The following is a 57,671-nucleotide window of genomic DNA, read 5'->3' on the forward strand; positions in this document are numbered from 1 at the left end:
CACCTCGGCCGTCGACGCCAGGGTCGAGCACGAGATCCACGAGGTGCTGGCGCGGGTCATGGAGGGCCGCACGACCCTGCTGATAGCCCACCGCCGCTCCACGCTCGGCCTCGCCGACCGCATCGCCGTCCTCGACCAGGGGCGGCTCGCCGACATCGGCACGCACACGGAGCTGGAGCGCCGCTCCCCGCTCTACCGCCGGCTCCTCACCGACCCGGACGAGCTGGGCGGCACCTCCCCCGGACACCGGCCGGCGGCCGTCACGGCCCCCGAGGACGACCGCGCGTTCCAGGAGGAGCTGGAGGCCGACTTCGACGCCGAGAGGGGAATCACCCCCGGGCTGTGGATCCGCAAGGAGGAGCAGCGCGACGCGGCGGCCGCCGGCATGCCGGCCACCCCCGAGCTGCTGGCCCAGGTCGCCGCGCTGCCGCCCGCCACCGACGTCCCCGGCGTCGACGAGGCGAGCGCGGTGCGCCCGGAGAAGTCGTACGGCCTGCGCAGGCTGCTGCACGGCTTCGGAGCCGCGCTGCTGGTGAGCCTGGCGCTCGTCGCCGTCGACGCAGGCATGGGCCTGCTCCTGCCGGTGCTGATCAGGCACGGCATCGACGACGGTGTCACGAAGATGGCGCTCGGCGCGGTCTGGGCGGCGGCGGGACTCGGACTGATCGCCGTGCTCGTGCAGTGGGCGGCCCAGATCGGTGAGACCCGGATGACGGGCCGCACCGGTGAGCGCGTGCTCTACTCCCTGCGGCTCAAGATCTTCGCGCAGCTCCAGCGGCTCGGCCTCGACTACTACGAGCGCGAGCTGACCGGCCGCATCATGACCCGGATGACGACGGACGTCGACGCCCTGTCCACGTTCCTCCAGACCGGCCTGGTCACCGCCTTCGTCTCCCTCGTCACCTTCTTCGGCATCACGGTCGTGCTGCTCGTCCTCGACATCCAGCTGGCCCTGGTCGTCTTCGCGACACTGCCGGTCCTGGTCGTCGGCACGTTCTACTTCCGCCGCAAGAGCGTCAAGGCGTACGAGCTCGCCCGTGAGCGCATCAGCGTCGTGAACGCCGACCTCCAGGAGTCCGTCTCCGGGCTGCGGATCGTCCAGGCCTTCCGGCGTGAGCGCGACGGCGCCGAGCGGTTCGCGGCGCGCAGCGACCACTACCGTCAGGCCCGGGTGCGCGGCCAGTGGCTGATCTCCGTCTACTTCCCGTTCGTGCAGCTGCTGGCCTCGGTCGCGGCGGCCGCCGTGCTGATCGTCGGCGCGGGCCGCGTCGACAACGGCACGCTGACCACCGGTGCGCTGGTCGCCTACCTCCTCTACATCGACCTGTTCTTCGCCCCCGTGCAGCAGCTGTCCCAGGTCTTCGACGGCTACCAGCAGGCCAGCGTCTCCCTCGGCCGGATCCAGGAACTCCTGCGGGAGCCGACCTCCACGGCCGACCACGACGAGCCGCTGGAGGTGGACTCGCTGCGCGGCGAGATCGCGTTCGAGGACGTGTCCTTCGCCTACACGGGCGAGGAGGAGGCCCTCAGCGGCATCGACCTGCGGATCCCGGCGGGCCAGACGGTGGCCTTCGTCGGCGAGACGGGGGCGGGCAAGTCCACGCTGGTCAAGCTCGTCGCCCGCTTCTACGACCCGACGAGCGGACGGGTCACGGCGGACGGCACGGACCTGCGACGGCTCGACAGGACGGCGTACCGGCACCGGCTCGGCGTCGTGCCCCAGGAGGCCTACCTCTTCGCGGGCACGGTCCGCGACGCCATCGCCTACGGCCTCCCGGAGGCGACCGACGCGCAGGTGGAGGCGGCGGCCCGCGCGGTCGGCGCCCACGACATGATCGCGACACTGGAGGACGGCTACCTCCACGAGGTGGCCGAACGCGGCCGCAACCTCTCGGCGGGCCAGCGCCAGCTGATCGCGCTCGCCCGCGCCGAGCTCGTCGACCCCGACGTCCTGCTGCTCGACGAGGCGACCGCCTCCCTCGACCTCGCCAGCGAGGCCCTGGTCAACCAGGCCACCGACCGGCTGGCCGGCCGGCGCACCACCCTGGTCGTCGCCCACCGGCTGACCACGGCCGCCCGCGCCGACCGGGTCGTGGTGATGGACCGGGGCAGGGTCGCCGAGGACGGCACGCACGACGAACTGCTGGCCAGGCAAGGCGCCTACGCGCGGCTCTGGCGCACCTTCATAGGAGAGGACATGGGCGAGGACACCCCGGCAGGCGTATGACGCCCGCCGGCCGGCGGCCGCCCGTACGTCCCCGCCGCCCGGAACCCGACAGCCCCCTCCTCGCGTCGTACACCCGTACGCGCGCCTGATGGAGGCCACGGTGTTCGATGAAGCGGGCGGGGTGGACGGGGTGAACGGTGTGGCGAGACCGCTGAGGTCGTCGGGGCGGCGGGAGCGGGGCGGCCCGGCCGGGCCGCCGGCGGGCCGTCGGCCGGGGGCGGCGCTCCTCATCCTCCCGCTGCTCTGCGCACTCGGCCTGGTGCTGGGCCCCACCGGGACGGCGCCGGTGCACGCCGCGTCGGCGTGCACCGGGCGGCTGGTCAAGACGGTGACGTTCGCCACCGGCTCGCTGCGTGTCTACAAGAGCCGCGCGTACGCGTGCGCCGTCACCGTCGCGGGGAAGCCGGGCGCGCGCCGGGCGATGCGGGTGTCGCTCCAGCCCCGGGGAGGCCGGGCGGTCGTCGACAGCGGGACGTTCACCCAGTTCGCCGGCCCGGTCACGGTCCACGCGCTGAACCGCTGTGTCCGCGCCTCGGGTTCCGTCGGGGGCTCCTCCGGCTCAACGGGATGGATCCTGTGCTGACGTGCGGGTGGGGTCTGGCGTGACGCGTGTTACCCCGCTAGGTTCACGGCGACTGTCGTGAATCAAGGGGAGGGTGCATGCGCAAGGTGCTCAGGGGCGTTCTGTCGCTCGCGGTGCTCATAGGCACGGTGAGTGCGACCGGAGCCTCGGCCGGGGCGGCCACCGCCGCGGAACCGGCCGCGAAGCAGAGCAGCGGCTCCACCAGCAGCAGCGAGGACATCAAGGACCGCATCCTGGCCATCCCGGGGATGAGCCTGATCGAGGAGAAGCCGTATCCCGGGTACCGCTTCTTCGTCCTCAACTACACCCAGCCCGTGGACCACAAGCACCCGTCCAAGGGCACCTTCCAGCAGCGCATCACCCTGCTGCACAAGGACACCAGCCGGCCCACGGTCTTCTTCACGAGCGGCTACAACGTCTCGACCAACCCCAGCCGCAGCGAGCCGACGCAGATCATCGACGGCAACCAGGTGTCGCTGGAGTACCGGTTCTTCACCCCGTCCCGCCCGGCGCCCGCCGACTGGTCGAAGCTGGACATCTGGCAGGCCGCCAGCGACCAGCACCGGGTCTTCACGGCGCTGAAGAAGATCTACTCCGAGAACTGGCTCACCACCGGCGGTTCCAAGGGCGGCATGACCGCCACCTACTTCGAGCGCTTCTACCCGAAGGACATGGACGGCGTCGTCGCCTACGTCGCCCCCAACGACGTGGTGAACGACGAGGACTCGGCGTACGACCGCTTCTTCGCACGGGTGGGCACCAAGGAGTGCCGCGACCGGCTGAACGGCGTGCAGCGCGAGGCCCTCGTGCGCCGCGCGCCGCTGGAGAAGAAGTTCAAGGCGTACGCCGCCGAGAACGGGCTGACCTTCACCACCGTCGGCACGCTCGACAAGGCGTACGAGGCCGTTGTCATGGACTACGTGTGGGCGTTCTGGCAGTACAGCCTCCTCGCCGACTGCGACTCCATCCCGGCCGACGCCCCCAAGGCCACCGACCAGGAGATCTGGGACTCCGTCGACGGCATCTCGGGCTTCTCCGCCTACGCGGACCAGGGCCTGGAGACCTACACGCCGTACTACTACCAGGCAGGCACCCAGCTCGGCTCGCCGGACATCAAGCAGCCCTGGCTCGGCAACCTGAGCCGCTACGGCTACCAGCCGCCGCGCACCTTCGTGCCGCGCTCCATCCCGATGAAGTTCCAGCCCTCCGCCATGCGTGACATCGACAGCTGGGTGAAGAACAACGCCCGGCAGATGCTGTACGTCTACGGCGAGAACGACCCCTGGGGCGCCGAGCCCTTCCGCCTCGGCAAGGGCGCCCGCGACAGCTACGTCTACACCGTGCCGGGCGGCAACCACGGCTCCAAGGTCGCCGGCCTCGTCGCCGACGAGAAGGCCAAGGCCACCGCGGCCATCCTGCGCTGGGCCGGGGTCGCGCCCGCGGCCGTCGAGGCCGATCCGGCGAAGGCGAAGCCCCTGGCGAAGTTCGACGCCCGCCTGGACGTGCGGGACGCCGAACTCCAGCGGAACCGGGGCACCCTGAGGCCGTAACACCGGCGGGGACTCCGCCGGGCGGGCCGCGGCCACCGGGTGCTGGACACACCCGGCGGCCGCGGCCCACCGGCGTGTCCGGGCGCGGGCGCACGTACGGACGGCGTTCCGGGTCGCGACCGCCCCGTGTGAGGGGGCATGTCCCCCCCTGCCCCCGCGCACGTACGGATCCGCCCCGGCGGGGCGCAGGGCCTGCCCGGCCACCGCGAGCGGGTCCCGGACTCCGTCACCGGCTGACCCGGCCCGCCGCCGCGTCCCCACGGGCGTGCGCCCGGCGTGGCCCGCGGGAGCGGTCACACGCCAGGCGCACGGCCTTCAGCTCAGGGGCGCTTACGCCGGGGGAGCCGCGGAGGCCCGGTAGGACAGTCCGTAGCCGACGGGGTACAGCGCCTGCGCGGGCGCGTCCGCGCGCTGCACCGGGACCGGCAGCCTGCCCTCCGGCCGGGCCCGCCCCGCGATCACCCGTGCGGCGGCCCGCAGTTCGACGTCCGTCCAGGAGTACGCGGCGAGGCTCGCGGCGTAGCCCGTACCGGCCAGCTGGGCGATGTCGTACGGGTTGCGGACCGCGAGCGTGATCACCGGGACGCCGGTCGCCGCCAGCGCGCCGACGAGGGTGCGCTGGGAACTGGTCGCCGTGACGTTGTACGTGCCGACGACCACCGCGTCCCTGCCCGCCGCCGCCGCGACCGCCTCGGCGATCTTCGCCTGGGTGGGCGCCGTGCCGGTGGACAGCGCGGTCGCCGCGTATCCCAGCTCCTCGAAGGCGGCGGCGAGCGTCGTGGTCGGGGGCCCGGTCGTACCGGAGGGGGAGGCCGGATCGGCCCCCACCACCAGGAGGTTCCGGTGGGACCGGCGGGAAAGAGGGAGCAGCGAACCGGTGTTGGCCAGCAGGGTGGTCGTCCGCTCGGCGATCCGGTCGGCCGCGGCGAGGTGCGAGGGGACGCCGACGGTGCGGTCGACGCCGCGGTGGGTGACGTACGGGTCGCGGAACAGCCCGAGCCGCATCTTCAGCCGCAGGATGCGCAGGATCGATTCCTCGATGCGGGCCTCGCTGATCTCGCCGCCCTTCACGGCGTTCAGGACGGCGTTCCAGGCGACCTTCAGGTCCGGCGGGTTGAGCAGCTGGTCGACGCCCGCCAGCAGCGCGAGGACGGGAACGCGCTCGTCGCCGTACTTCGTGCGGACGCCCTCCATCCCGAGGGCGTCGGTGACCACGACCCCGTCGTAGCCCAGTTCCTCGCGCAGGATGCCGGTGAGGATCGGGCGGGACAGGGTGGCGGGGTCCTCCGACGGGTCCAGGGCGGGGACCACGATGTGCGCCGTCATGATCGAGTCGATGCCGGCGGCGACGGCCGCGCGGAACGGCGGGGCGTCCAGCTCGGCCCACTGCTCCCGGGTGTGACGGATGACGGGGAGACCGGTGTGGCTGTCGGTGCTGGTGTCGCCGTGACCCGGGAAGTGCTTGGCGGTGGAGGCGATCCCGGAGCTCTGGTACCCCTTCAGCTGCGCGGTGACCATCCCCGCGACCGCGTCGGGGTCGGAGCCGAAGGAGCGCACGCCGATGACGGGGTTGGCCGGGTTGACGTTGACGTCCGCGTCCGGCGCGTAGTTCTGGTTGATGCCCAGGGCCGCGAGTTCGGCCCCCGCGATCCGGCCCGCCGTACGGGCGTCGGCGCGCGAGCCGCCGGCACCCAGTGCCATCGCGCCCGGCAGCAGCGTCGCGGGTTCACCGACACGGCACACGATGCCGTGCTCCTGGTCGGTGGAGACCAGCAGCGGCAGCGGGGTGGGCCCGGAGAGCCCCGCGCGCTGGATGCCGTTGGAGAGGTCGGCGATCTGGTGCGGGTCGCGGGTGTTGTGCGCCCACGCGAAGTAGATGATGCCGCCGACGTGGTACGTGGAGATCAGCTCGGCGGCGTTGCGGACCCCGATCTCGTCGAGGTTGGCGTCGATGTCCGCCTGGTCGGGCGAGGTGGCGGAGTGCCCGTACACCCGCATCACGAAGAGCTGGCCGACCTTCTCCTCCAGGCTCATCCGGGCGATGAGCCGCCGGAGACGGCTGTCCGTGGAGGTGCCGGACGCGGACACGCGCGGGGCTGCCTGCGCGGCGCCGGGAAGCGCGGTGACGCCGGCCGCCGCGGCCGCGGCGGTCGCTGCGGTGGCGGTGAGGAGGGTGCGTCTGGAGGTGCGGTAGTGCACGTGAGCCCCTTCCGGTGCTGAAAGAAACTTCCAAGAAGGTACGGATATATGGAAAGTAACTACCAGTCAAGGGGGCGGCCCGGGAAGGGGTGGGACTCGCGGAGGGGTGGGCGGCGTGCGTGACCTGTCGCCTTCGTCCCCGTAGTTCCCGTCGTGAGGGGCGTGCCGGATCACGCGTACCGGGTCGGGGCGCACGCGTGCCGCGTCGGGGCGGGCGGGTCCCGGCGGACGGGCCGCGTGTGTCGCGTGAGCCGGGCGGGGTGTGCGCGCCGTGGCTGTTCACGCCTGCCCGGGGCCTCCGCGCCGGGACCGGTCGGGCGCGTCGTGCGGGGCGTCGTGGCGAGGTGCGCGTCCGCCGGTGGGCGGCGTCAGGAGAGGCCGGCCGCGGGGCCGTGGCCGCGCAGCACCGACACCGCCGCGATGATCGCGGGCCGCCGCGCCGCCTCCGTGCGCCACAGCGCGTACAGCCGCCGCACCGGTACAGGGTCCAGCCGTACGGCCACCACGCCCGGCGGCAGCGGGCCCCGGCCCAGCCGAGGGATCATCGCCACGCCGAGCCCGGCCGCGACCAGGGCCAGCTGGGTGTGGTTCTCCTCGGCCCGGTGGCGGATGTCCGGCTCGTACCCCGCCGCCCGCAGCGTCCGTACGAGCCAGTCGTGGCACACCGTGCCGGGCGGCTGGCACACCCACCGCTCCCCGGCCAGTTCCTCCCGCCGCACCGCCTCACGGCCCGCGAGCGGATGCCCCTCCGGCACCAGCAGATCGCACCGGTCGTCACCGAGCACCGCCTGCGCGACGCCCTCCGGTGCGGGCAGCGGGCTGATGTCCCAGTCGTGGGCGACCGCGAGATCGATCACGCCCTTGGCGACCAGGTCGACCGAGAGGTGCGGATCGACCTCGCTGAGCCGCGCGTCCAGCGCCGGGTGCTCACGCGCCAGCTCCGCGAGCACCCCCGGCAGCAGCCCGCGTGCCGCGGAGGCGAACGCGGCGACGGACAGCCGTCCCGTCGGCTGCCCCCTGCGCTGCTCAAGGGTCGTCTCGGCCTGTTCCACGATCGCCAGCAACTGCTGGGCGGTGGCGGCCAGATGGAGCGCCTCCTCGGTGAGCGCCACTCCGCGCCCGCGCCGCTCCAGCAGCGTCGTACGCGTCTCGCGCTCCAGCTTGGTGATCTGCTGGGAGACCGCGGAGGCGGTGTAGCCGAGGGCGGCGGCGGCACCCGCCACGGAGCCGTGGACGGACACGGCGTGCAGGGCGCGCAGCCGGGACAGGTCGAGCACCGGGACCTCCGGGCGAGCGGGAAGCATAAGCGGTACTCAATCCAATCATGAAGGAATCCGCGCTGGTGCTACACGGTCCGCGCGGCGGATGCTCGGACCATGCGTCCCCTCCACATCGCCCTGGCCGCGCTGGTCGCCGCCGTCTGGGGTGTGAACTTCGTCGTCGTCGAGCTGGGTCTCGCCCACTTCCCGCCCCTGCTCTTCTCCGCCCTGCGCTTCCTCGTCGCCGCGCTGCCCGCCGTGTTCTTCGTCGGCCGCCCCACGGTGGCGTGGAGGTGGATCATCGGTGTGGGTCTCGTCCTGGGAGTGGCCAAGTTCGGGCTGCTCTTCATCGGGATGGACCGGGGGATGCCCGCCGGGCTGTCCTCCCTCGTCCTCCAGGCCCAGGCCGTCTTCACCGCCCTGTTCGCGGCCCTGGTCCTGTCCGAACGGCCCGGCGGGAAACGCCTCCTGGGGATGGGCGTCGCACTCGCCGGCATCGGGGTCGCCGCCGTCGACGAGGGGGCGAGCGGGCCGGTTCTCGCCTTCGTCCTGGTGATCCTGGCCGCCGCCTGCTGGGGGGCGTCCAACGTGATCACCCGCAAGGCGGCGCCGCCGGACTCCCTCAACTTCATGGTGTGGGTCTCGACCGTCCCGGTCGTACCGCTGCTCGTCCTCTCCCTGCTCTTCGAGGGCTGGGACCGCGACGCCGAGGCCCTCGCCGCGCTCGACTGGACCGGCGCCGGAACCGTCGTCTACGTCGCCTGGATCTCCACCGTCTTCGGGTTCGGGGCCTGGGGCTTCCTGCTCCGGCACCATCCGGCCTCGTCCGTGGCCCCGTTCACCCTGCTCGTGCCCGTCTTCGGGATGTCCTCGGCCGCGCTCCTCCTCGGCGAGTCCGTCAGCCCCCTGCGGTGGTGCGCCGCCGCGCTGCTGGTCGGCGGGGTGGCCCTGACCTCCCTGACCGGGCCCCGCCCCGCCGTCACCGTCCCGCAGCCGGAGGCCCGGGAGGCGAGGGTCTGACCCGCGGCCCCCTGAGCCGTCGGACGTGTCGCGGGTGTGGACCGGGGGTTCGCGTGGCGCACCGACGACCTGCCCGCCAGGGCGGGGTGTGCGTCGCGATCCGAGCCCCCGGAGCGGCCCGGTCCGCCGGCTGCCGGAAGCTGCCGCCCACGTTCCGGCGCCGGGGGCTCCGCTGCCCTGGTCCGCGGCGCCGGTACCCGCCGGTCGGTCCCACCGGCCCCTACTGCTTGGGCGCGCCGAGCCTCAGCAGGTGTTCCCTGCCTGCCGCCAGCAGCTCCGGCAGGTCCGCGGCTCCGGGGTGCCACCGCTTCTCGTACTCCCAGCAGACCCAGCCGTCGGCGGCCGGTGTGTCCAGGCACTCCTTCAGCGGCAGTGTCCCTGCCCCGAGGGGCAGCGGGGCGATCTCCTCGGCGGAGGCGATGTCCTTGACCTGTACGTATCCCAGGTGCGGGGCCAGTACCGCATGGCTCGCGGCGGGCTCCTCGCCCGCCAGCCAGGTGTGCATGACGTCCCAGATCGCGCCGATCTGCCCGTGCCCGACCGTTCCCACCACCCGCGCCACGTCGGCTCCGGCCCGGTGCGAGTCATGGGTCTCCAGGAGGATGCGTACCCCCAGGTCGGCGGCGTGCGGGGCCGCGGCCCCCAGCCGCCGCGCGGCGACCGCGTCGGCCTCGGCGGGGTCCTGGTCGCCGCCGCCCGGGAACACCCGGACGTTGGCCGCGCCCAGGTCGCGCGCCAGTTCCACCAGCTCGGCCAGCGCGGCGATCACCTCGTCGTCCTCACCCTCGGCGGCGACCCGGACATACCCGGCGACGGTCAGGATCTCGACGCCCCCGCGCTTGAACTCCTCGGCGACGGCCGCCCGTTCGAGCGCGGTGAGGCCGGGGTGCACCGGTTCCTCCGGGTGGGCGCGCAGCTCGACCCCCTGGTAGCCGTTGCCTGCGGCGAGCCGCACCACGTCCGCCACGGGCATACCCGGAACGCCGAGGGTCGAGAAAGCGAGCTTCACGTTCTGTGTCCTTCCGCTGGGAGCCGGCGCGGGAACGGCCCGGCACTCACCCGGCTCCTGCCCTCAGGAACCGGCCGTCACTCCCGCGCGGCGCCCGGCGTACGGTTCCTCAGCCCGTGCCCCGCAGCAGCCGGTCCAGGCTGCCGAGCAGCTGGAGGGCGTCCTCGCGCCGTTCGCCCTCCAGCCCCCGACCGCCGGTGCCCGCCGCGTGCGGAGCCAGCACCCGCAGCGCCGCCGCCGCCTGCCGGGCGAACATCGCCAGCAGGTCCAGTTCACGGACGCCCGACCGGGCCTGGGGAGAGGGATCCAGCACCTCCAGCACCCCCAGGACGCGTGACTCGCTGATCAGCGGGGCGGCCATCAGGGCGTCCGGGACGTACTCGGTGGACTCCGCCAGCGAGCGGTCGAACGACGTGTTCCGGCTCAGGTCGTCCACCACCATCGGCTCACCCGACGTCGCCACCCAGCCGGCGATGCCGCGCCCCGCGGGGAACCTGCGCCCCACCAGGAACTCCTCGCCCTTCCCGGAGACCGCCTGGAAGACCAGTTCGTCCGCCTCCTCGTCCAGCAGGCAGACGGAGCTGGCCGCCGCCCCGAAGATTGCGCGCGCCACGTCGACGACCGACTGGAGCAGCTCGTGCCGGGCGGCGTCACCCGGGGCGTGCGGGGACGGTGAGGTGAGCATGGCGTCAGTTCTCGGAGTCGTCACGGGTGTCTCCTGCCGCTGTGGAAGGACGCGGATCCGCGTGCACGTTGGCCGCGGAGAGGTAGAGGGCGTTCTTGAGCTGGAAAGCCGTCATCCTGGGATGCCCGGAGAGGACGCGGGCGCAGAGTCCCGCGACGTACGGGGTGGCGAAGCTGTTCCCGGTGGTGCGGATCGTCCGGCCGCCCAGCCACGGCACGGACACGTTCTGTCCCGGGCCGAAGAACTCCACCGGGGGGTCCGGGTTGTAGAGGTGGAGCTCGTCGTCCTCCTGGTGGCTGCCCACGGAGATCACCGAGGCGAACCGCCAGGGGAAGCTCTCCACGGGCGTGTTGTGCGCCGAGGCGACGATCACCGTACGGCCGAAGTAGGCCCGGTCGGCGAGGCCGTGCAGCTCGGAGGCGAAGCGGGTACGAGTGGTCGACAGGCTCAGGTTCACCACGTCGAAGCGCTGTTCCACCGCCCAGCGGAGCCCGGCCATCAGTACGTCGCCGGTACCGGAGAACCGCTCGCCCAGCACCCGGACGCTGTGGATCTCGCAGTCGGGCGCGGTGCGCCGGATGATCCCCGCGCAGGCCGTGCCGTGTCCGCAGGTGTCGCCGGTGTCGGTCGGCTCGACCGTGACCGCCCCGCTCCCCGGGTCCTTGACCACCACCCAGGAGCTCTCCACCGGGCCGACCAGCGGGTGGTCGAGCTCCACACCGGAGTCCACCACGCACACCCGCACCCCGCGCCCGGTCGCCTGCCGTGTGGGCAGGCCTCCCGGCGGCCCCTCGTCCGCCGGGACCGGTACGTCGTCGGGGCCGCGCCCGCGCAGGCTCCAGGTGAGTCCCTGCCCCGGGACCGTGCCTGTTCCGACGGTTCCCATCGGTCAGCTCCTCTCCGTCGTGGTGACCATGACCCCGTCCGGCACACAGCCGGCGGCCCGGCGGGCCCCCGGCAGGTGCCCCTTGCTCGCGAAGTGCTCCCGTGCCGCACGCGCCGAGGCCAGCGCGGGTGCCTGCCGCCCCAGCGCGAACAGCGTCCGGGCCCGGTCGAGTTCGGCCGTCGCCCGGACCAGCGGGGAGTCCGTGAGCAGCGACGCCCGCACGGCCCGGTCCGCATGGCCGGCCGCCTCCGCCGGACGCCCGGACGCGGCGGCCAGCCGGCCCCGCAGCCCGCTCAGGTCGACGGCGTCCGAGGGGCTCAGCCCCGAGGTCCCGCCGATGCCCGTGATCCAGACCGCCGCCCGCCGGGGCCTGCCCTCGTCGAGCTCGATCCGGGCCGCGTCCAGTGCCACGGCGGTCCGCAGCCCCGCCGCGTCGGCACGCCGGGCGGCCGCGTCGGCCGTGGCCAGCAGGCCCAGCGCCGCGTCACCGTGGCCGAGCAGCGCCTCCACGGCGGCCCGGAACACGGGCAGGAACACCTCCGCCTCGGCGAAGCGCAGCTTCCCGGCCAGCTCCTGGGCCTCGGAGAGGCAGGCGCGTGCCTCGCGGGGCCGGTCCTGGAGCGCGTACAGCACCGCGAGCGGGCAGTTCAGGGTGAGCCTGACCGTCGGCCGGCCCTCCCCGTGCGCGGACAGCAGGCCCAGGCAGCGGGCCACCGCCTCCGGGGCGGGTACCGGACCGCGCCACAGGGAGATGCCGATGGCCCCGAGCGCACCGGCCCGTTCCGGTTCGGCTCCGGCCAGGACCGCCTGCTCCAGGGCGCGCGCCTGATCGCGTTCCGCCTCCTCGTGCCGGCCGGCCTGCTGGAGGTGCTGCGCGAGTCTCAGATGGGACCTGGCCCGGCCGACCGCGTCGCCCGCCGCCTCGAACACCGGCAGCACCGCCCGTGCCGTCGCCGTCAGTCCGGGGCCGGGGCCCGAGGGGTCCAGCACCGCGAGGGCGAGCCTGGCGTGCGCGGACTCCACCGACACCGACTCCATCTCGCTGACCCGGCGCAGCAGCCGGGCCCCGCTCGCGGTCTGCCCGAGCGCCACCCGGACCTCACCGAGCCTGCGGACCGAGCTCACGTCGTCGGGATCCAGCCCGACCGCCCGCTCCAGAAGGTCGCCCGCCCAGGCGAGGTCGGACCGGGACGCCGCCTGGGCGCCCGCGCGGCCCAGCGCGGCGGCGGCACGGCCGCGCAGCCGCCCGGTCCGGTCGTCGAGCAGCCCGAGCTCCGTCCGGTAGAGGCAGGCCCGTTCGAGATGGCCGCCGACGGCACCGTCCCCGGCCCGCAGCACCCGGGGCAGCTCCGCCGCCCAGGCATGACGGTCCGCCTTGGCGCGCTTGGACAACGACGCGTAGGTCACCTCGTGCACCAGCCCGCTGCTGAACCGGTACGCCGTCGGCTCCGGACCCGTCCCCGGCTCCACCAGCCGCCGTCCCGTCAACGCCACCAGCACCTCCTCGATGAGCCTCAGACGGTGCGCCCGGTCGGCGGGGGAGACGCTCACCGCGGCGGGCCCCCTCAGTTCCGCCAGCCGCGCGGACGTCTCCAGCAGCAGGAGTTCCGCCGAGGTGAACTCGCGGCCGATCACGGCGGCGAGGCCGACCATGGTCCGCTCGGTCCGGGCCAGCGCCCCGATCCGGGCGCCCAGCAGGGCCTGGAGCGTGGGGGGCAGCCCGGATCCGGCGCCGTCCATCCGGTCGCCCACCAGGAGCTGTTCGAGGTAGAGAGGATTGCCCTCGGCGCGGGACAGGAGCCGCTCGTCCACCGGCCCCGCACCACCGTCGAGCCGTGCCAGCAGGCCCGCGAGCCGCGCACTCTCCGCGCGGGGCAGCCCCGTGAGCGGGAGGCAGTCCGCGGAGTCGGCCGTCCCGTCCGGCCGGCCCACACAGACGATCAGCACCCCGGCGGGCCCCGAGCCGTCCGCCAGCCGTTCCAGGGTGCGCGTCAGCGGGGGAGCCGCCTCGTGCGTGTCGTCGAGCACCAGGACGAAGGGCCTCTCCCGGGCGGCCCGGCCCAGCACCGTCGCGAGCGCGGCGCACATGTCCTCGAACGGGGCGTTCGGCGTACCGTCGCGCAGCAGACCCGCCGACAGCAGGGCCATCGCGTCGTCGGCCGCCGGAGCCTCCTGGCGGGCGGCGAGGGCCGGCAGGTCGCGCAGGGCGTCGGCGAGGGGGGTGAGCGTGCCCTGGTCGCCGTGTCCGCGGCACCGTCCGGCGCCGTAGGAGAGGACTCCCGAGGCGGACCGCCGGGCCAGCCACTCCCGTACCAGCCGGGTCTTGCCGATGCCGGGCTCACCGACGACACGCAGCAGCCCGGCCCGCCCCGCGCGCACGGTGTCCGACAGGGCGGCGTCCAGGGCGGCCCGCTCGGTGCGGCGTCCGACGAAGGGCACGTCGAAGCGGCGCAGCAGCTCCGGATCGTCCGCTCCCAGGGCCAGCAGCCGGTAGGCCTCCACACTGTCCTGCTTGCCCTTCAGCCGGAGCGGCCCGGTGGGCTCGGCGGAGACCGTGGGACCGGCGGCGAGCAGGGTGTCCGGGCCGAGGAGGATCTCGCCGGCCCCGGCGTGCTGTTCCAGGCGTGCGGCGATGTTCACGGTCTCTCCCGACACCAGCGCCTGACGGGCCGACGCGTCGCCTCCGGCCACCACCTGGCCGGTGTTGACACCGACCCGGGTGGCGAGCGTGATGCCGAGCGTGGCGTGCAGGTCCTCGTTGAGCCGGGCCAGCGCGTCCCGCATGCCGAGCGCGGCGGCCAGCGCCCGCCGGGCGTCGTCCTCCCGCACCACCGGCACACCGAACACCGCCATCACGGCGTCGCCGATGAACTTCTCCGGAGTGCCGCCCCGGGCCACGATCTCCGCGCTCATCGCCTCGAAGTACCGCAGCGTCACCGTGCGCAGGGTCTCGGGGTCCAGCACCCCCGACAGCGCGGTCGAGCCGACGAGATCGCAGAACAGCACCGTCACCGGCTTGCGTTCGTCCTCCCCGGGCGCGGCGGCGACGGCGCACGGCGTCCCGCAGGACGAGCAGAACCTGGCGTCCTCCGGCAGGTCCTGGCGGCACGTGGTGCAGTTCATGACGTTCCCTTCTCTCCGGGGGTGGGGCCGCGCCGCCGGGAGGGCGGGGCCGGTGCGCCGTCCGCACCGGCCCGCGCCCGGCCGGGACCGCCCCCGCGCGGAGCCCGGAACCGGGCCACCGCGGGGGGACAGCTCAGAACAGGGCGCCGCCGGCGATCTCGCCGTGTGCCTGGACCTCGGGTTCCACCGCGTCCAGCCGGCTCTTGATGTCGAGCAGCACGGCGAGCTCCTCCTCCGTGAGCTCGCTGAGCACGAGGCGCTGTTCGTCGGTGAGCAGGTGCACCGGCAGGCCGGCCTCGTACAACGCGTCGGGCAGCGGGGGCTGTTCAGCGCCCCCGGGCGCCCGGGGCGTGCCGTCCGCTTCGGATGGTCGGGTCATGGGGAGACTCCCGTCGGTGTGGAAGGTCCGGCCCCCCGTGGCAGCGGCGCCGCCGCGGAGCGCCCGAGCCGGACGAACAGCCGGGTGAGCGCGTCGAGGGAGTGCATGGCGCTGACCGTCACGTCGGACTCCTGGCCACGGGTCAGCGGCAGCAGGTCCAGCAGCGCGTACAGCTCGTCCAGGTGCCCCGTGTCCAGCGCCGCGTGCTCCCGCACCGTGCGCAGGGCGGCGTCCGGCAGGCCGGTCGTCGCCGCGATCCGGGACGTCAGGTCCGCGGCGGGCGCGTACCCCTCCAGCACCGCGATGTAGCCGAGCAGGGCCACCGGATGGTGGTGCTCGACCCAGTAGTACTGGGAGCCCGCGAGCGTGGCGACGACCGGGGAGGGCATCGGGCCGAGCGCGTCCCCCGACGGCGGGCCCGCCGCCGCGATGTCCTCCACCAGCCAGTCGTCGTGGCCCCGCTCCTCCTCGATGTGCGCGCGCAGGTACGCCGCCAGCGGGCCGGCCAGCGGGTCGCCGCGGACGTCCAGCAGCGTGGCCCTCTCCAGGGCGCGTTCCATCAGCGGAACGGAGGCCCGCACCACGGCGTGCATGGTGCGGAGATAGCGCCGGTAGCGCGGCAGCAGGTCCTCGGCGCGCCACATGTGCTCCATCGCGTCCAGCAGTTCCGTGTCGAGCAGCCGCAGGGTGACCCGCAGCCGCGCCGAGGAACTCGGCCCCGGGGCGCTCACCGGGAACCGTTCCCTGCGGGGACGCGGGCCACGACCAGGGGCGCGTACGCCGCGCAGCCGTGGTGCCGTACGACGCCCACCGGGCCCTCCGCCGCCCCGCGGGTCGCCGCGGTCAGGTCCAGCAGCGCCCCGACGGCCCCTCCGGCCGCCGACCGGGCCTCGTCCGCGACCCGGTCGTCCGACCCCAGGGCCCGGCAGCCGTGGCAGTACGAGTCCCCCTCGGGGGAGACCCCGGCCCGCGCGGCCAGATGGGCGGGACCGACCGTGCGGATCATGCGCAGCACGGGTGACTCCAGGGCCCGGCCGCGTACGGTCGCCCAGTCGTCGGTGTCGATGTGCCCGAGGCGGAGGTGGGCGGGGGCCGGCCGCAGGTCCACGGTGTCCTGGTTGCAGCAGGCGAGCACCGTGCCGTCGAAGGCGACCACCGGCCAGGCGGCCATGGCGCACGGGGACACCGTGCCGGCCTCCGGACCGCCGCGGGCGGGGGCGGCCCAGGAGGCGGCCCTGCCGAACGCCCGCACCTCGTTGACCAGGGAGGGGACCCGGCCGCCGAACTCCGTGTCGATGGCGCGGGTGATGTCGGTGAGATAGGGGTCGTCCGCGCCCGTGCCGGTGAGGTGGAAGCTCACCGCCACCCCCGTCTCCCGGACGCGGTGCACCGCGCGGAACACGTCGGCCCGGGGGATCTCCCGTTCGTGGTGGGCGTCGAGGCTGGCGGAGAAGTGGTCCACGCCCCTGATCGCGCGCAGGACCGGCGCCGGGATCTGACGGGAGCGGGCGAAGAACATGCCGCTGAGCAGCGCCGTACGCGATCCCGCGGCGCGGGCCCGGGTGCTCAGTTCCTCGACGAGCCCGGGCAGCAGCAGCGGTTCGCCACCGGTCAGCATCACCACGTCCGGCCGGTTCCGACGGGTGAACGAGCTTACGAAGTCCACCAGGCGGCCCGCGTCCGGTTCCTCCCGCGCCGTCAGGGACGAGCCGGTCGAGCAGTGGGCGCAGCTCAGCGGGCAGCGCCGGGTGAGGCCGAGCAGCAGGCCGGCGGCGGGGAAGGGCCGCCGTCCGACGAGTTCGCCGAGTTCCATGCGGGGCCGCCTCCTTCTCGGGGCCGGAGCGTGCGCGCGGAGGGACCTCTTCCCGTGGACCCACCGGCGTGCGCGGAAGTGCACCCAGGCTGCGGGGCCACGGTTCGGCGACGGTCCACGGATGCTTCAGGAGCGGTATGGGCGCAGCTCAGGCGGGGTTCCGGGCCCGCCACGGAAGCCGGACGCGGCGCACGGTGCCGCCCTGAACTGGGCCGATACCGCAGCCATACCGCCGCCGAAGCGTTCGCCAGGCGGGCCCTCCTAACTTTCTCGGCAACGGCAGGCAACAGCCCGCCGCACCGGAAACCCGGCACCTCAGGGCCCCCGGAACCAGCGCAGTCACCAGTGGACGGAGACCACCATGGCCGAGAACACCAAGCCCGCCGCCGACGACACCAACGACGAGACCCCCGAGGTCGAGGCGCACTCCGTGCTGGACCTCCAGGAGACGGCCGTCGACAAGGTCGTGGCCCCGGGCAGCTGCGTCAGCGTGATCAGCGTCGTCCTCGAGAACTGACCGGACCGGACGCACCGGGGCGGCGCCACGGAGGCCGGGGCAGGTCCTCCCGCCGTGGCGCCCGGCCGGCCGGTGTTGTGGGGCGGTTCCGTCGTGACGGAGCCGCCCCGCCGTCGCTTCCGCCCCGGCCCGCCCCCGGGCCACCTGCTCGCGTGCTCCCGCCCCGCTCCGTGCGCGGACCGGATCCCCTCGCCTCCGGCGGGCCGAACGGGCCCGCGCCTCTCGCCACGACCCCGACCACCACCGGGAGTTCACGATGACCACGCCGCTGCGCGGCAACAGGGATTTCAGGCTGCTCTGGCTGAGCGGCCTCTTCGCCGTTCTGGGCGGGCAGATGACCGCCCTCGCCCTTCCCCTGCTGGTGCTCAAGGAGACCGGTTCCGCCGTGCAGGCCGGGGCCGTCGGGACGGTGTCCGTCGGAGCCGTGCTGATCACCATGCTGCCCGGCGGGGTGATGGCGGACCGCGTCGAACGGCGCCGGCTGATGAGGCTGTGCGACGCCGGCAGCCTGACCGTCGTCACCGCCCTCGCCACCGCCGTCTGGTTCGGGCACGCCCCCATGCCCCTGGTCCTGCTCGTCGCGGCCGCGGGCGCGGTCATCAGCAGCGTCTACGCGCCGGCCGTCTTCGGCCTGATGCGCGCGGTCGTCCCGGCCGACCAGATGGGCACCGCCACCGCACGGCTCCAGGCACGCAGCCAGACGGCCCGGCTCGTCGGACCCCTCGTCGGGGGCGCGCTGTTCGGTGTCCACCCGGCCCTGCCCTTCGCGGCCGAGGCGCTGGGGCTGCTGCTGTCGACCGTCTGCGTGGCCCTCGTACGCACCCGCTCCCGGGCCCGGGCGAAGGCGGGCGCGGTGTTCAGCCGGCGCGAACTCCTGGCGGGCCTCACGTTCCTGTGGGGACTGCCCTACCTGCGTACGGTCCTCCTCGTGTTCGGCCTGGGCATGAACTTCGCCTTCGGGGCGCTGACCTTCACCGCCCTGACCGCGTTCTCCGACGGGGGCACCTCCGGCGTCGGCGGCGGCTTCGTCATCACCTGCGTGTCCGCCGGGGCCCTGACCGGGGCGCTGATCGCCCCGCGCGTCAGCCCCGACCGGCACTCCCGGCTCCTGATCGTCGCCACGTGCTGGGCCTGTGCGGCCGCCGCCGGGGTGATGGCCTGGGCCGCCCGGCCCCTGGTGGCCGGGCTGATGTGCGCGCTCTGCATGTGCCTGTCGACCGTCGCCAGCATCGGATTCCTCTCGAAGCTCCTCATCGTGACCCCCGAGGACCGGGTGGGCCGGGTGCAGAGCGCCGCGGGATTCCTGTCCTCCATGGTCCAGCCGTTCGGACCGCTGGCCGGCGGAGCGCTGCTGACCGCCTTCGGCGCCCGCTGGGCGTTCGCGCTGACCGGCTGCGTGCTGGCCCTGTCCGCCCTCGTGGTCACCCTGGCCCCCTCGGCGCGGGCGGAGCCCGCCCCGCCCCGCGAGGCCGGACCCGCCGACGCGCCGCAGCCGGCCGCCGGGCCCGTGCGGGCGGCGGCCGGTGACGGTCCCGTGGCCGCGCCGGGCTCCGGCCACCCGCCGGCCGCCGCCGAACGCGCCGTTCCCGGGGACTGACCCGCGGGAGAGGTCCCACCGCCCCACCGCCGCCGTCCGTGCTTCCCGCGGGCTTCGAGAAGAGAGAGCCGAGCGTGCCAGGGACCCAGGAAACCCAGCTGTACTGCCTCGCCGACCGTACGTACTTCGACACCCCGGCCCGGCTGCCCGACGAGGAGTCCCGGTACCGGCTCGACACCGATCCGCCCCCGGCGGGCTGGCGCCGCGAGGCCGTGGGGCTGTGGACCTCGCTGGTGCCCGAGGGCGTGGAACCGGCCGAGCAGGGCTGGAAGATCCATGTGTCCACCGTCCCCGGCGAGGCCGAGGCCACCCTGCGCGACACCGCGCGGATCTGCCTCCGCCACGGCGTGCCCTTCAAGTTCCTGCGCAGCGAGAAGGCGTTGCTGCTGATGGCGGACAAGCACATGCACCGCAGCGGCGCGGGCAAGTTCGTCGCGGCCTACCCGCCCGACGAGACCGTGTTCCTCGACCTGGCCGAGGAACTCTCCCGGACACTGGCGGGACGCAGCGGCCCCTACGTCCTCAGCGACCTGCGGATCGGCGACGCACCGGTCTACACGCGCTACGGCGCCTTCGTCCCCCGCTGGTGCGCCGACACCGACGGCCGGCAGGTCCTGGCGCTGCGGAACCCCGCCGGGGAACTGGTCCCGGACGAACGCGGGGTGGTCTTCCGGATGCCCTCGTGGGTCGAGGTCCCCGCGGCCCTGCGGCCGCACCTCGCGGCGCGCGCCGCCGCCCGCGACGACACCTTCCCGTACACGGTCACCGAAGCCCTCCAGTTCTCCAACGCCGGCGGGATCTACCTCGCCGAGGACCGGGGGACGGGACGGCGCGTGGTGCTGCGCGAGGCGCGTCCCCACTGCGGCCTCGACGGGGCCGGCGACGACGCCGTGACCCGGCTGCACCGCGAGCACCGGGCGCTGACGGCGCTGGCCGGACTCGACTGCGTACCCCGGGTGTACGGGGTGCGGACCGTGTGGGAGCACCACTTCCTGATCGAGGAGCACATCGAGGGGAACACCCTGCTGGAGGAGATCGTCGCCCGCTTCGCCCTCGTACGCGGGGCGGACTCGGCGGACGAACTCGCCCCCTACGTCGCATGGGCCGAGTCGGTGGCCGGTGCACTCTCCAGGGCGCTGGACGCGATCCACGCACGCGGTCTGCGCTTCGGTGACCTGCACCCCTCCAACATCATCGTCCGGCCCGACGGGCGGATCGCCCTCGTCGACTTCGAGTACGCCACCGCCCTGGACGACGCGGACACCCCGCTGGCCGGCGCCCAGGGCCTCCAGGCCCCCCAGGGCACCCCCGGGGCGGAGGCCGACGCCTACGCGCTGTGGGCGACCTGGCTCAGCATCCTGATGCCGGTCATGGAGATGGCCGGACTCGAAAGGGCGAAGGCCCTCACCCTGGAACGCTGGGCCCGCAGGCGGTACGCACTGCCGGCCGGAGCGGGGCCCCGCAGGCCCGCCCTGCTCCACGGTCCGGACGCGTCACGACGGCGCGAGGCCGAGGTGGCCGCCCTGTTCGAGGGCCCGGAGGTGGACTGGGCCGGGATCCGCACCCGTCTGCTGGCCGGGATCCACGCCGGAGCGACACCCGGACGCGCGGACCGCCTGTTCCCGGGAGGCCCCGGCCTCTTCGCCACGGGCGGGACCGACCTGGTGAACGGTGCGGCGGGCGTCCTGTACGCCCTGCACCGGGCCGGTGCGCCCGTCCCCGCGCAGTGGACCGACTGGCTCGCTTCGGCGGCGCTGCGCAGGGACCCCGCCGGGGCCGGCGGACTCTACGACGGCCTGCCCGGTGCCGCGCTGGTACTGACCCTTCTGGGCCGCGCCGAGCAGGGACGGGAGGTGTGGGAGCGTGCGACGTCCCACGCACCGGTGACGGCGTCGGCGGACCTCTTCACCGGGCGGGCGGGAACCGCGCTCGCCGCCCTGCGCATGGCCCGCGCGGGCGGCGCGGCCCCCGACCCCCGGCTGGTCGACAGCGCCCTGCGCACCGCCCGGGACCTGGACCGGCTGGTGCGGGGCGAACAGGTGGACGGCATGCGCCCGCCGGAGTCGGCCGGGCTGCTGCGCGGGCTGAGCGGAGCCGCCCTGCTCCTGCTCGAACTGCACGCGCTGACCGGCGAGGAATGGCTGCGCCGGGCCGCCCGCACCGCCCTGGGGCGCGAGGCCGGACACCTCGTCACCATGGACGACGGCTCGCTCCAGGTGAAGGACGGCCGACGCCATCTGCTCTATCTCGGGCAGGGCAGTTCAGGGGTCGCGCTGGTCGCCCAGGCCTACACCGCCCGGCACGAGGACGCGGCACTGAGTGCCCTGATCCCGGGCGTGGCCCAGGGCTGCGCCATGGAATTCGTCCGTGAGCCGGGGCTGTTCACCGGGCGCGCGGGCCTCGTCGCCGCCGCCGGGCAGCTCGACCCCGTGACCCGGACGGGGCCCGGGGTCCTGGCCTCCGTACGCAACCTCGCCTGGCACCTCGTCGCCGACGAGGACCGGCTGCTCGTCCCGGGTGCGACGCTGCGGCGCTTCTCCGCCGACCTCGGCACGGGAGCGGCGGGTCTGCTGCTCGCCCTGCACTTCCTGTCCGCAGGCCGCGACGCCGCCGACGGGGACGCCGTCCGGGGGCACGCGGCCGGGGAGAGCCTCCCCGGCCTGCTGGACCTGCTCACCCTCGGCTGAGGATGCGGGAAGCACCACCCCCGAGGGCGAGGACCGGCTCCCGTACGCCGGCCCCCTCGGGGCCCGCCTCCTCGCGGACGTACAGACAGAGGAGCCGGGGCACCTCGTACAGCGCGGCGTGTGCGGTGACCTCGCCCGAGGGGGAGGACACCGCACCGCTGTCGATGAGTGACTCGACCGCGCGTATCGTGCCCCGCTCGTCGCGGTCCAGCGCCGCCATCGCCCGCTCCAGCGTGAAGCCGCCGTCCCCCGCGAGCCCCGCGATGCGGACCAGTGCCCCCCGGTCGCGGGCGCCCAGGTCCCGCCAGCCCGCCGCGAGCCGGGAGCGTACGGACACGTCCCCGGCCACCAGTTCGTCCAGGGCCGCCGCCGGGTCGTCGAGCCGGTCCGCGTACTCCGCCAGCGGAAGGTGCCGCAGCACCCCGAGCCGCATCCCGCTCACCGCCACCGCCAACGGCAGGCCCCCGCAGGCCCGCACGATGCGCAGCGCGGCGGCCCGGTCCGTCCGCAGCCGGTCCGCGCCGATCAGGGTCCCCAGCAGCTCCAGCGCCTCGTCCTCGCCGGGTGCCGCCAGCGCCGTCCGGTGCACGGCTTCGAGGCCGGCGAGCTGACCGCGGGCGGTGAGCAGCACCGAACTCCTCCCGGACCGGGGCAGCAGCCCCCGCACCGACGCCTCGTCCGCCACGTCGTCCAGCACGATCAGCGCCCGGTGCCCCGACAGCCAGTCCTGCCAGGTGTTCCCGGCCTGCGCGGGGTCCGGCCGGCCCCGGCCGCCCACCCCGCACAGCCGCCCCAGCTCGTCCAGCATGTCGTTCCGGGTGCGCGCGGCACCGTCCTCCCGCCGCGCCCGGACATGGACCCGCCCGTCGGGGAACCGGTCCGCGAGCAGGTGGGCCGCCCGCACGGCCAGGGCCGACTTGCCCACCCCTGCCGGGCCGGAGACGACCAGCACGGCACCGTCCTGGCTCCCCGACACGTCGAGCAGCCGCGCCAGTTCGTCCTCGCGGCCGGTGAAGTGCCTGCTGTCCGCAGGCAGTGACACACCGCCCGCCGCGTTCCGGGGAGCGGAGGGCCGGGAAGCCCGGCCCTCGCCGAGCATCGCCCGGTAGAGGCCCGCCATCGCCGGACTGGGTTCCAGGCCCAGCTCCCGGGCGAGCAGCTGCCGGTAGTCGTCGTACACCGCCAGCGCCTCCGCCTGACGCCCGGTCTGGTGCAGGGAGTTCATCCACGCGGCCCGGAGCCGCTCCCGGAAGGGGTGGCGCTCCACCAGGTCCCGCAGGCCGTCCACGGCGACGCCCGCCCGGCCCGTCTCGATCTCGGCCTCGGCCCAGTCCTCGTAGACCGTGAGGCAGCGGGCCTCCAGCCGCTCCGCCTCCTCCGCGACCCCGGCGGAGTCCCGGAGGTCGTGCAGCGGCGCACGCTCGCCCCACAGGTCCAGCGCCTCGCGCAGCAGCCGGGCGGCGGTGCGCAGGTCGCCCCGCTCGCCCGCCGCCCGGCCCGCCCGGGCCAGCGTCCTGAAGCGCAGGGTGTCCAGCTCGTCCTCCTCCACCCGCAGCCGGTAGCCGCCGCAGCCGTGCACCACCCGGCCCCGGTCGTCGCCGTCCACGGCCCCGAACAGCGCGCGGGCGGCGCTGACATAGACCTGGAGGTTCTTGCGCGCGGTCCGCGGCGGGCCCTCCGGCCACACCACGTCGGTGAGCACATCCACCGGCACGGGCGTGTTGGGGCGGGACAGCAGGGTGGCCAGGACCAGCCTCTGCTTGCGTGGTCCGAGCGGCAGCGGCCTGCCGTCGGCCACCGCCGAGAGCGGCCCGAGCAGCGAGAAGTAGACCGCACCGGAGCCGGAGCGGGCGGGGGGAAGGGGCATCAGCGGGCCTCCTGGCCGGGGGAGGGGCGACGAGCTGCCGTACTGGGCCGATGCTGCCGCGACGCGGGACGCGGCACATCGGTAGGCGCCCCGCATCTTCCGGGGCGCGAACCCGACCCCCGCCGCCCGACACCCCCATGTTGCGCCGCCGTTCCCCCACCCGGGCCCGGGGTACGGGCGGGCCGGCCGTCCGCACCGGGGGAACGCCCGCTCAGGTCGGGTCGGCCACGCACTCGGCGGCGAACTCGCACAGGGCCGAACGGTTCGCCCGGCCCGTCTTGCTCAGCAGGCTGGCCAGGTGCTTCTCCACCGTGCGGGGCGAGATGGACAGTCTCCGGGCGATCTGCTGGTTGCCCGGCCGGTCCGCCAGCAGCACGAACACCTCGTACTCGCGCGGAGTCACCCCGCTGGTCCGCAGCGACGGGGGGATCCGGTCACGTCCACCGCGGTGCTGGGTCACGCTCACCCCCGCCTGCCGCAGCGCCGCCCGGCACGCCGCGGCCGCCGGCTGCACCCCGGCCGAGTGGAAGAACTCCTCGGCGGTGCGCAGCCACGGCACCGGCTCGCCCCACCCGTCGGCGAGCGCCGCGTCCGCGACCAGCCGCAGCCCGAGATGACGGGCCACCGGGAAGGCCTCGGACCGGGCGTGGAAGGCCGTCATCCGGCGCGCGGCACCCGCGGGGTCGCCCTCCCGGCCGAGCAGCACCGCCTCCGTCAGTTCGAGGAACTGGCGGTTCCAGGCCAGGGCGGCACCCGGTGCCCCGGCCACCTCCTCGTACTCCCCGCGCGCCGCGTCACCCGCCAGCACCCGCAGCAGCGGGCGCAGGCCGTAGCGGCCGCTCAGGTAGTAGTAGCTGGGGTGGTCGCGCTCCCAGGCGAGGGCCGCGTCCAGGGCCGCCACGGCCGCGGGGCGGTCCTCCTCCAGCAGCGCCCCGATCGCCCCGCAGAACCCCAGCCGCAGGGGCACCAGCGCGGACTGCTCCCCGCCCGCCCTGCGGAACGCGGTGAGGGCCCGGTCCGTCTCCCGGCGGCGGCCCCGGTGCGCCGCGGCGGCCGCCCCGGCCAGCAGCAGATAGCGGTGCGCGCCGTGGTTGCCGATCCTGGCGCTCGCCTCCACCGACCGGGTGGTGATCTCCTCCGCCTCGTCCCACCGGGCGCACATCACCGCGTTCATCGCGAGCAGTCCGTCGACCGTCTGCGCCAGCAGCAGGGAACCCAGCTCCGCCGCGGCCGCCCGCGCCGAGTGCAGGCGGGCCGCGTCACCGGTCCGCATGAAGCCGTTCACCCCCAGACGCACCAGCGCCTCCACCCGCCACAGCGGCAGGGAGTGCTCGGTGGACAGGGCGAGCATCCGCTCCAGACACGCGTCGGCGGCGTCGAAGCCGCGCTCCCGGTGCAGGAGCGCGAGCAGCTGCCAGGCCTGGCAGGCCACGACCGGGAGCCCCTCCGCCTCGGCGGTCCCGGCGGCCTCCCGCGCGGCCCGTTCGGCCGCCTCCGGATCCCGCCGGTCCTCCCCGGGGAGCAGGGAGAGGTGGCCGTCCACGACGGCGAGCGAAGCGCGGCGGGCCGGGGACGGCGACGGGCCGAACAGGGAGCGTGCCGCCGCGATCTGCCGTGCGGTGTCCTCGGCGCGCTCGGCCATCACGGCCACCCAGGCGATCTTGATGTGGGCGTCCCCGCGCCGGGCGGCCGCCTCCGAGCGGGCGGGGAGCGCCGGCAGGCCCTCGGCCAGGGCCAGGGCTCCGTCGAGGTCCCCCCCCTCGGCCCTGGCCACCGCCAGGGATTCGGTGACGGCCGCGAGGTCGGAGTCCGCCGCCAGGGAGAGGGAACGTTCCAGCAGCACCACGGCCGAACCGTGCGAACCCGACGCGAGCATCCGCCGGCCCGCCTCGGCGAACTGGAGCGCGGCCCGGGCACGGTTGCCCGCCGCGAGTTCCAGCGAGGCCACGAGCTGCCGCCGGTCCTCGTCGAGGGGTTCCCCCGACCGCTCGACCGCCGCGGCGGCACGCCGGGCCAGTGCCGCCCGCTCGGCCGGCGCGAGGGAGGAGACCAGCGCCTCGGCGGTGAGGGTGTGGCGGAAGGTGTAGCGGTCGGGGGCCGCCCCGTCGGGGGCGATCACACCGGTCTCGACCGCGGACCGTAGGTGGGTGAACAGGGCCCGGTCCTCCAGCCCGGTGACGGTCTGCAGGACCGCCACGGAGAACTGGCCGCCCAGGGTCGCCGCCGTCAGCAACAGGTCCCGCACCGGCTCGTCCATCCGGTCGAGCCGGTGGGACCAGCTCCGCAGGATGCGCGACGGGAGGGCGCCGTCCGGCTGGTCCGCCGCCTCCCACCCGGTCTCCGTGCGCCGCAGCCTGCCGGTGTCGAGCAGATCGTCGAGCAGCACCTCGACCAGGTAGGGGTTGCCCGCCGCGCGTTCGACCAGACGCCGCTGGACCGCCTCCGGCACCAGCTCGGGCGGGGTCTCCAGGCAGGCCCCGGTCAGGGTCCGCACGTGCGCGTCGCCCAGCCCGCGTAACTCCACCACCGTCGCGGTGTGCCGCTGCTCGGCGGAGCGTACGAGGTCCAGGGCGGTGCCCTGTTCAGGGCGCAGGGTGCCCAGCAGCAGGACCGGGAGGTCCGCCAGGTTGTCGATGACGTACTCCACGACCGCGACGGTCTCCGTGTCGCAGTCGTGCAGGTCCTCCAGCAGCACCACGCAGCCGGTGTCCCGGCCGAGGACCGACAGCAGCCGCAGCAGGGCCTCCGCCAGTTCGACCACGGTCTCCGTGTAACCGGCCGGCGCACCGCTCCGCCACTCCGGGACCAGCCTGGCCAACGCCGGGTGGTAGGGGGCGAGTTCCGGGTCCGTCGGCGTGCCCGCCGCACGGAAATGGGACGAGAGGGCCTCCACCAGGGGGCGGAACGGCACGACCAGGCCGGTGGAGCCCGCCCGCCCGCGCAGCACCGGCATGCCCAGCCCGTAGGCCCGGTAGGCGCATTCGCCCACCAGCCGGGACTTGCCGATCCCCGCTTCGCCGACGAGGAACAGCGCGCGCCCCGAACGCCGTCGTGCGGCGGCCAGGGCGCTGCTCAGCAGACCGACCTCCTCGTCACGTCCGACGACGACCGGCGAATTCGCGCGCATGGCCGCAGATTACTGGAGCCGTACAGAGCGCGGCAGTGGGCGCATTCCCGTCATGACGTGCACGGTGGCGGGAAACGGCTACATCGGGACGGTGAACGTCGTCCACGGCAGGTCGGGGCCGTTGACGACGTCCCCGTCCGAGGCGCTGAGGAGTCTGCTTCTCAGCCCCAGGCCCCCGTTGTTCCCCAGCGATATCCGGCCCGCGGGGTGCTCGAAGGCGCCCTCGTGCGCCAGGGTGACGTCCACATATCCGGCCGACTCACTGATCTGCGTCATCTCTGCCTCTGCTTAGGGTCGTTGGTCGAGAACGTCATGGGTACGCGGGTCCGGTCGGCCCCCGTGGAGTGGCGCATGAGCAGTGCCGGACCGACGCGGTCGGGGAACCCCGCCCGCAGCAGCCCGTGTCCGATGCCCGACAGGCCGGTGAGCAGCCCGGGGTGGGGTACGTGTCCGGGCGTCCCGCAGCGCGGCTGCGCCCGGTCGGCGGCGGCCATCAGGGTGCCGGTCCGGCGCAGCCAGTGGGGACGCAGCGGGAGCAGGGCGGGGTGACCGAGCAGTTCCAGTACGCCCAGTTCGCCGTGGCACAGGCTGTCGTCCGTCTGCGGTGCGGCCCGGGCCACGTCACCGGCATGCTCCGCGAGCCAGTCGCGGAGCTCCGGATCGGCCAGGGCCTCGGGGCTGTCGGCGACCGCGAGGGCGACCCCCGACGTCCCCGCGCACCAGGACCGGCCGCCGCCGGCGCCCCGTACGGCGCCACGCAGGGCGTCGAGCCCGGCGTCCCTGTGGCGCGTCCCGCCGCCCGCGCCGGCGAACCGCAGCAGTGCCCAGCCGATGCCGGCCGCCCCGTCCGCGAAGCCCCCGGACGATGGGGGCGCCGCGGCGACGAGCCGTTCGGCGCACCGCTCGGCACCGCGCCGGGCCTCGGTCCGGCCGGTGGCCCGGTGCACGGCGAGCAGCGACACCAGCCCGCCGGCCGCGCCGCCGCGCACCCCGAGTCCCTCCTCGGCCGAACTCGCCGCGCAGGCGAGCCGGGTGGCGGGCCCCGCCCAGTCCAGCAGCCGGCTGTCGTCCAGCAGCGTCCCGACCTCGGTCAGGGCGTACGCGATGCCCCCGAGGCCGGCGAAGGCGCCGGAACCGAGCACGCCGAGGTCGTCCCCCCGCAGGTGCAGCGCGTCCAGCAGGCCCGGCAGGGGTGCCAGCGCGGCCCGGGCCGCGTCGGCGTACCGGGCGGCCCCCGTCAGGGACGCCAGCTGGGCGAGGAACAGCGCGGGCCCGGTGTAGCCGCCCGCGAGGTCGGCCGCCAGCGGCGTGAGGCGCCAGTAGCGCTCGCCGAGCAGTTCCAGGCCGATCCAGTTGGTCCGGCTGCCGCTGTCGTACGCGAGCGAGACGAGCTGGTCACCCACCGAACGGGCGGCGGACAGCAGCCGCTCCGGTTCCGGCGCGGTGGCCTCGGTCCTGGGCCGCGCGGTCCCGGCGGCGCCGTGCGGCGGCTCGGTGGAGGTGCTCACCATGGCGGTGCGGATGATCCGTTCCTGGTCCAGCCGGTCCACGGTGTCCAGGGCCCGGATCTTCGCCTCCACCCGCGCCAGCCCGGTGGGTCCGGTGGGCCCCGGCAGTCTGCGGCCGGTGCCGCTCCACACCTCGGTGAGGTCCGGACGCGTGGTGAACACGGGAACGTCGCCCTGCCACAGCTCCGCGATCTCCTCGTCCTCCAGGCCGGCCAGCGCGGGGGTGCCCAGGGCGCCGGTGCGCAGGAGCGCGAACACCTGCTGGCGCTCGGCCGCGTCCCGCATCAGGTCGGGGTGGGTGGACTCGTGCAGCAGCGTGGCGTACGTCCAGGTCGGCCTGGGCACGAAGCGTGTCTCGTCGTCCGCGAAGAGCCGCAACAGCCCCTTGGGGCCGAGCAGTTCGTCACGCGAGTCGCTGACGGCCGTGTACGCGGCGCGGAAACCGTCGCACAGGGCGTCGGTGAACCGGAACGGTTCGGCCGGGGCCCCGTCCAGGGTGGGGCGGTTGGCCGACCCGGTGAACCGCCCGGTGGTGCGCACCAGGTGCATGGTGTCGGTGCCCGCCGCCGCCCACGAGGCGGTCTCCAGCGGGGAGGAGGCCGCCCGGCCGCCGCCGACGGCGGACATGTCGAGCGCGGTGGTGTCCCCGACCAGCAGCTGGGGGAGCAGTCCGACGCGGTGCACCGAGCTGTACAGGGCACGGGCGGCCGGGTCGGCGGGCGGTACCTGCGTCAGGGGCGGGTGGAACAGCGTCTCCACATCGACCAGGACGGGATGCGCCCCGCACGCGATGAGGTTCTCGTGGTGCAGGTCCGTGCCGTCCAGGACGTGCAGCAGGGCCAGCAGCGCGCCCAGGCGCCGGTAGAAGAGCGTGGTCTCGGCGGCCGTGCGGCAGGGGGCGTCCCCCACGAACTCGGCCCAGCCGTACGCGCCCCGGTCCAGGACCCGGGGCGTCCGCAGACCGGGCGTCCCCGCGAGGGAGTTGAACCATCGCACCACGGTGTCGAAGTGCCGGTGCGCGGCGAGCGGGCGCGGCTTGTAGACCAGCCGGGCGCCGTCGGCGAACCGGAGCAGCATCACCGACCGGCCCCCGCGGTGGCTGTCGCCCGTACCCGCTTCGACCTCGGTCAGGGTGTGCGGTCCGTAGCCGGTGAGCCGCCCCGCGCCCCGGTCCCCGAGCACCGGGGAGGAACCGAGGAGGCTTCCGTCCGCCGCGAGCCTGCCGAGCATCTCGGCGAACGCGTCGGCGGCGTTCATGGCCGCCCGCGCGAGGACCCTGGCGAGCACCGGGTAGGTGGTGACCAGCGAGGCGAGGCCCGCCCGGCTCGCTGTCAGCCGCAGGAAGTCCCGGAAGCGCTCACGCGGCCCGGGGCCCGTCAGCCGGCCGCCGGCCCGCGCGTCGTGCAGTTCCGATACGAGGGTCCGGGCGGCCAGCACGGCCAGGCGCCGTTCCACGTCGCGCCGGAAGCCGTCCAGTACACCGGCGGAGCAGGCGGCCGGTCCGGGCCGTGCGCCGCTGTCCCCGGACACCGCGGACGCCACCCGGTCGGCGGCCCGGGCCGCGAACGGGGCGACGACCGGGACGAAGCCGGTCAGGCCGGGGTAGGCGCGGTCCGCGATCCGCGCGGCCCGCGGCGCCCGGCCGACGGCCTCCCGGGCGAAGCCGGCCCACTCGGGCTCGGCTGCCGGGCGCGGTCCGACCGTGCCGGGAACCCACCACGGTTCGCCGTGCTCCCGGAGTCCGAAGAGGCCGCCGGTGTCCGCCACCGGGGCGTGGTCCTCGTCGCCCGCGCCGTCCGGCAGCGCCGTACCGCCGACCGCTTCCTTCTCCACCACCGCGTTCACCTCCCCGGTCCAGGGAGACTCCAGCGGTTCTCCCGTGCCCATCCTGGAGGGCGTCCCGGCCCGGCACATGGGGGAGTCGCCCCCATCTTTCGGGGTGCGGCGTCCCGCCGGTACGGGATCACCAGGTCAGCGGGGGTCCCGTAGGTACGCGAGCGGCGGGGTGCCGGTGAACGGCAGGCGGGGGAGCCCCGGACCGGCGGGTCCGGGGCCGTCACGACGGGGTCGGCGGGGCGGGCCGTCAGGACGGGGGTCAGCGGGCCGGGGGCGCCGTGGATCCCCGTTCCATGAGCTCCGCGGCGATGGTCGCCATGCCTCCCGGCGGCGGTGTCTCCTTGCCCATCGCCAGCCGGCCGGCCCGCGCACCCGCCCCGAACAGCGGCAGCCGCACGGTCGTCAGGGCCGGTACGGCGTCCACCGAGAACGGCAGGTCGTCGAATCCGGCCACCGACACGTCCTCGGGGATGCGGAGCCCGAGGTCCCGGACGGCGGCGCAGGCCCCCAGTGCCACGGTGTCGTTGGCGGCGACGACGGCCGTCACCCCGGGATCGCGGCGCAGGAGCCCGAGCGTGGCGTCGTAGCCGGAACCGCGGTCGTACGGGCCGTGCACGGTGACGCCCTCCTCGTCCCCGTACAGCCCCGCCGCCTTCATGGCCTCGCGGTGGCCCTCCAGCCGGTGCCGGGTCGTGGTGCGTTCCAGGGGCCCGGCGACGTAGCCGATCCGCCGGTGCCCCAGGGCGATCAGGTGCTCGGTGAGGCGCCGGGCGCCGCCCCTGTTGTCGAAGGCCAGCGCCGTGACCACCGCCTCGGTGCCGGGCAGCGGCGGGCGGCCGCAGAAGACGATGCGGGTGCCGGCGTCGGCGAGCCTGGTGAGCTTCGCGGCCATCGCGTCCTGGTGGGCCGGGTCCTCCAGCGCGCCGCCGGTGAGGACGACGGCCGCGGCGCGCTGGCGCTGGAGCAGGGTGAGATAGGTGAGTTCGCGTTCGGGGGAGCCGCCCGTGTTGCAGACGACGGCGAGCTTCTCCCCGCCGCCGCGGCCCGATCCGTCGCCCGGACCGCCGATCTCGCTCTGCGCGGCCCCGGCCATGATGCCGAAGAACGGGTCGGCGATGTCGTTGACCAGGATCCCCACCAGGTCGGACGTCGCGGCGGCGAGGGAACTGGCCGGGCCGTTCAGCACGTAGTCGAGTTCGTCCACCGCGCGCAGGACCCGTTCCCGGGTGGACGAGGCCACCGGGTAGTTGCCGTTCAGGACGCGGGACACGGTGGCGGGGGACACCCGGGCGCGGGCCGCGACGTCCGCCAGGGTGACTGTCATCGCTCTCCTCCGAGGAGTTGTGGAGCGGCCCCTCTTGTCCGGGCCGCTCCCGGCAGGCTAGCGTCATACCGCATAGAAAGCGCTTGCTACGGCTGTATGGAGGAACTTTCGTGACACGCAGGACAGTGCGCATCGCCATGAACGGCGTCACGGGACGCATGGGATACCGGCAGCACCTGGTGCGCTCGATCCTCGCGATCCGCGAGCAGGGCGGCCTCGACCTCGGTGACGGCGAGGTGCTGTGGCCCGAGCCCGTGCTCGTCGGCCGCCGCGCCCACGCACTGGAGGCGCTCGCGGACCGGCACGGCCTGACCGAGTGGTCGACCGACCTGGACGCGGTGCTCGCCGACGGGTCGATCGACATCTACTTCGACGCGCAGGTCACCTCGGCCCGCGTCGAGGCGATCAGGAAGGCCATCGCCGCCGGCAAGCACGTCTACACCGAGAAGCCCACCGCCACCGACGTCGAGGGCGCGCTCGAACTGGCCCGCCTCGCCCGCGACGCCGGCATCAAGCACGGCGTCGTCCAGGACAAGATCTTCCTCCCGGGCCTGCTCAAGCTGAAGCGCCTCATCGACGGCGGCTTCTTCGGCGAGATCCTCTCCGTGCGCGGCGAGTTCGGCTACTGGGTCTTCGAAGGGGACTGGCAGGAGGCCCAGCGCCCCTCCTGGAACTACCGCGCGGAGGACGGCGGCGGCATCGTCGTCGACATGTTCCCCCACTGGGAGTACGTCCTGCACGAGCTGTTCGGCCAGGTCACGAGCGTCTCGGCGCACGTGCAGACGCACATCCCGCAGCGCTGGGACGAGCAGGGCAAGCCCTACCCCGCCACCGCGGACGACGCCGCGTACGGCACCTTCCAGCTGGCCGGCGGCGCCGTCGCCCAGATCAACTCCTCCTGGGCGGTCCGCGTCAACCGCGACGAGCTCGTCGAGTTCCAGGTCGACGGCACCCACGGCTCCGCCGTCGCCGGACTGCGCAACTGCCGTGTCCAGCACCGCTCGGCCACCCCCAAGCCGGTCTGGAACCCCGACCTCCCGGTGACCGAGCCGTACCGCGAGCAGTGGCAGGAGGTCCCCGACAACGCCGAGTTCGACAACGGATTCAAGGCCCAGTGGGAGCTCTTCCTGCGCCACATCGTGCTCGACGAGCCCTACACCTGGGACCTCATGGCCGGTGCGCGCGGCGTCCAGCTCGCCGAACTCGGCCTGAAGTCCTCGGCCGAGGGCCGCCGCTTCGACGTCCCGGAGCTGAGCCTGTGACCATCCACCTCCCGCAGGGCCCGTACGAACCACGCACCACCCCGCTCGACCTGGCACCGTCCGGGGCGCCGCTCGCCTCCCGTACGGTCTTCTCCGCCGCCCACGTCGTCGCCGACCCGTACGCCGACGTCAGCCCCGACGACCCCGCCGCCGTCGACTGGGACGCCACCCTCGCCTTCCGCCGCCACCTCTGGTCGCACGGCCTGGGCGTCGCCGAGGCGATGGACACCGCCCAGCGCGGCATGGGCCTGGACTGGGCCGGAGCGGCGGAGCTGATCCGCCGCTCGGCCGCCGAGGCGAAGGCGGTCGGCGGCCGGATCGCCTGCGGTGCGGGCACCGACCAGCTCACCGGCCCCGCCACCCTGCCCGAGGTCCGCGCCGCCTACGAGGAGCAGCTCGCCCTGGTCGAGGGGAGCGGCGCCCAGGCCATCCTGATGGCCTCCCGCGCGCTGTCCGCCGCCGCGAACGGCCCCGAGGACTACCTGGAGACGTACGCCCACCTCCTGCGCCAGGCCGCGGAACCGGTCGTCCTGCACTGGCTCGGCCCCATGTTCGACCCGGCGCTCGACGGCTACTGGGGCAGTACGGACCTCGACACGGCCACGGACACCTTCCTGAAGGTCATCGCGGAGCACCCGGACAAGGTCGACGGCATCAAGATCTCGCTCCTGGACGCCGAGCGCGAGATCGACGTACGGCGCAGGCTTCCCAGCGGGGTGCGCTGCTACACCGGCGACGACTTCAACTACCCCGAGCTGATCGCGGGCGACGACCGGGGCTTCAGCCACGCCCTGCTCGGCATCTTCGACCCGCTGGGCCCGCTGGCCGCCCACGCGGTCAGGGTCCTGGACACCGGGGACGTCGAAGGCTTCCGCGCCCTCCTCGACCCCACGGTCGAGCTGTCGCGCCACCTCTTCGAGGCCCCGACCCGCTTCTACAAGACGGGGGTCGTCCTCCTGGCCTGGCTCGCGGGCCACCAGGACCACTTCACGATGGCCGGCGGCCTTCAGTCCGCCCGTTCGCTGCCGCACCTGGCGAAGGCGTACGAACTCGCCGACCGCCTGGGCCTGTTCCCGGACCCCGAGCTGGCCGAGGCCCGGATGCGCTCCCTGCTGACCGTCCACGGAGGAAGCCGATGAGTTCCGAACTGTCCCGCCTGTCCGTCAACCAGGAGACCGTCCGCCAGCTGTCCCTGCCGGAGCTCGTCGAGGGCTGCGCCAAGGCGGGCATCGGCCAGGCCGGCCTCTGGCGCGCCCCGGTGCGGGAGTACGGCGTCGAGCGCGCCGGGCGGCTGATGAAGGACGCGGGCCTCACCGTCACCAGCCTCTGCCGCGGCGGATTCCTCACCGCCGTCGACCCCGCCGAGCGCGCCCGCGCCCTCGACGACAACCGCGCCGCGGTCGAGGAGGCCGCCGGTGTCGGCACGGACACCCTGGTCCTGGTCTCCGGCGGACTCCCCGACGGCGAGAAGGACCTCGTCGGCGCCCGGGAGCGCATCGCCGACGCGCTGGCGGAACTGGCCCCCTACGCCCGGGAACGCGGCGTCCGCCTGGCGATCGAGCCGCTGCACCCGATGTTCGCCTCGGACCGCTGCGTCGTCTCCACCCTGTCGCAGGCCCTCGACCTCGCGGAGCGCTTCCCCGCCGAGCAGGTCGGGGTCGTCGTCGACACGTACCACGTCTGGTGGGACGACCAGGTCGCGGCGCAGATCGCCCGGGCGGGCGCGGGCGGACGCATCCACTCCTTCCAGCTGGCCGACTGGATCACCCCGCTCCCGGCGGGGGTTCTGGTCGGGCGGGGCCAACTGGGCGACGGCTGCGTGGACTTCCGCGCCATCCGCAGCCAGGTCGAGGCCACCGGCTTCGACGGGCCGATCGAGGTCGAGATCTTCAACGAGGGGCTCTGGGCCCGCGACGGAGCCGAGGTGATCGGCGAAGTCGCCGCCCGCTACCTGGAACACGCCTGCTGAGAGCCGTCTCCGAGGTCCCGGGTAAAGAGACGGTCAAGGCGTACAACCCTTCGCCACCCTCCCCGGTCGTACTCTGCGTCGGGACTTCCGGGGAGGGGTCCGGGGGGATTCGGGAAGCCCGGCGGAGGGGGAGAGCGAGGGGGGTCCGGCCATGTGGCCGGGCCCCATTCCGCTTCCGCCCCCCTGTCGTCGTCAGCCGTCGAAGTCGCGGCGCGACGCCTCGATGTGCCCGAAGTGCCGGTGGGTCCACGCGCACATCATGTCCACCGTCTGCCGCAGCGCCCGGCCCGGCTCCGTGAGGGTGTACTCGACCCGGGGCGGCACGGTGGGGTACACCGTCCGCCCGACCAGGCCGTTGCGCTCCAGCATCCGCAGGTTCTGGGTGAGCATCTTGTGGCTGATGCCCTCGACCTCGCCCCGCACCTCGCTGAACCGCAGGGTGCGCTCGCCCAGGGCCTCGATGATCAGCAGCGCCCACTTGTTGGCCACGTCCGAGAAGATCTCCCGCGCCAGCGAATCCGCCCGCCTCAGGTCCGCCTGTTCCTCCGGCGATCCGCTGAACTGCTTGGTCACCATGGGGTTCCTCAGTCACCTAGAAGTGCGTTCTTCCATGTCAGCGCTCACTCTCCTACGGTTCCTGAGTAACCACAAGAGAGCGGGGGCCGGTTGCCCGGCCCCCGCGACGAGGAGGCGTACAGCATGGCCATCACCCTGGTGAACCCGGTGGGACTGCCCGAGATCGACATCTACCGGCAGGTGTCGATCGCGACCGGTTCGAAACTGGTCCTCGTCGCCGGGCAGGTCGCCTGGGACGCCGACGGCACGGTCGTCGGCGCCGACGACCTGACGGCCCAGATCGAGCACTGCTACCGCAACGTCGCCACCGCGCTGGCCGGGGCCGGCGCATCCTTCGCCGACGTCGCGAGACTGACCGTGTACGTCGTCGACTGGACCCCGGACAAGATGCCCCTGGTCCTCGCGGGCATCTCCCGCGCCACGGCCGAACTCGGCATCACCACCGCCCCGCCGCTCTCGCTCCTGGGCGTCGTCGCGCTGGACGTCCCCGAGCACCTCGTGGAGATCGAAGCCACCGCGGTCATCGACTGAGCGGCGCGGCCCCCTCCGGCTTCGCGAACAGCGCCGCCCAGAGGAAGTCCTCGCCGAACCACGGGGATCCGGCCGGCTCGTCCCGCATCCGCCGCAGCTCGACCTCCCGCAGCCCGGAGAAGATCCAGCGCAGCTCCTCCGGCGTGTAGGCGAGGCCGCCCCGAAGACCCGTCCCGTCGTACAACTCGGCGTCGGGCAGCTCACATCCCGCCGCCCCGGCGGCGAAGCAGCCGAGTGCGAGGTGCCCGCCGGGGGCGAGGGCGCGGTCGACGAGCCGGAGGTAGCTGACCCTGCGGTGCGGCGGCAGGTGGTGGAAGCAGCCGGAGTCGTGGATCAGGTCGTACGGTCCGTCCGGTGCGCCCCCGTCCTCGGCGAAGGCGTCGCCGCAGTGGAAGCGGATGTCCGCCCCCGCCGCGCGCGCCCGCTCCCCGGCCCAGGCGATGGCTCCGGCGGACACGTCGACCGCGTCCACCTCGAAGCCGAGCGAGGCGAGGTACAGGGCGTTGCGCCCCGGGCCGCAGCCCAGATCGAGGGCGCGGCCCGGGCGGACCAGCCCCCGGCCGACGTACGAGGCCAGGCTCTCGTCGGGCTTCGCCACGAAGAACGGCACGGGCTTCGACCGGTCCTCGTAGAACCCGTCCCACCACGTCCCCGCCCCGCTGGTCCACCGGTCGGCCTCCGGCGCGAACAGGCCGTCCATCAGCTTCAGCACGTCGTCCACCGAGCGTGTGTTCCGGTCCATCCGGACCCCCTTCCAGACAGCCGAAGCGTAGGCCGGAACGGGGTGAAAGCCCAGGCCGGAGCGGTTGCCGGGTACGCCTGAGCCGACTCGGGGGCGCCGTACGGACGAGGGGGGACCCCCTGCCCCCGGGACAGGCGCGCACGTGCGTCCGGACACCCTCCGGGGGCGTTCACGGGCCTCCTCGGGGACGGGCGCGGCCCCCTTTCCCGGGAATCACCGGAAGCCCCTCGGAAGTCCCTCGGACCCGCCGGGCCGGCGCGCGGGCCGCGCGGGCCGCCTCCACGGACCCGGCCCGCGCTGTCGGTGCCTGCCGGTAGCCTCCCTGGCAACGCACATAACGGATGAGCAGGTGGGGCCGTGCCTGGCAAAGGAGTCGGACCGGAGCAGGGCAGCCGCCAGGGCGTTGCCGAACTGACCGGAGTCCTGGAGCGGATCACCTACGCCAACGAGGAGAACGGCTACACCGTCGCCCGCGTCGACACCGGGCGCGGCGCGGGCGACCTGCTCACCGTCGTCGGCGCGCTGCTCGGAGCCCAGCCCGGCGAGTCCCTGCGGATGGAGGGGCGTTGGGCCTCGCACCCGCAGTTCGGCAAACAGTTCCAGGTGGACAACTACACCACGATCCTCCCGGCCACCATCCAGGGCATCCGCCGCTACCTGGGATCCGGTCTGATCAAGGGCATCGGGCCCGTCATGGCCGACCGCATCACCACCCACTTCGGCGTCGACACCCTGGACATCATCGAGCAGCGGCCCGAACGGCTCGTGGAGGTGCCCGGACTCGGTCCCAAGCGTACGAAGATGATCGCCGCGGCCTGGGAGGAGCAGAAGGCGATCAAGGAGGTCATGGTCTTCCTCCAGACCGTCGGCGTCTCCACCTCGATCGCCGTCCGCATCTACAAGAAGTACGCCGACGCCTCGATCTCCGTCGTGAAGAACCAGCCCTACCGGCTGGCCGCCGACGTCTGGGGCATCGGCTTCCTCACCGCCGACCGCATCGCCCAGGCCGTGGGGATCCCGCACGACAGCCCCGAGCGGGTCAAGGCCGGACTCCAGTACGCCCTCTCGCAGTCCACGGACCAGGGGCACTGCTTCCTGCCCGAGGAGCGGCTGATCGCCGACGGGGTGAAGCTGCTCCAGGTCGACACCGGGCTCGTCATCGACTGCCTGGCCGAGCTCGCGGAGGACCCCGAGGGCGTCGTACGGGAGAAGGTGCCGGGGCCGGAGGACGGACAGCCGGTCACCGCCGTGTACCTCGTCCCCTTCCACCGCGCCGAGATCTCCCTCGCCGCCCAGGTGCAGCGCCTGCTGCGCACGCCCGACGACCGGATGCCGGCCTTCCAGGACGTCGACTGGGACAAGGCGCTGGCCTGGCTCGCGCGGCGTACGGGGGCCACGCTGGCCCCCGAGCAGGAGGCGGCCGTCCGGCTCGCGCTCAGCAGGAAGGTCGCCGTCCTCACCGGCGGACCCGGCTGCGGCAAGTCGTTCACCGTCCGGTCCGTGGTCGAGCTGGCCCGCGCCCGCAACGCGAAGGTGGTGCTGGCCGCCCCCACCGGACGAGCCGCGAAACGGCTCTCGGAGCTGACCGGGGCCGAGGCGTCCACCGTGCACCGGCTGCTGGAGCTGAAGCCCGGAGGGGACGCCGCGTACGACCGGGACCGGCCGCTGGACGCCGACCTGGTGGTCGTCGACGAGGCCTCGATGCTCGACCTGCTGCTCGCCAACAAGCTGGTCAAGGCCGTGGCCCCCGGCGCGCATCTGCTGCTGGTCGGTGACGTGGACCAGCTGCCCTCGGTCGGCGCGGGGGAGGTGCTGCGGGACCTGCTGGCCGACGGCGGACCGGTCCCGGCCGTCCGGCTGACCACCATCTTCCGCCAGGCCCAGAAGTCCGGCGTCGTCACCAACGCCCACCGCATCAACTCCGGGGTGCCGCCGCTCACCCAGGGGCTGGACGACTTCTTCCTGTTCGTGGAGGACGAGACGGAGGACGCGGGGGTGCTCGCCGTGGATGTCGCCGCCCGCCGCATCCCGGCCAAGTTCGGCCTGAACCCCCGACGTGACGTGCAGGTCCTCGCCCCGATGCACCGCGGCCCGGCCGGGGCCGGCCATCTCAACGGCCTGCTCCAGCAGGCCATCACCCCGGGACGCCCGGACCTCCCCGAGAAGCGGTTCGGCGGCCGGGTCTTCCGGGTAGGCGACAAGGTGACCCAGATCAGGAACAACTATGACAAGGGGGAGAACGGCGTCTTCAACGGCACGGTCGGCGTGGTCACCGCCCTCGACGCGGACGAGCAGAGGCTGACGGTCCTCACGGACGAGGACGAGGAGATCGGTTACGACTTCGACGAACTGGACGAACTGGCCCACGCCTACGCGATGACCATCCACCGGTCACAGGGCAGCGAGTATCCGGCGGTCGTCATCCCCGTGACGACCAGCGCCTGGATGATGCTCCAGCGGAACCTCCTCTACACCGCGGTGACCAGGGCCAAGAAGCTCGTCGTACTGGTCGGTTCCCGCAAGGCCATCGGGCAGGCCGTCCGCACCGTTTCCGCAGGCAGACGCTGTACGGCGCTGGATTTCCGGCTCAGCGGCGGAACGGGCGGAGACTTCCCGGAAAAATGATCGATCAAAACGGTGGGAAACATCACTGAGGCCTTCCGGAACCGGAAGGGAGGGGGCAGGATGAGAAAGTTGGCGGCACTCAGTGCCGTCGGTAGGTCCAATGGACGACCCCGAGTGCACTCTCCTGCGCCAAATGGGGGAGGGTGGAGACAGTCAGGGCACCTCGAAGAAGAGGCACTACGTCGGTGAGGGATGACGTGAGCGAGCACACCAACAACGCTGTAGTACTGCGGTACGGCGATGACGAGTACACCTACCCGGTGATCGACAGCACCGTCGGCGACAAGGGCTTCGATATCGGGAAGCTCCGGGCCAACACGGGCCTGGTCACGCTGGACAGCGGATACGGCAACACAGCCGCCTATAAATCCGCCATCACCTACCTCGACGGCGAGCAGGGCATCCTGCGGTACCGCGGCTACCCGATCGAGCAGCTCGCGGAGAGCTCGACGTTCCTCGAGGTCGCGTACACGCTGATCAACGGTGACCTTCCCAAGGTCGACGAGCTGTCGGCCTTCAAGAACGAGATCACCCAGCACACGCTGCTGCACGAGGACGTCAAGCGTTTCTTCGACGGCTTCCCGCGCGACGCCCACCCGATGGCCATGCTGTCCTCGGTCGTCAGCGCGCTGTCCACCTTCTACCAGGACAGCCACAACCCGTTCGACGAGGAGCAGCGCCACCTCTCGACGATCCGGCTGCTGGCCAAGCTTCCGACGATCGCGGCGTACGCGTACAAGAAGTCGATCGGCCACCCGTTCGTCTACCCGCGCAACGACCTCGGCTACGTCGAGAACTTCCTGCGCATGACCTTCTCGGTCCCGGCCCAGGAGTACGTGCCGGACCCGGTCGTCGTCTCGGCGCTCGAGAAGCTGCTCATCCTCCACGCGGACCACGAGCAGAACTGTTCGACCTCCACCGTGCGTCTGGTCGGCTCGTCGCAGGCGAACATGTTCGCCTCGATCTCCGCCGGCATCTCGGCCCTGTGGGGCCCGCTGCACGGCGGCGCCAACCAGTCGGTCCTGGAGATGCTCGAAGGCATCCAGGCCAACGGCGGCGACGTCGACTCCTTCATCCAGAAGGTCAAGAACAAGGAGGACGGCGTCCGCCTGATGGGCTTCGGCCACCGGGTGTACAAGTCCTTCGACCCGCGCGCCAAGATCATCAAGGCCGCCGCCCACGACGTGCTGTCCTCGCTCGGCAAGTCGGACGAGCTGCTCGACATCGCGCTCAAGCTGGAGGAGCACGCGCTCTCCGACGAGTACTTCGTCTCGCGCAACCTCTACCCCAACGTGGACTTCTACACGGGCCTGATCTACCGCGCCATGGGCTTCCCGACCGAGATGTTCACCGTGCTGTTCGCGCTCGGCCGGCTCCCCGGCTGGATCGCCCAGTGGCACGAGATGATCAAGGAGCCGGGATCCCGCATCGGCCGCCCGCGCCAGATCTACACCGGCGAGGTCCTGCGCGACTTCGTCCCGGTCGAGGGCCGCTGAAGCCCGTAGACCCGCTGCTGCACCCCGGCCGCTCCGGCCGGCATCCTTCGCCCCGCGTACCGCGCTCGTCCTGTCCAGAGCGCGGTGTCCGGGGCGATTCGGCGTTTTGGGGGCCTTGCTCTCCGGGGGGTGTCGCGGTCGCGGTGGTCCGGGGTCGCTGGTCTCCGGTGGCGGTGCGGTGGTCCGGGGGTGCGCGCTTCAGGGGTGATGGCCGGGGGGTGGGGTCCAGGGCCGGCCGGGTAGGGCTTTGGCCGGGTCTCCGGGTCTCCGGGTCTCCGGGCCTGCCCGGGGCTCCGGCGCGTCGTGGATCTCTGCCGGCGTCGTCCGGGCGCTCTCCCGGTCGCCGTCGGTCGCGGTGGGGGCATGCGCGGAATGCGCCGCTGGAGGCCGGTGGGGGTGTGTGCGAGAAACGCCCCGCCGCCGATCCCCCCACGGGTCGACGGACAGGGCGCTTCCCATATCCCGGAGCGGATTCCCCCCACGGGATCCGGCCGGGCGTCTGCAGGGAGCCTGAACTCCCTTTGCTCTGCGGTGGTGCGTATTCAGTTCGTTCCTGCTGTGCGGCCGCCGGGGTACGTACGCACGGGAGGGCCGCTCAAGCTCCCCGGTGCACGTGCCCCGGCCAACGCTTGCCATGGAGCGTCCCCCAAGACACTCCATCGGACGTCCCCCAAGACATCCTTGGCATCGCACTCTTAGACTCACCAACCCATCAGATGGTTACCCTCAAATCGGTGTGATCTAAGTCTCTTTGTGGAAATCATGTGAAGGAGCGCGACCTCAGGCTTTCCGTCACGGCGAAGGCCGCCGAGAACGCCACTGCCGCACCCGCGATCATGGCGCTGAGCAGCCCGAACGCGCTGAGAGGCAGTACGGCCACGTTGTAGCCGAAAGCCCAGAAGAGGTTGCTTCTGATGGGGGACAGAGTACGCCCCGACCGGCGGATGGCGGCAGGGGCCACCTTGAGATCTCCACGAACCGGTGCGAGGTCGCCCGCCCGGGGCGCCGCACCGGTGCCGGTTCCCACCGGCAGACCAGGATCGGCCACGGCGAGAGCGACGGCGACGATCACCCGCCACCGGCCATCACCACGTACCCGCCCTCTGCCTGGAGACGCCGTCCGACCTCGGCCTTGTCCTTTGGGAGAGCCTCCGCGTGGACCGTGCCGATCCCGATCGCGCGGGTCACGGGGATCAGGGCGGCCCCGCTCCGCGCGGGCGGCAGGATCGGTTCGAGGCCCGGTGTCCGGAGGTCCGTCACGGCCGCCGCGCTGCCGTCCTTCGCCCGTCCATCCGGCTGGGCTTCTCCTCGACCTGGGCCGTGCGCGAGGCGCAGACGGTTCCGCCGCTCGTGGAAGCGGCCTCGGCGGTTCCCGCCGACGGGGCCTCGGCTGCCGTGGTGCCGACGTGTGTGCCGACTCCTGGGTCGGGCGGTCGGGCTGCTTCCGCACCGCTGTCCACCTCTCCGGTGGCGTACGGCCTGAAGCGGCCCTCCGGGACGAGCGGCCCGAAGGGGCCCGGGTCCCGGCGCTCCCGCGCGTCCCGCCGGGCGGCCGGCGAGCACGCCCCATGCACGGGGCGGCCGTCCGGGTGTGCGGGCGAACCGGCTCGCCCGTGGGGTGCGGGGCGCGCTGCTAGCGCCGGGTGGTGCGCGCGGGCGCTACGGATGGCGCGTACCGGGTGTGATGCCTCTGCCGTGGGTACGCGGGCACCAGTGGACGCACGGCCTGGGGCGCGGGTGTGCGATGCGTGCACGGTCTGGGGTGCGGGCGGTGCGCCCGCCCTGAGGTGTGACGGCCGTGCCGATCCGCGCACACCCAGGGATGGCGGGCGGTGCCCGGTCTCAGGCGCGGCCGACGAGCTCGTAGCCCGCCTCGTCGACGGCGGCGCGTACGGCCTCGTCGGTCAGCGGCGCCGCGGATTCGACGGTCACCCGGCCGGTGGCGGCCTCGGCCTTGACCGAGGTGACCCCCTCGATCGCGGAGATCTCCTCGGAGACCGCCCCTTCGCAGTGACCGCAGGTCATGCCCGTCACCTCGTACACCGCGGTGACGGCGCCCACCTGGACGTCGGCCGCCCCGTCGTCGCAGGAGCCGGTGGACGAGCAGCAGGAGCCGGAGGTCCGGGGCGTGTCCGTCTCGGTGGTCATGGCGTTCTCCTCTTCGCGGGGACAGCGGGTGTGACGGTGGGGCGCGAGGGCGCGCCAGGGAGCCCGGTGCGCCTCACCGTGTACCACTATACCCCTAGGGGGTATCAATCCCCTTTGCTGTCGCCCCCTCGGGCGTGTCGCAGACCAGGGGCTCCAGGTAGCGGTACATCACGGCCTTCAACTCGTCCGTGTAGGCCACCCGTTCGGCTCCCTCGTGGGACATGATCAGGTCGAGGCCGGCCTTGAAGAGGACGAAGGACATCTCGGCGGTGCGGGCGACCTGGTCCGCCGGCAGCTCGGGCAGGTAGGCGCCGAGGAGCTGTTCGGTCCTGGTGAGCATGGCGGCGTGCAGGGCGTCGTGCTCCCGGGTGATCACGCCCGGGATCTCGGAGCCGTGGGTGAGGACGGCGAAGGCCGGGTTCTCGCAGTTGAAGGCGATCAGCGGGTCCAGGACCGTGTTCAGGAGCCGGTCGAGCGGCAGCTCGATGTGGCTGACGACGAAGGCGGCGCCGTACGTCTCCCGCCAGCGGTGCAGGAGCTGTTCGCCGAGCTCGATGGCGATGGCTTCCTTGTTGGGGAAGAACTGGTACAGCGTGCCCGGTGAGACGCCCGCCTCGCGGGCGATGGCGTTGGTGCTGGCGCCGTTGTACCCGCTGGCGCTGAAGACGTCGGCGGCGGCTTCGAGCAGCTGGGCGACGCGGGCCTCGCCGCGCGCCTGGCGACGGCGGGGGCGGCCCGCCGCGCCGCCCGCTCCCGCTGCTCCGGTGCCTGTGCCGGAGCCCGCGCCGGTGTCGGCCGCGGGGCCGGAGCCGGTGTCCGTGGTGGCGGCTTTGCGGCCGCTGTTGTCCTTGGTGCCCGCGCCACTCTTCTCGCGGCTGTCGCTCTGCTCTCGGTCGCCGCTCTGCGCGGGCGTGGCGGCTGCTTCCGCTCTGGCCTCCGGCACGGTTGATCCCCAGCTCTCAAGACGCGGTTGACAAATACGAGCGGCCACTCGCATTCTGAACAAACGCGAGCGGGTGCTCGTGTTTGCCAGTGTACGTGGCAATGGCCGACCCGTGCCGTTCCGTGCTGCCCGGGTCCCGGTGAAGGGGACACCGCACCATGTCCGAAGTCAACAGCCCGGAGCGTGCCGGGGGGTGGACCCGCTTCGTCACCGCGAGGCCGAGGCTCGCCCTGCTGGCCGCCCTGGTGATCACGGCGCTCGCTGTGTTCGCGGGCAGCGGGGTGGCCGACAGGATGGGCAGCGGCGGCTGGGAAGCGCCCGACGCCGAGTCGACCCGCACAACCCAAATGCTGGAGCGGGAGTTCCCCGACTCGCAACCCAACCTGCTTCTGCTCGTCGACAGCGGCGACGTCACGGTCGACGATCCCGCAGTGGCGGCCGAGGCGGCCCGGCTCACCGACCGGCTCTCGGCCGAGCCGGGGATCACGGGGGTCGGCTCGTACTGGCGGACGAAGTCCCCCGCCCTGCGCTCCTCCGACGGACACGAGGCGATCGTCGCCGCCCGGATCACAGGCGACGAGAAGGGCGCCGGCGAGATCCTGGACCGGATAGCCCCCGTCTACGGCGGTGCGCACGGCCCGGTGGATGTGTCCGTCGGGGGACCCGTCGCCGTGCGGCACGAGATGCAGAGCATCATCCAGGAGGACCTCCTGCGTGCCGAGCTGATCGCTCTGCCGGTCACGCTGGTGCTGCTGGTCATGGTCTTCGGGAGCGCGGTCGCGGCCCTGCTGCCCCTCGGCGTCGGCATCGTCGCGATCCTGGGGACCAACGCGGTGCTGCGCGGCATCACGGAGTTCACCGATGTCTCGGTCTTCGCCCAGAACCTCACCACGGCACTGGGCCTCGGACTCGCGATCGACTACGCCCTGTTCATCGTGCGCCGCTTCCGCGAGGAGCTGTCGGCCGGGGCGGACACCCGGACGGCGATCGGCACCACCCTGCGCACGGCGGGCCGCACGGTGCTCTTCTCCGCGCTGACGGTGGCCGTGTCGCTCGCCGCGATGATGGTCTTCCCCCAGTACTTCCTTCGCTCCTTCGCCTACGCGGGCATCGCGGTGGTGCTGTTGGCCGCCGCGGCTGCCCTCATCCTGCTGCCGGCCGCGCTGATGCTGCTCGGGCCACGGGTGAACGCCCTGGACCTGGGCCGGCTGCTGCGGCGCCGCCGCCCGGAGCCGGCCTCCGGGACCGCGGCGGCCGAGGGATCGGGCAGGGGGTGGGCCCGCTTCTCGGTGCTCGTGATGCGCAGGGCTCCTCTCTTCGCCGTCGTCACCACGGTCGGGCTCGTCCTCCTGGGACTCCCCTTCCTCGGGGTGAAGTTCGGCACGGCGGACGACCGGCAGCTGCCGGACACAGCCGAGTCCCGCGTCGTCCAGGAGCACATACGGGACAGCTTCCCCGGCAGCCCCGGCGGTGGCCTCGAAGTGCTCGCGGAGGGCACGGCGAATGCCGGCCAGTACGCCGAGTTCAAGGACCGGATCGCCGCGCTGCCCGGAGTGCAGAGGGTCGACGGGCCCGTCACGGGGGACGGATCCGCGTACTTCAACGTTCTTCCCGAGGGGGAGCCCGTCGGGCAGGGGGCCCAGGACCTGGTCCGCGAGCTGCGGGCCGAGCCCGCCCCGTTCGACACCTCGGTGACCGGGACGGCGGCCGTCCTGGTCGACTCGAAGGACGCCATAGCGGACCGGCTGCCCTGGGCGGTGGGGATCATCGTCGTGGTGACGCTGCTGCTCGTCTTCCTGCTGACCGGCAGCGTCCTCATCCCGCTCCAGGCGGTCGTCCTGAACGCGCTCAGCCTGACCGCCATGTTCGGAGCGGTGGTCTGGGTCTTCCAGGACGGAAACCTCTCCGGGATCCTCTCCTTCACCAGCACAGGTGACATCGAGACGACCCTGCCCGTGCTGATGTTCTGTGTGGCCTTCGGCCTCTCCATGGACTACGGCGTGTTCCTGCTCTCCCGGATCAAGGAGGAGTACGACCGCACCGGCGACCACGAGCATTCGGTGACGTTCGGGCTCCGTCACACGGGCGGGCTGATCACCGCGGCTGCCGTCATCCTGGCCGTGGTGATGGTGGCCATCGGCACCTCGCGCGTGACCAACACGAAGATGCTCGGCCTCGGGATCGCCCTGGCCGTACTGATGGACGCCATGGTGGTGCGGAGCCTGCTGGTGCCGGCCGTGATGAAGCTGATGGGCCGGGTCACCTGGTGGGCCCCCGCGCCGCTGCGCGCCTTCCACCAGCGGTTCGGACTGAGCGAGGGTGAGCCGGCTCCGGCCGGGGGCGAGGCCCCCGAGCAGCTGCCGCCGGGAGCAGGTGGGAAGGAGCGGGACAGGATCACGGCCGGGGCGTAGATTCGCCCGGAGCCGGAGCCGGAGCCGGAGCCGGAGCCGGAGCCGGAGCCGGAGCCGGAGCCGGAGCCGGAGCCGGAGCCGGAGCCGGAGCCCGGTGGCGGTGGCGGTGGCGGTGGTGCCGGGATGGTGGCGCCGGGTGGCGGAGCCGTACGGCGGTGGCCGGGCGTGCGTGGTCGAGTGCTGGTGGCTGGAGCAGGGAGGCGGGACGGATGAGGGCAGTGGTGTTCGAGGAGTTCGGGCAGGAGGCCCGGGTCCGGGACCTCCCGGACCCCGTTCCTCCGGCCGGGGGAGTCGTGGTGCGAGTCGAGGCCACGGGGCTCTGCCGGAGCGACTGGCACGGCTGGATGGGGCACGACCCGGACATCGTCCTCCCGCACGTGCCCGGCCACGAACTGGCCGGAGTGGTCGCGGACGTGGGCCCCGGTGTCCACAACTGGCGGGCCGGCGACCGGGTCACCGTGCCCTTCGTCTGTGCCTGCGGCCGGTGTTCCGCCTGTGCCGCCGGCGCCCAGCAGGTCTGCGAGCGGCAGACCCAGCCGGGCTTCACCCACTGGGGGTCCTTCGCCGAATACGTGGCGCTGGAACAGGCCGACGTCAATCTGGTCGCGGTGCCCGAAGGGCTCTCGCCGGCCACGGCGGCCGGACTCGGGTGCCGGTTCGCCACGGCGTTCCGTGCCGTGGTGGAACAAGGGCGGGTCGCTCCGGGGGAGTGGGTCGCCGTGCACGGCTGCGGCGGGGTCGGACTGTCCGCCGTGATGATCGCGGTGGCGTGCGGGGCCAGGGTCGTCGCGGTCGACGTGTCGCAGCGGGCCCTGGAGCTGGCCAGGGCGTTCGGCGCGACCGAGACAGTGGACGCCTCGTCGCACCCCGGTGGTGCGGACGAGGCCGTACGCGAACTGACCGGTGGCGGCGCGCATCTGTCGCTCGACGCCCTCGGCTCCCCGGTCACCTGCGGCGCCTCGGTGCGGAGCCTGCGCCGACAGGGCCGCCATGTCCAGGTCGGGCTTCTGCCGTCGGCGGCGGGCGACCCCGTCGTCCCCATGGCGAGGGTGATCGGTCTGGAACTGGAGATCCTCGGCAGCCACGGCATGGCCGCCCACGCCTACCCGCCGATGATGGACATGGTCCGGGCCAGCACCCTGCGGCCGGATCTCCTGGTGACGTCCACCCTCACCCTGGACGATGCCCCGAAGGCCCTCGCCGCGATGGGCACGGGCTTCGGGACGGGCGTCACCATCATCGAGCCGGCGAAGAAAGCCTGAGGGCCGGGCGCAACGGCTACGGCCACGCCAACGGCAACGGCAACGGCTACAGCCACGCCAACGGCAACGGCAACGGCTGCGGCTGCGGCTGCCGGGCCGGGAGGCGATCCGCGCGAGGACGGTGCCCACGGCCCCCTGGGCTTTCCGCGCCGGACCTCGTCCGGAGGCGGAGGAGCCCATGCCTACGCTACGAACGGAGGCGGAAGGAGTCCGTGCGTGCGCTACGAACGGACCGTGTGCGGCTGGGCCCGGATGTGTGCGCGAACTCCTGGTACGACCTGAGGGCCTTGCCCGTCGTGAGGGGACCCCTCTGCGTCTCCCGTGTGCCTCTGTCCCGGTGAACGAGGTCGCGGGCGGCGGTTCAGGGAGCGGCGCGAGTCCGTGGCACGGGATCAGCGGAACGCGGGCCTACGCGACCGAGGGGGTAGCGGGCTGCTGTGGCGCAGGAGGATCAGGGGCCAGCGGGTCAGGAGGACGGCCGCGCTGGCCCGCAGATGCGGAGGAACTCCCGGGTGCGGCGTGCGATGGGCAGCGGTTTGTCCGGCGGGCAGGGATACATGTCCTGCTCGACGATGGCGAACAGGTCCTTCCCCAGGGCGCGTGCGGCGTCCAGCACCGGCTCCAGCGCGGGCACACCGCCGGGCGGCTCGCACATCACGCCGCGGGCCACCGCCGGGCCGAACGGCACCTCGTTCGCCACGACATCGGCCAGCACCGCAGGATCGACCTGCTTGAGGTGCAGATAGCCGATCCGCTCCCCGTAGGTCTTGATGAGCTTCACGCTGTCCCCGCCGCAGTACGCGTAGTGCCCGGTGTCGAGACAGAGGGAGACCAGGTCGGGGTCGGTGGCGTCGAGGAAGCGGTTGACGTTCTCCTCGCTGTCGATGTGCGTGTCGGCGTGCGGGTGCACCACGACGCGCAGTCCGTACGTGTCCCGCACCTCGCGGGCCAGGCGCTCCGTCTGGGTGCTGAGGTCGTGCCACTGCCCGGGGGTGAGCGTCCGGTCCTCCAGCACCTCACCCGTCTTGTCGTCCCGCCAGAACGACGGGATGACCACGAGATGTCCGGCCCCCATCGCCCGGGTGAGTGCCGCGATGCCGGCGACATGCTCCCAGGTCCGGTCCCAGACCGCCGGACCGTGGTGCAATCCGGTGAAGACGGTGCCCGCGGAGACGGCGAGATTCCGGCGGGCGGTCTCGTCCGCGAGCCGGGCGGGATCGGTGGGCAGATAGCCGTACGGGCCGAGCTCGATCCACTCGTAACCCGCCTCGGTGACCTCGTCGAGGAACCGCTCCCAGGGCACCTGCCGCGGATCGTCGGGGAACCACACCCCCCATGAATCGGGTGCCGAACCGATGCGGATGCGGGCCGGGGAGGGTACGGAGGAGGTCATATCGCCCACCCTCCAGCCCTCGGGAAGGAGTGTCAAGAGTTCGTCCGAATGTCCGGACAAAGTGTTGACAGGGCTCTGGGTGAGGGCTAGACCTGGGACGGGCCGACCGGCCGGGGCCGGCTCGCGCGACGCACACCGGAGGGAGGCCCGGGGAATGGGCCAGGAGGACCGGCGCGGGCGAAGAGCGGGGGCGTACGGGGCGGATGACAGGTCGTGAGCGGTGGCCCGGAGGGACGGACGGTACGAACTGCCGTATCGGACCGACGGGTTCGGCGATCCGTTCTGGGCCCCCGGTTGGGCGATCCGTTCTGGGCCCCCGGATTGGGTGGTCCGCCCTGGGCCGCGGGTTGGTCGATCCACCCTGGGCCTCCGGGTTGGGAGACCCGGCCCGGATCACAGGGTTGGGCGATGCGCCACGGATCACCGGGGTGTTCGACAGCCCGGGACCAACAGTCAGGACCACCAGAAGAACCACCGAGCCGGAGCGCGGCTCCAGCCCACCAGGTCGGGCGACCTGCCCGGATCACCAGCAGGACCACCTGGCCCGGACCACCTGGCCCGGACCGCCCGGCCCGCACCACCGGCCCGGACCACCCGGCCCGCACCGCCGGACCGGCTCACCAGGCGGACCACCCGGCCCGCACCACCGGACCGGCACACCCGGCCCGTACCGCCTGCCCGGACCGCCCGGCCCGCACCACCGGACCGCACCACCGGCCCGCACCACCGCGCCGGACCCACCAGGCCGAAGCAGCGGTCAGGACCACGGGGCGGATCGCGGGGCGGACCACGGGGCGGATCACCCGGCCGGAGCGCCGGGCCGGAGTACGAGGTCGAAGGGATGCGTATGCCTGAGCCGTACGACGTCATCACCATGGGGCGGATCGGGGTGGACATCTACCCCTTGCAGACCGGCGTACCACTGGCCCGGGTCGAGACCTTCGGGAAGTTCCTCGGCGGCTCGCCGTCGAACGTGGCGGTGGCCGCCGCCCGGCTGGGACGGCGCACGGCTGTCATCACGCGCACAGGCCGGGACGCCTTCGGCGACTACCTCCACCAGGCGCTGCGGGAGTTCGGGGTGGACGACCGTTGGGTGGGCGCCGTGGCGGAGTATCCGACGCCCGTGACCTTCTGCGAGATCTTCCCGCCGGACCACTTCCCGCTCTACTTCTACCGGCAGCCCAAGGCACCCGATCTGGAGATCCACCCTGCGGAGCTGGACCTGGACGCCGTACGCGCCGCCCGTGTCTTCTGGATGACCGGCACCGGACTCTGCGCCGAGCCCAGTCGCACCGCGACCCTCGCCGCCCTCCGGGCCCGCGGCGCGGCAGAGGCACCGGGCCCGGCCGGCCCGCCGCGCGCCACCGTCTTCGACCTCGACTGGCGCCCCATGTTCTGGGGGGAGGGGAAGGGCGGTGACGCCGAAGCCGCCCGTACGCACTACCGCGAGGCGCTCGCCCACGCCACGGTCGCCGTCGGCAACCTCGACGAGTGCGAGGTGGCCACCGGGGAACGCGACCCGCACGCGGCCGCCGCCGCCCTGCTCGCCGCCGGGCCCGAACTCGCCGTCGTCAAGCAGGGACCGGCCGGCGTCCTCGCCGTGCACCGCGACGGCACGACCGCCGAGATCCCGCCCCTCGCCGTCGAGGTGGTCAACGGACTGGGCGCGGGCGACGCCTTCGGGGGCGCCCTCTGCCACGGTCTCCTCGCCGGCTGGGACACGGACCACGTCATGCGCTACGCCAACGCGGCCGGGGCCATCGTCGCCTCCCGCCTCGCCTGCTCCTCCGCGATGCCCCACCCGCACGAGGTCGAACAGGTCCTGACCGACGGCGTGGCGGGCCCGGCCACGGGCAGCACCCCGTGACCCCGCCCGCCGCGGCAGGCGTCGCCGACCTCGTACGGCTCCGCGCCGACCGCCCCGAGGCCGTCGCCGAGGCCGCCGCCACCCGCGGCAGGCGCCCCCTCCTGGGTCCCACCGGACGGCTGATGATCATCGCGGCGGATCATCCGGCCCGCGGGGCCCTCGCCGTCGGCGACGACGGCCTGGCCATGGCCGACCGCTTCGACCTGCTGGAACGCCTCTGCCTCGCCCTGGCCCGCCCCGGCGTCGACGGGGTGCTCGCGGGTGCCGACGTCCTGGAGGACCTGCTGCTCCTGGGCGCACTGGAGGAGAAGGTCGTCATCGGCTCCATGAACCGAGGCGGGCTCGCGGGCGCCGCGTTCGAGCTCGACGACCGCTTCACCGGCCACCGCCCCGTCGACCTGTCCCAGCGGCGTTTCGACGCGGGCAAGTTGCTCCTGCGGATCGATCACGACGACCCGGGCTCCCTGGACACCCTGCACACCGCAGCCCGCACCGTGAACGCGATGGCCGCCCACCGGCTGCCCGTCTTCATCGAGCCGTTCCTCTGCCGGCGTACCCCCGGAGGCATCCGCACCGACCTGGGCGCCGCCGCCGTCACGACCTCCATCGCCATCGCCTCGGGGCTGGGCGGCACGTCCGCCTACACCTGGCTCAAGGTCCCCGTCACGGAGGACCCCGACGACATGGAGCGCGTGATGCGGGCCTCGACCCTGCCCGCCGTCCTGCTCGGCGGCGAGGTCCCGGAGGATCCCGACACGGCGTACGAGCGGTGGCGGGGCGCCCTGCGGCTCCCGACCGTCCAGGGGCTGGTCGTCGGACGGTCGCTGCTCTATCCCGCCGACGGCGACGTGGCGGGCGCCGTCGACACGGCCGTGGGGCTGCTGTGAAGGTGGCCGTCGACACGGCGGTGGGGCTCCCGTGCACGGTGCTGGGCCGCGCCGTGTCACTCCGGTACACGGTGGCCGTCGACACGGCCGTGGGACCGGACTCCCGTGGACCGGAAGTGGACACGAACGCGAGGCGTCCGTGAGCGAGGCCCGACGACGGGTAGGGATGGAGCCATGGGAGCCAGGGGAGCGATGACGAAGCCGGACGAGCAGCAGAGGCACCACCACCTCAGGGCCGGTCACGCCGCGAGCGGTCCCTACGCCCTCGACATCGGCCCGGAGCGGGCCGGATGGGAGCGGTCCGCCCTGCGTGTGCTGGAGCTGGAGCCGGGCGGAGTTCACACCCTGGTAACCGGGGAGAGCGAATGGATCGTCCTGCCGTTGTCCGGTGGCTGTACGGTGCGCACAGCAGGTGAGATCTTTGAACTACGGGGCAGGAAAGACGTGTTCGGCCCTGTGACCGATTTCGCCTATGTCCCACGCGACGCCCGCGCCCAGATCTCCTCCGGCGCAGGAGGCCGCTTCGCCCTGGCAGGAGCGAAGTGCGAGCGACGACTCCCCGCTCGCTACGGCCCCGCGCCGGAGGTACCGGTCGAGCTGCGTGGCGCGGGCACCTGCTCGCGCCAGGTGCACAACTTCGCCGCGGCCGACACCTTCGACTGTGACCGGCTCATCGCCGTCGAGGTCCTCACCCCCGGCGGCAACTGGTCCTCGTACCCGCCCCACAAGCACGACGAGCACCACCCCGGCACCGAGTCCGTGCTCGAGGAGATCTACTACTTCGAGGTCGAGGGCGACGGCCTCGGCTACCACCGGGTCTCGCCCTCCCGGCCCGGAGGAACGGACGTGCTCGCCGAGGTCGCCACCGGTGACGCCGTCCTCATCCCCGACGGCTGGCACGGCCCGTCCATCGCCCCGCCGGGACGCACCCTGTACTACCTGAACGTCATGGCGGGCCCGGGCGAGCAGCGTGAATGGCTGATCCGCGACCACCCCGACCACCGCTGGATCCGTGAGACCTGGCCCGATCAGCCCGTCGACCCACGACTGCCGCTCCACGGTCCGGAGGCCGCCCGGTGACCACACCCCGCCGCACGTCCCACCCCTCCGGTACGCCGGGCGCGTCCGGGCCGGCCGGGGCCACCCGCAGGCTCACCACCGCGCAGGCGCTGATCGCCTTCCTCGCCCGCCAGTACACCGAGCGCGACGGGCGGCGCCACCGCCTGATCAACGCCACCTGGGGCATCTTCGGCCACGGCAACGTCGCGGGCGTGGGGCAGGCACTCCTCGAAGCCGGCCCCGCGATGCCGTACCTCCAGGGCCGCAGCGAACAGGCCATGGTGCACGCCGCCGTCGGATACGCCCGCCGGTCCGGCCGGCTCTCCGCGCACGCCGTCACCACCTCCATCGGCCCCGGCGCAACCAACCTCGTCACGGGTGCGGCGCTCGCCACCGTCAACCACCTGCCCGTCCTCCTCCTGCCCGGAGACACCTTCGCGACCCGCCCCGCAGACCCGGTGCTCCAGCAGCTCGAAGTGCCCCACGCGGGCGATGTGTCGGTCAACGACTGCCTGCGCCCCGTCTCCCGCCACTTCGACCGGATCACCCGCCCCGAGGCGCTGATCCCGGCCGCCCTGCACGCCATGCGCACCCTCGCCGACCCGGCGGCCACGGGGGCCGTCACCCTCGCGCTGCCGCAGGACGTACAGGCCGAGGCGTACGACTGGCCCGCGGAGTTCTTCGCGACACGGGTCTGGACCGTACGCAGGCCGGCCCCCGATCCGTACGAGCTCGAACAGGCCGTCCGCGCGGTGCGTTCCGCGCGCCGCCCCCTGATCGTCGCGGGCGGCGGTGTCCACCACAGCGCGGCCGAGGAGGCGCTCGCCGCGTTCGCCGCCTCCACCCGCATCCCCGTGGCGTCCACCCAGGCCGGCAAGGGCTCGCTGCGCCACGACCACCCCGCCGACGTGGGCGGCATCGGCCACACCGGCACCGCGACCGCCGACGCGCTCGCCCGCGAGGCCGACCTGGTGATCGGTGTCGGCACCCGCTACACCGACTTCACGACCGCCTCCGGCACCCTCTTCGCGGAGCCGGGGGTCCGCTTCCTCAACCTCAACATCACCGGCTTCGACGCCCACAAGCTCTCCGCCCTCCCCCTCGTCGCCGACGCGCGCACCGCGATCGAGGCGCTCGGCGAGGCCCTCGGCGCGCGCGGACACCGCGTCACCCCCGCCTACGAGAGCGAGTACACCGACGCCAAGGAGCGCTGGGAGCGGCGCGTCGACGCCGCCTTCGCCACCGCGGACCCCGACGCCCGCCCCACCCAGGCCCAGGTGCTCGGGCTGCTCGACGAGCTGGTCACCGAGGACGACGTCCTGGTCAACGCGGCGGGCTCCCTCCCCGGCGACCTCCACAAGCTGTGGCGGACCCGCTCCCCGCACCAGTACCACGTCGAGTACGGGTACTCCTGCATGGGATACGAGATCCCCGCCGCCCTCGGGGTCCAGCTCGCGGCGCCGGGCCGACCGGTCTGGGCCCTCGTCGGCGACGGCACCTACCTGATGAACCCCACCGAGATCGTCACCGCGGTGCAGGAGAACCTGCCCGTCAAGCTGGTCATCCTGCAGAACCACGGATACGCCTCCATCGGCGGCCTCTCCGAGTCCGTCGGCGCCGAGCGCTTCGGCACCGCGTACCGGCACCGCGCCGACGACGGCGCGTTCACCGGCGCCCCCCTGCCCGTCGACCTCGCCGCCAACGCGGCCTCGCTCGGCATGCGGGTGCTGCGCGCCGGGTCGGTCGGTGAGCTGCGCCGCGCGCTCGCCGAGGCACGTGCCGCGGACCGTCCCACTTGTGTCTACGTCGAGACCGAAACGGCAGACACAGTGTCGGGCCCTCCTCCGGCACAGGCGTGGTGGGATGTTCCCGTAGCCGAAACCGCGACCCGCCCGTCGGCGGTCGAGGCGAGGAAAGAGTACGACCGGCAGATCGCAGCCCGACGCCGCCACCTGTGAAGGAGACCCCGTCATGAAGACCGTCAACCACTGGATCGGTGGCAAGACCGTCGAGGGCACGTCGGGCAACCACGGTCCGGTCACCGACCCGGCGACCGGCGCCGTCACGACCCGGGTGGCTCTCGCCTCCGCCGAGGAGGTCGACGCCGCGGTCTCCGCCGCGAGGACCGCGTACGAGACCTGGGGCACCTCCTCCCTCTCCGCCCGCACCGCCGTCCTCTTCCGCTACCGGGCCCTGCTGGACGCCCACCGCGACGAGATCGCCGCGCTGATCACCGCCGAGCACGGCAAGGTGCACTCCGACGCGCTGGGCGAGGTCGCCCGTGGCCTGGAGATCGTCGAGCTGGCCTGCGGCATCACCACCCAGCTCAAGGGCGAGCTGTCGACCCAGGTCTCCAGCCGGGTCGACGTCTCCTCGATCCGGCAGCCGCTCGGTGTCGTCGCGGGCATCACGCCGTTCAACTTCCCGGCCATGGTGCCGATGTGGATGTTCCCGCTGGCCATCGCGTGCGGGAACACCTTCGTCCTGAAGCCCAGCGAGAAGGACCCGTCGGCCGCCAACCTGCTGGCCGAGCTGGCCGCGGAGGCGGGCCTGCCCGACGGCGTACTGAACGTCCTGCACGGGGACAAGGTGGCCGTCGACGGACTCCTCGCCCACCCCGACGTCGCCGCCGTGTCCTTCGTCGGCTCCACCCCCATCGCCCGGTACATCCACACCACCGCCTCCGCCAACGGCAAGCGCGTCCAGGCGCTCGGCGGCGCGAAGAACCACATGCTGGTCCTCCCCGACGCCGACCTGGACGCCGCCGCCGACGCCGCCGTCTCGGCCGCCTACGGGTCCGCCGGCGAACGCTGCATGGCCATCTCCGCCGTCGTCGCGGTGAGTTCCGTCGCGGACGAACTGGTCGCGAAGATCCGCGAGCGGGCCGAGCGGATCACGATCGGCCCCGGCACGGACCCCGCCTCCGAGATGGGCCCGCTGATCACCGCCGCCCACCGCGACAAGGTCGCCTCCTACGTCACGGGGGCCGCCGCACAGGGCGCCGACGTCGTGCTCGACGGCACCGGCCTCACGGTCGAGGGCTTCGAGGACGGCCACTGGATCGGCCTGTCGCTGCTGGACAACGTCTCCACCGACTCCGACGCCTACCGCGACGAGATCTTCGGCCCGGTCCTGTGCGTCCTGCGCGTCGGCACCTACGAGGAGGGCGTCGCCCTCATGAACGCCTCGCCCTTCGGCAACGGCACCGCGATCTTCACCCGCGACGGCGGGGCGGCCCGCCGCTTCCAGCTGGAGATCGAGGCCGGCATGGTCGGCGTCAACGTGCCGATCCCGGTGCCGGTGGGCTACCACTCCTTCGGCGGCTGGAAGGACTCCCTCTTCGGGGACCACCACATCTACGGCAACGACGGCGTGCACTTCTACACCCGCGGCAAGGTCGTCACCACCCGCTGGCCCGACCCGGCCGACGCCCCCGCCGGCGTCGACCTCGGCTTCCCGCGCAACCACTGACCGCCCCCGCGGCTCCCGCGTCCCCCGCCCCCCCGGAAAAAGGCGGGGGAGCGGGAGCCGGCGGTGGAACACTGACCGCATGGAGACGGCGTCGCAGCTTCCGTTCGGTGAGGTCCTCAGGGACCGGCTCGGCCCGCCCGCACACCCGTCCGTGCTGGAGAGCAGCCCCCGTTCACGGGTCTGGCGCATCGGGCTGTCCGGGCGCCCCGCCGTACTGAAACAGCTGGTGGAAGGCCCGGGGGCCGACGAACGGTACGCACGCGAGGTGGCCGCCCTGCGCATCGCGGGCCGGGCGTCAGGCTCCCCGATCGTGCCCGCGCTCCTCGGGACCGACCCCGCCGAGCGGGTCCTCGTCCTCGAACACCTCGACCACCGGCCGCCCGCCGCCGACTGGACCGTCGGCTGGGCGGCGGCCCTCGCCAGGCTGCACAGCACCGCCGGACCCGGCGACACCGGAGCGCTGCCCCGCTGGCAGGGCCCGACCGGTGCCGACGTCAGTTCGTTCCTCGCCCTCGCCGAGACGCTGGGGGTCCCCGGGACACCGGACGCGCGGGACGAACTGCACGCCCTCGTGGAGCGCCTGGACCGGGCGGAGGGGACCGCCCTGCTCCACGGCGACCCGTGCCCCGGCAACGACCTGCACACCCCCGACGGCGTCAGGTTCATCGACTTCGAGCAGGCCTCCCTCGGCAGCGGCCTGATGGAACTCGCCTACCTCCGCGTCGGGTTCCCGACCTGTTGGTGCGTCACCCGGGCCGCACCAGCCCTGCTGGAACGCGCGGAGGCCGCCTACCGCGCGGCCTGGCACGCCGAGACCGGCACCGCGCTCCCGGACACCGGGCTCGCCGACGCCTGCGCGGGCTGGCTGATCAGGGGCGACGCCCTGGTCGAGCGCGCCCGCCGCGGCGGCACCGACCACCTCGCCCGCGTTCCCCACGAGGACTGGACCTGGGGCACGGCGACCGCCCGCCAGCGCCTGGCCCACCGGCTCGGAGTGGTGGCCGGCACGAGCGCGGGCCACGGGGACCTGAGGTTCCTCGGCGCGCTCGCGGCGGACCTGCGCCGTGCCGTCCTCGACCGCTGGCCGACGGTGCGGCCGGTGCCGGAACGGCGCCCGTAGTCCGAAAACCCCTGGCGGGGAGCGCGGCGCCGCCGCCATCCTGGGGGCCATGTCCGTACCCCGGCACGAGATCCGCGCACAGCACACGGCCACCACCGTCACCGTCTACCAGGCCTACCCGCCGTCCATCGGGCTCCCCGCCGCCCGCGACGGGCGCTTCCCGTCCGCCTGGAAGCGCGACCGCATGACCTGGATCAAGCCCAGCTTCCTGTGGATGATGTACCGCTGCGGCTGGGGCACCAAGGAGGGCCAGGAGACCGTGCTGGCCGTCGAGATCACCCGGGCCGGCTTCGCCTGGGCCCTGGAGAACGCCGAACTCTCCCACTACGTCAGGGGCGTCCACCCGGACCAGGACAGCTGGAAGCGCGGCCTGCGCCGCAGCCCCACCCGCGTCCAGTGGGACCCCGAGCGCGATCTCGCCCTGAACCCGCTGCCCCACCGCTCGCTCCAGCTCGGGCTCTCCGGGGAAGCAGCCCGGCGGTACGCCGACGAGTGGACCGTATCCGTCCGCGACGTGACACCCCTCGCCCGGCAGGTGCACACGGCCGTCCGGGGCGGGCACCAGGAGGCAGCCGCCGCCCTGCTGCCCGTGGAGACCCCGCTCGACCTCCGGGCCCCCCGCCCGGTACCCGCCAGTGCCACCCCGTGAGATCCCCTGACGTCGGCACGTCGGCGCGTCCGCACGTCCCTGGCCGGCCCCGCCCCGCCGGACG

The 57,671-nt window shown here is 73.7% G+C and carries 43 protein-coding genes (1 of these 43 running past the window's edge); 22 read left to right on the forward strand and 21 right to left on the reverse strand.

What is annotated here, in order from left to right; all coding sequences use genetic code 11:
* The 3 genes from ACFVS9_RS01270 to ACFVS9_RS01280 all read left to right on the forward strand — a co-directional run.
* Positions 1–2,227, forward strand: partial view of an ABC transporter ATP-binding protein gene (locus ACFVS9_RS01270; RefSeq protein WP_389929328.1) — the 3' portion only. 1,499 nt of this gene lie to the left of the window's left edge; 2,227 of the gene's 3,726 nt are visible here — the last part of the coding sequence; its start codon lies off the left edge, out of view; it ends in the stop codon at positions 2,225–2,227.
* 100 nt (positions 2,228–2,327) lie between these two features.
* The gene (locus ACFVS9_RS01275; RefSeq protein WP_389929330.1) at positions 2,328–2,810 is read left to right on the forward strand and encodes a hypothetical protein; all 483 of its coding nucleotides are present in this window, start codon (positions 2,328–2,330) and stop codon (positions 2,808–2,810) included.
* Between the two features lie 77 nt (positions 2,811–2,887).
* Positions 2,888–4,360, forward strand: coding sequence for a S28 family serine protease (locus ACFVS9_RS01280; RefSeq protein ID WP_389929332.1), 1,473 nt, complete (start codon positions 2,888–2,890; stop codon positions 4,358–4,360).
* Between the two features lie 330 nt (positions 4,361–4,690).
* Here the strand turns inward: ACFVS9_RS01280 and ACFVS9_RS01285 are convergent, their stop codons facing one another.
* Both ACFVS9_RS01285 and ACFVS9_RS01290 read right to left on the reverse strand, forming a co-directional pair.
* On the reverse strand, positions 4,691–6,559 hold the full coding sequence (locus ACFVS9_RS01285; protein ID WP_389929334.1) for a glycoside hydrolase family 3 protein: 1,869 nt from the start codon (positions 6,557–6,559) through the stop codon (positions 4,691–4,693).
* A 368-nt stretch (positions 6,560–6,927) separates the two neighbouring features.
* On the reverse strand, positions 6,928–7,836 hold the full coding sequence (locus tag ACFVS9_RS01290; RefSeq protein ID WP_383113909.1) for a LysR family transcriptional regulator: 909 nt from the start codon (positions 7,834–7,836) through the stop codon (positions 6,928–6,930).
* A 99-nt stretch (positions 7,837–7,935) separates the two neighbouring features.
* Between ACFVS9_RS01290 and ACFVS9_RS01295 the strand changes: the two genes are divergently transcribed.
* A complete protein-coding gene (locus tag ACFVS9_RS01295) occupies positions 7,936–8,838 on the forward strand; it encodes an EamA family transporter (protein ID WP_389929336.1) in 903 nt (300 codons plus the stop codon).
* Between the two features lie 220 nt (positions 8,839–9,058).
* Here the strand turns inward: ACFVS9_RS01295 and ACFVS9_RS01300 are convergent, their stop codons facing one another.
* The 7 genes from ACFVS9_RS01300 to ACFVS9_RS01330 all read right to left on the reverse strand — a co-directional run bounded on the left by ACFVS9_RS01300 (position 9,059) and on the right by ACFVS9_RS01330 (position 16,733).
* Positions 9,059–9,847, reverse strand: coding sequence for a sugar phosphate isomerase/epimerase family protein (locus ACFVS9_RS01300; RefSeq protein ID WP_389929338.1), 789 nt, complete (start codon positions 9,845–9,847; stop codon positions 9,059–9,061).
* Between the two features lie 109 nt (positions 9,848–9,956).
* Entirely contained in the window at positions 9,957–10,532 is a 576-nt protein-coding gene (locus ACFVS9_RS01305) for a GAF domain-containing protein (protein ID WP_383113913.1), read from the reverse strand.
* Between the two features lie 4 nt (positions 10,533–10,536).
* Complete coding sequence (locus tag ACFVS9_RS01310) at positions 10,537–11,418, reverse strand: S8 family serine peptidase (protein ID WP_383113906.1); 882 nt, start codon at positions 11,416–11,418, stop codon at positions 10,537–10,539.
* 3 nt (positions 11,419–11,421) lie between these two features.
* Positions 11,422–14,541, reverse strand: a complete 3,120-nt coding sequence (locus tag ACFVS9_RS01315) for an AAA family ATPase (RefSeq protein WP_389929340.1) — start codon at positions 14,539–14,541, stop codon at positions 11,422–11,424.
* A 133-nt stretch (positions 14,542–14,674) separates the two neighbouring features.
* Positions 14,675–14,920, reverse strand: a complete 246-nt coding sequence (locus tag ACFVS9_RS01320) for an aroma-sacti cluster domain-containing protein (protein ID WP_389929342.1) — start codon at positions 14,918–14,920, stop codon at positions 14,675–14,677.
* Complete coding sequence (locus ACFVS9_RS01325; RefSeq protein ID WP_389929344.1) at positions 14,917–15,651, reverse strand: iron-containing redox enzyme family protein; 735 nt, start codon at positions 15,649–15,651, stop codon at positions 14,917–14,919. The genes ACFVS9_RS01320 and ACFVS9_RS01325 overlap by 4 nt, the downstream gene beginning before the upstream one ends.
* Complete coding sequence (locus ACFVS9_RS01330) at positions 15,648–16,733, reverse strand: radical SAM protein (RefSeq protein WP_389929346.1); 1,086 nt, start codon at positions 16,731–16,733, stop codon at positions 15,648–15,650. Before ACFVS9_RS01330 ends, ACFVS9_RS01325 begins: the two co-directional genes overlap by 4 nt.
* 361 nt (positions 16,734–17,094) lie before the next feature.
* On the opposite strand from ACFVS9_RS01330, the gene ACFVS9_RS01335 reads away from it, so the two are divergent.
* The 3 genes from ACFVS9_RS01335 to lanKC all read left to right on the forward strand — a co-directional run bounded on the left by ACFVS9_RS01335 (position 17,095) and on the right by lanKC (position 21,534).
* Entirely contained in the window at positions 17,095–17,250 is a 156-nt protein-coding gene (locus ACFVS9_RS01335; RefSeq protein ID WP_383113901.1) for a hypothetical protein, read from the forward strand.
* A 256-nt stretch (positions 17,251–17,506) separates the two neighbouring features.
* The gene (locus ACFVS9_RS01340) at positions 17,507–18,847 is read left to right on the forward strand and encodes an MFS transporter (RefSeq protein WP_383113900.1); all 1,341 of its coding nucleotides are present in this window, start codon (positions 17,507–17,509) and stop codon (positions 18,845–18,847) included.
* A 74-nt stretch (positions 18,848–18,921) separates the two neighbouring features.
* Positions 18,922–21,534, forward strand: coding sequence for a class III lanthionine synthetase LanKC (lanKC, locus tag ACFVS9_RS01345; protein ID WP_389929348.1), 2,613 nt, complete (start codon positions 18,922–18,924; stop codon positions 21,532–21,534).
* On the opposite strand, the gene ACFVS9_RS01350 is transcribed toward lanKC, so the two are convergent.
* The 5 genes from ACFVS9_RS01350 to ACFVS9_RS01370 all read right to left on the reverse strand — a co-directional run bounded on the left by ACFVS9_RS01350 (position 21,521) and on the right by ACFVS9_RS01370 (position 31,196).
* Positions 21,521–23,401, reverse strand: a complete 1,881-nt coding sequence (locus ACFVS9_RS01350) for a BTAD domain-containing putative transcriptional regulator (protein WP_389929350.1) — start codon at positions 23,399–23,401, stop codon at positions 21,521–21,523. The genes lanKC and ACFVS9_RS01350 overlap by 14 nt on opposite strands.
* Positions 23,402–23,612: 211 nt before the next feature.
* Positions 23,613–26,528 (reverse strand): helix-turn-helix transcriptional regulator, encoded by a 2,916-nt coding sequence (locus ACFVS9_RS01355; RefSeq protein WP_383113897.1) that lies wholly within the window; start codon positions 26,526–26,528, stop codon positions 23,613–23,615.
* 78 nt (positions 26,529–26,606) lie between these two features.
* Positions 26,607–26,804, reverse strand: a complete 198-nt coding sequence (locus ACFVS9_RS01360; protein ID WP_383113896.1) for a hypothetical protein — start codon at positions 26,802–26,804, stop codon at positions 26,607–26,609.
* A complete protein-coding gene (locus tag ACFVS9_RS01365; protein ID WP_389929352.1) occupies positions 26,801–29,923 on the reverse strand; it encodes a type 2 lanthipeptide synthetase LanM family protein in 3,123 nt (1,040 codons plus the stop codon). Before ACFVS9_RS01365 ends, ACFVS9_RS01360 begins: the two co-directional genes overlap by 4 nt.
* A 208-nt stretch (positions 29,924–30,131) precedes the next feature.
* Complete coding sequence (locus tag ACFVS9_RS01370) at positions 30,132–31,196, reverse strand: LacI family DNA-binding transcriptional regulator (protein ID WP_389929354.1); 1,065 nt, start codon at positions 31,194–31,196, stop codon at positions 30,132–30,134.
* A gap of 110 nt (positions 31,197–31,306) precedes the next feature.
* Here ACFVS9_RS01370 and ACFVS9_RS01375 point away from each other — a divergent pair, with 110 nt between their 5' ends.
* From ACFVS9_RS01375 to ACFVS9_RS01385, 3 genes are read left to right on the forward strand one after another with little or no spacing between them, the layout of a single operon-like run.
* Positions 31,307–32,458 (forward strand): Gfo/Idh/MocA family protein, encoded by a 1,152-nt coding sequence (locus ACFVS9_RS01375; RefSeq protein ID WP_389929356.1) that lies wholly within the window; start codon positions 31,307–31,309, stop codon positions 32,456–32,458.
* The gene (locus ACFVS9_RS01380) at positions 32,455–33,597 is read left to right on the forward strand and encodes a dihydrodipicolinate synthase family protein (RefSeq protein WP_389929358.1); all 1,143 of its coding nucleotides are present in this window, start codon (positions 32,455–32,457) and stop codon (positions 33,595–33,597) included. The genes ACFVS9_RS01375 and ACFVS9_RS01380 overlap by 4 nt, the downstream gene beginning before the upstream one ends.
* Positions 33,594–34,427: a sugar phosphate isomerase/epimerase family protein gene (locus ACFVS9_RS01385; protein WP_383113891.1), complete on the forward strand. Its 834-nt coding sequence runs from the start codon at positions 33,594–33,596 to the stop codon at positions 34,425–34,427. Before ACFVS9_RS01380 ends, ACFVS9_RS01385 begins: the two co-directional genes overlap by 4 nt.
* 192 nt (positions 34,428–34,619) lie before the next feature.
* On the opposite strand, the gene ACFVS9_RS01390 is transcribed toward ACFVS9_RS01385, so the two are convergent.
* On the reverse strand, positions 34,620–35,003 hold the full coding sequence (locus tag ACFVS9_RS01390) for a winged helix-turn-helix transcriptional regulator (protein ID WP_383113890.1): 384 nt from the start codon (positions 35,001–35,003) through the stop codon (positions 34,620–34,622).
* Between the two features lie 123 nt (positions 35,004–35,126).
* Here ACFVS9_RS01390 and ACFVS9_RS01395 point away from each other — a divergent pair, with 123 nt between their 5' ends.
* Positions 35,127–35,534, forward strand: coding sequence for a RidA family protein (locus ACFVS9_RS01395; RefSeq protein ID WP_389929360.1), 408 nt, complete (start codon positions 35,127–35,129; stop codon positions 35,532–35,534).
* Here the strand turns inward: ACFVS9_RS01395 and ACFVS9_RS01400 are convergent.
* Positions 35,524–36,276, reverse strand: a complete 753-nt coding sequence (locus tag ACFVS9_RS01400; RefSeq protein WP_389929362.1) for a class I SAM-dependent methyltransferase — start codon at positions 36,274–36,276, stop codon at positions 35,524–35,526. The two genes, ACFVS9_RS01395 and ACFVS9_RS01400, sit on opposite strands and share 11 nt — an antisense overlap.
* A gap of 357 nt (positions 36,277–36,633) precedes the next feature.
* Here ACFVS9_RS01400 and ACFVS9_RS01405 point away from each other — a divergent pair, with 357 nt between their 5' ends.
* Both ACFVS9_RS01405 and ACFVS9_RS01410 read left to right on the forward strand, forming a co-directional pair.
* Positions 36,634–38,901 (forward strand): ATP-dependent RecD-like DNA helicase, encoded by a 2,268-nt coding sequence (locus tag ACFVS9_RS01405; protein WP_383113887.1) that lies wholly within the window; start codon positions 36,634–36,636, stop codon positions 38,899–38,901.
* A 197-nt stretch (positions 38,902–39,098) separates the two neighbouring features.
* Complete coding sequence (locus ACFVS9_RS01410; protein WP_073746777.1) at positions 39,099–40,397, forward strand: citrate synthase; 1,299 nt, start codon at positions 39,099–39,101, stop codon at positions 40,395–40,397.
* Positions 40,398–41,157: 760 nt separating this feature from the next.
* On the opposite strand, the gene ACFVS9_RS01415 is transcribed toward ACFVS9_RS01410, so the two are convergent.
* The 4 genes from ACFVS9_RS01415 to ACFVS9_RS01430 form a co-directional block, all read right to left on the reverse strand.
* Positions 41,158–41,469, reverse strand: coding sequence for a hypothetical protein (locus tag ACFVS9_RS01415; RefSeq protein ID WP_389929364.1), 312 nt, complete (start codon positions 41,467–41,469; stop codon positions 41,158–41,160).
* Positions 41,466–41,657: a hypothetical protein gene (locus ACFVS9_RS01420; protein ID WP_389929366.1), complete on the reverse strand. Its 192-nt coding sequence runs from the start codon at positions 41,655–41,657 to the stop codon at positions 41,466–41,468. Before ACFVS9_RS01420 ends, ACFVS9_RS01415 begins: the two co-directional genes overlap by 4 nt.
* Before the next feature lie 582 nt (positions 41,658–42,239).
* The gene (locus ACFVS9_RS01425; RefSeq protein ID WP_383113884.1) at positions 42,240–42,545 is read right to left on the reverse strand and encodes a heavy-metal-associated domain-containing protein; all 306 of its coding nucleotides are present in this window, start codon (positions 42,543–42,545) and stop codon (positions 42,240–42,242) included.
* A 94-nt stretch (positions 42,546–42,639) separates the two neighbouring features.
* Complete coding sequence (locus ACFVS9_RS01430; protein ID WP_389929368.1) at positions 42,640–43,488, reverse strand: TetR family transcriptional regulator; 849 nt, start codon at positions 43,486–43,488, stop codon at positions 42,640–42,642.
* A 158-nt stretch (positions 43,489–43,646) separates the two neighbouring features.
* On the opposite strand from ACFVS9_RS01430, the gene ACFVS9_RS01435 reads away from it, so the two are divergent.
* On the forward strand, positions 43,647–45,899 hold the full coding sequence (locus ACFVS9_RS01435) for an MMPL family transporter (protein WP_389929370.1): 2,253 nt from the start codon (positions 43,647–43,649) through the stop codon (positions 45,897–45,899).
* A 209-nt stretch (positions 45,900–46,108) separates the two neighbouring features.
* Entirely contained in the window at positions 46,109–47,161 is a 1,053-nt protein-coding gene (locus tag ACFVS9_RS01440; protein ID WP_389929372.1) for a zinc-dependent alcohol dehydrogenase family protein, read from the forward strand.
* Between the two features lie 466 nt (positions 47,162–47,627).
* Here ACFVS9_RS01440 and ACFVS9_RS01445 read toward each other — a convergent pair whose 3' ends face one another.
* Positions 47,628–48,554 (reverse strand): sugar phosphate isomerase/epimerase family protein, encoded by a 927-nt coding sequence (locus ACFVS9_RS01445; RefSeq protein ID WP_383113880.1) that lies wholly within the window; start codon positions 48,552–48,554, stop codon positions 47,628–47,630.
* An 847-nt stretch (positions 48,555–49,401) separates the two neighbouring features.
* Here ACFVS9_RS01445 and iolC point away from each other — a divergent pair.
* The 7 genes from iolC to ACFVS9_RS01480 all read left to right on the forward strand — a co-directional run bounded on the left by iolC (position 49,402) and on the right by ACFVS9_RS01480 (position 57,607).
* Positions 49,402–50,421 carry a 5-dehydro-2-deoxygluconokinase gene (gene iolC / locus ACFVS9_RS01450; RefSeq protein WP_389929374.1) on the forward strand — a complete coding sequence of 340 codons (1,020 nt, stop codon included), beginning with the start codon at positions 49,402–49,404 and terminating at the stop codon, positions 50,419–50,421.
* Positions 50,418–51,308 carry a deoxyribose-phosphate aldolase gene (locus tag ACFVS9_RS01455; RefSeq protein WP_389929376.1) on the forward strand — a complete coding sequence of 297 codons (891 nt, stop codon included), beginning with the start codon at positions 50,418–50,420 and terminating at the stop codon, positions 51,306–51,308. The genes iolC and ACFVS9_RS01455 overlap by 4 nt, the downstream gene beginning before the upstream one ends.
* A gap of 192 nt (positions 51,309–51,500) precedes the next feature.
* Entirely contained in the window at positions 51,501–52,388 is an 888-nt protein-coding gene (gene iolB, locus ACFVS9_RS01460) for a 5-deoxy-glucuronate isomerase (protein ID WP_383113912.1), read from the forward strand.
* Complete coding sequence (gene iolD, locus ACFVS9_RS01465) at positions 52,385–54,325, forward strand: 3D-(3,5/4)-trihydroxycyclohexane-1,2-dione acylhydrolase (decyclizing) (RefSeq protein ID WP_389929378.1); 1,941 nt, start codon at positions 52,385–52,387, stop codon at positions 54,323–54,325. Before iolB ends, iolD begins: the two co-directional genes overlap by 4 nt.
* 13 nt (positions 54,326–54,338) lie before the next feature.
* A complete protein-coding gene (mmsA, locus tag ACFVS9_RS01470) occupies positions 54,339–55,838 on the forward strand; it encodes a CoA-acylating methylmalonate-semialdehyde dehydrogenase (protein ID WP_389929380.1) in 1,500 nt (499 codons plus the stop codon).
* Positions 55,839–55,917: 79 nt separating this feature from the next.
* Positions 55,918–56,958: an aminoglycoside phosphotransferase family protein gene (locus tag ACFVS9_RS01475; RefSeq protein WP_389929382.1), complete on the forward strand. Its 1,041-nt coding sequence runs from the start codon at positions 55,918–55,920 to the stop codon at positions 56,956–56,958.
* A 49-nt stretch (positions 56,959–57,007) separates the two neighbouring features.
* On the forward strand, positions 57,008–57,607 hold the full coding sequence (locus tag ACFVS9_RS01480; protein ID WP_389929384.1) for a DUF4291 domain-containing protein: 600 nt from the start codon (positions 57,008–57,010) through the stop codon (positions 57,605–57,607).
* Positions 57,608–57,671 lie beyond the last annotated feature (64 nt).

Origin of the sequence: Streptomyces sp. NPDC058008, from assembly GCF_042886395.1 — a bacterium.
Classification (GTDB): domain Bacteria; phylum Actinomycetota; class Actinomycetes; order Streptomycetales; family Streptomycetaceae; genus Streptomyces.

Bases quoted from the DNA above. Each gene is read 5' to 3' on its own strand.
- ACFVS9_RS01280 (WP_389929332.1), top strand. From the start codon at position 2,888: ATGCGCAAGGTGCTCAGGGGCGTTCTGTCGCTCGCGGTGCTCATAGGC.
- ACFVS9_RS01295 (WP_389929336.1), top strand. From the start codon at position 7,936: ATGCGTCCCCTCCACATCGCCCTGGCCGCGCTGGTCGCCGCCGTCTGG.
- ACFVS9_RS01305 (WP_383113913.1), bottom strand. From the start codon at position 10,532: ATGCTCACCTCACCGTCCCCGCACGCCCCGGGTGACGCCGCCCGGCAC.
- ACFVS9_RS01310 (WP_383113906.1), bottom strand. From the start codon at position 11,418: ATGGGAACCGTCGGAACAGGCACGGTCCCGGGGCAGGGACTCACCTGG.
- ACFVS9_RS01315 (WP_389929340.1), bottom strand. From the start codon at position 14,541: ATGAACTGCACCACGTGCCGCCAGGACCTGCCGGAGGACGCCAGGTTC.
- ACFVS9_RS01320 (WP_389929342.1), bottom strand. From the start codon at position 14,920: ATGACCCGACCATCCGAAGCGGACGGCACGCCCCGGGCGCCCGGGGGC.
- ACFVS9_RS01330 (WP_389929346.1), bottom strand. From the start codon at position 16,733: ATGGAACTCGGCGAACTCGTCGGACGGCGGCCCTTCCCCGCCGCCGGC.
- ACFVS9_RS01335 (WP_383113901.1), top strand. From the start codon at position 17,095: ATGGCCGAGAACACCAAGCCCGCCGCCGACGACACCAACGACGAGACC.
- ACFVS9_RS01340 (WP_383113900.1), top strand. From the start codon at position 17,507: ATGACCACGCCGCTGCGCGGCAACAGGGATTTCAGGCTGCTCTGGCTG.
- ACFVS9_RS01350 (WP_389929350.1), bottom strand. From the start codon at position 23,401: ATGCCCCTTCCCCCCGCCCGCTCCGGCTCCGGTGCGGTCTACTTCTCG.
- ACFVS9_RS01355 (WP_383113897.1), bottom strand. From the start codon at position 26,528: ATGCGCGCGAATTCGCCGGTCGTCGTCGGACGTGACGAGGAGGTCGGT.
- ACFVS9_RS01360 (WP_383113896.1), bottom strand. From the start codon at position 26,804: ATGACGCAGATCAGTGAGTCGGCCGGATATGTGGACGTCACCCTGGCG.
- ACFVS9_RS01365 (WP_389929352.1), bottom strand. From the start codon at position 29,923: ATGGGCACGGGAGAACCGCTGGAGTCTCCCTGGACCGGGGAGGTGAAC.
- ACFVS9_RS01370 (WP_389929354.1), bottom strand. From the start codon at position 31,196: ATGACAGTCACCCTGGCGGACGTCGCGGCCCGCGCCCGGGTGTCCCCC.
- ACFVS9_RS01385 (WP_383113891.1), top strand. From the start codon at position 33,594: ATGAGTTCCGAACTGTCCCGCCTGTCCGTCAACCAGGAGACCGTCCGC.
- ACFVS9_RS01390 (WP_383113890.1), bottom strand. From the start codon at position 35,003: ATGGTGACCAAGCAGTTCAGCGGATCGCCGGAGGAACAGGCGGACCTG.
- ACFVS9_RS01395 (WP_389929360.1), top strand. From the start codon at position 35,127: ATGGCCATCACCCTGGTGAACCCGGTGGGACTGCCCGAGATCGACATC.
- ACFVS9_RS01400 (WP_389929362.1), bottom strand. From the start codon at position 36,276: ATGGACCGGAACACACGCTCGGTGGACGACGTGCTGAAGCTGATGGAC.
- ACFVS9_RS01425 (WP_383113884.1), bottom strand. From the start codon at position 42,545: ATGACCACCGAGACGGACACGCCCCGGACCTCCGGCTCCTGCTGCTCG.
- ACFVS9_RS01435 (WP_389929370.1), top strand. From the start codon at position 43,647: ATGTCCGAAGTCAACAGCCCGGAGCGTGCCGGGGGGTGGACCCGCTTC.
- ACFVS9_RS01440 (WP_389929372.1), top strand. From the start codon at position 46,109: ATGAGGGCAGTGGTGTTCGAGGAGTTCGGGCAGGAGGCCCGGGTCCGG.
- ACFVS9_RS01445 (WP_383113880.1), bottom strand. From the start codon at position 48,554: ATGACCTCCTCCGTACCCTCCCCGGCCCGCATCCGCATCGGTTCGGCA.
- iolC (WP_389929374.1), top strand. From the start codon at position 49,402: ATGCCTGAGCCGTACGACGTCATCACCATGGGGCGGATCGGGGTGGAC.
- iolB (WP_383113912.1), top strand. From the start codon at position 51,501: ATGACGAAGCCGGACGAGCAGCAGAGGCACCACCACCTCAGGGCCGGT.
- mmsA (WP_389929380.1), top strand. From the start codon at position 54,339: ATGAAGACCGTCAACCACTGGATCGGTGGCAAGACCGTCGAGGGCACG.
- ACFVS9_RS01475 (WP_389929382.1), top strand. From the start codon at position 55,918: ATGGAGACGGCGTCGCAGCTTCCGTTCGGTGAGGTCCTCAGGGACCGG.
- ACFVS9_RS01480 (WP_389929384.1), top strand. From the start codon at position 57,008: ATGTCCGTACCCCGGCACGAGATCCGCGCACAGCACACGGCCACCACC.